Below are 55,489 nucleotides of genomic sequence, written 5' to 3' on the forward strand. Positions count from 1 at the left end.
ATGTTGTGCTCGACGCGGGGGTTTTCCCCTTGGAAGACGTGCAGTTTCACCGTCGACTGGTGCGCATGCACCGGGGTGTACTCGCGAACGCGGCTCACCGGCACCGTGCTGTTGCGCTCGATGATCGGGTCGAAATGGCCGTCGCTGCGCACGCCATTGCCGAGGTCCATGCTGATGGCCACGCCGAGCGAGTGCGGGCAGACGTCGGTGAGGACGATCTCCTCGAGCGTTTGGTCGCGCCCCTTGAGGCCAGCCGCCACGCAGGCGCCGTGGGCGATGGCTTCGTCGGGCGCGACGTGGCGCAGCGGCAGCCTGCCCAGCAGACGCGCGGCGAGGCGCGAAAGCTGCGGCATCCGCGAGGCGCCGCCCACCATCACGATCTCCGCGAGGTGGGGGCCGCGCAGGCCCGCATCGCGGATCGCGCGTTCGATCGGCGCGCGCATTCGCGCCACCAGCGGCGAGATCACCTCGTCGAAGCGGTCGATGTCGAGCGTGACGGCGTATTCCCGGCCGCCCAGCGTCAGGGCGATCTGGGCCGGTTGGCCGGCGCAGAGCTGGCGCTTCGCGACTTCCGCGCGCTGCCGCAGCAGGCTCGCGTCGCCGGCAGGCAGCGTGGTCCGGAGCGCGCCGGTTTCCACGAGGAAATGCTGCTCCAGCGCCTCGGTGAAGTCATCGCCGCCGAGGAAGTTGTCGCCGGCGCTGGCATGCACCTTCACCACGCCGTCGAACAGTTCCAGGATCGAGACGTCGAAGGTCCCGCCGCCGAGATCCAGCACGAGGACGTGGGCGTCGTCGAGTTTCTCCGCCAGGCCGTAGGCCAATGCGGCCGCCGTGGGTTCGTTGATCAGCCGCTCCACCTTCACCCCGGCCAGTTCTCCGGCGCGGCGCGTGGCGCGCCGTTGCGCGTCGCCGAAGTAGGCCGGCACGCTGATAACGGCTTCGGTCGGCCGGGCGCCGAGTGCTGCCTCGGCATCGTCGAGCAGCGAGCGGATCACCAGCGCCGACAGCTCCTCGGGCCGATATGCCCGCTTTCCGAGCGTGGTTTCGCGTTTGCTGCCCATCCAGCGCTTGAAGCTGGCCACGCTCCGTGTCGGGTGGCTGATCAGGCGATCTTTCGCCGGCTTGCCCACGAGAAGCGTGCCGCTGTCGTCGACGCTGATCGCCGAAGGCGTCAGGAGATCGCCGTGCGCATTCGGAAAGAGTTTCGGGTTGCCATCGACGAATGCGCCGATGAGGGAATGGGTGGTGCCGAGGTCGATACCGACAATCATGGAAACCGATCGTCCTTGAGCGGGGGGCGTGGGGAAGTGGGAAAGGGAGGCGCGGGAGCGATTACATGCGGAACACGCCGTAGCGCTGCTCGGTCGTCGTGGTACGTTCGATCGGCGCGTTCAGCGCGGCCGACAGCGCGAGGCCCAGAACGCGGCGGGTGTCGGCGGGGTCGATGATGCCGTCGTCCCACAGGCGCGCCGTAGCGTAATACGGGCTGCCCTGGGTCTCGTATTGCTCGCGGATCGGTGCCTTGAAGGCCTCTTCCTCGTCGGCGCTCCACGCCTTGCCGGCAGCCTCGAGTCCATCACGCTTCACCGTGGCGAGCACGCTGGCGGCCTGTTCGCCGCCCATCACCGAGATGCGCGCGTTCGGCCACATCCACAGGAAGCGCGCGCCGTAGGCGCGGCCGCACATCGCGTAGTTGCCGGCGCCGAAGCTGCCGCCGATGACCACGGTGAACTTCGGCACGTGCGAGCAGGCCACGGCCGTCACCATCTTGGCGCCGTCCTTCGCGATGCCGGCGTTTTCGTACTTCCGGCCCACCATGAAGCCGGTGATGTTCTGCAGAAACACCAGCGGGATGTTGCGCTGGTTGCACAGCTCGATGAAGTGCGCGCCCTTCAGCGCGCTCTCCGCGAACAGGATGCCGTTGTTGGCGACGATGCCGACGGGATAGCCGTGCAGGTGGGCGAAGCCGCACACCAGCGTGGTGCCGTAGCGCGCCTTGAACTCCTGGAACTCGCTGCCGTCGACGAGGCGCGCGATGACCTCGCGGATGTCGAAGGGCTTGCGGGTGTCCTTGGGCACGACGCCGTAGAGCTGCTCGGCCGGATACATCGGCTCGCGCGGGGGCTGCGTGGCGACGTTGGGCGCCTTCTTGCGATTCAGATGGGCCAGCACGTCACGGGCGATGGCGAGCGCGTGGCGGTCGTCCTCGGCGTAGTGGTCGGCCACGCCGGAAATGCGCGTGTGCACGTCGGCGCCGCCGAGCGCTTCGGCATCGACGACTTCGCCGGTCGCGGCCTTCACCAGCGGCGGGCCGCCGAGGAAGATCGTGCCCTGCTCCTTGACGATGATCGACTCGTCGCACATCGCCGGCACATAGGCGCCGCCGGCCGTACAGCTGCCCATCACCACCGCCACCTGCGGGATGCCGAGGCCGCTCATGCGCGCCTGGTTGTAGAAGATGCGGCCGAAGTGCTCCTTGTCCGGGAACACCTCGTCCTGAAGCGGTAGGAAGGCGCCGCCGGAATCGACGAGGTACACGCAGGGAAGGCGGTTCTCGAGGGCAACTTCCTGCGCGCGGAGGTGCTTCTTCACCGTCATCGGGAAGTAGGTGCCACCCTTGACCGTCGCATCATTGGCGACGACGACGACCTGCTGGCCGTGCACGTTGCCGATGCCGCAGATCATCCCGGCGGCCGGTGCGGCGCCGTCGTAAAGGCCTTCGGCGGCCAAGGGCGCGATCTCGAGGAAGGGCGAGCCCGGGTCGAGCAGGGCTTCGATGCGCTCGCGGGGCAGCAGCTTGCCGCGCTCCGTGTGTTTCGTCCGGGCCTTCTCCCCGCCGCCCTCGGCCGCGCGCGCGAGGCGCTGGTCGAGTTCGCTGACATTGGCCTTCAGTGCGTCGGCGTTGGCGAGGAAATCCGGCGATCGCGGATCGATCTGGCTGTGCAGCTGGGGCATGGAGGGGGCAGGAGTCTCGACGATAGACCGCGATGGTAGCGCCGCGGCTCGCTCCCGTGTCCCCGGCCTCAGCCGAAGCGCTGGAGGATGGCCGGCGCGGCGCTCCGAAGCCCCCGCGCGACGACGGCAAAGGCGTGTCGTTGCCCGGGGGCGAGGCCGCGGGCGTCCGCCGCGGTGTACTCCAGCACGGGCTCGCCGCCGCGGTTCCGCTTGAACTCCCCCGCGCCGGAGCTGTAGTGGAGGCGGAGGCCTCGCTCCCGAGCTTCGAACAGCAGTCGTGCCATCAATCGGCGGTACAAGCCGAGTGACGCCGGTGCTGTGGTGTCGTAGCCGATGAGCGGCGTGGTCAGCCAGCCCGCTTGGGCGTACAGGCCGAGGACGCCCACCAGCGCCCCGTTCCAGCGCAGGGCGACGAACTCCAAGGGACCATGCAGGCGCTGTCGCTCGAAGAACGCGGCGGTGAAGTCCGGGTTCCACGCCGAATGCTTGTCGATGAAGACCGCTCGGAAGCAGCGCCGCAGGGCCGGCAGGTCGCTTTCGCGCAAGGCCTCATGCGTGACCCAGGAGACCTCGGGATCCTTCATCAGCTTTTGGTCGCGTCGCACGTGGTTGCGCTTCCAGAGCGACGAATCGTCGGGATCGCAGAGATAGACCTGCCTCGCCGGCAGCATCTGCCATCCCTGCCGCACCAGGGTCTCGGAGAGTCCGCCATCGACGGCGCCGCAGACATTGCGCCACAGGCGCAGCCGGCCGGGCGCGGACGCCGCAGCCCAGGCCTCGAGGGCAGGGACGGCGCCCGCCAGCCCGGGGGCGGGCAACTGGGTCGAAAAAAGTGGGTTGTCGAACCATGCGCAACGATGGAAGCCCGCGGCCCGGAGCATGCCCCCGAGGGTGGCACGCAGCGGCAGCGCTGCGAATCGGGCCGGGCGCCGGCCGTCGATGAGTTCATCGAGCGCGTAATCCAGCCAGGCGGATCGCGCGCCGGCGACGTAGCTGTTGCTGGAGGCTGCGGGCCCGTCGACGAGGACGGGTACCCTCAGGCCGCCGGCGTGCACGACATGCGCGATGGCGTCCACGTTGGCGACCCATCCGGAGACCGGACCGGGCTCGTCGGCCAGCCATGCCGACGCCGGCAGTGGCGCGTCGCGCGATTCCAGCCTCAACGGATTTTTTCGTAGACGTGCACGCCGCCGTAGATCGCCGAACGATCCTCGGCGTACAGCGCGCGATTGCGGTCGCGGTCGGTGCGCCAATGCGCGATCAGCTCGGCGGGCAGCCGGTTTTCGAGCTGGGACTCCCGCCCACCGGTCCGGAACACGACGCGTGCACCCGGCCGCGCCGTGCGGGTGACTTCCGACCACAGGGCAATGAGCTGCGCATCGTCCATCCAATCCTGCGAGTCGAGGAAGAGGTACGCGTCCATTGACGCCGAATCACGGCCCAAGAGGAACTGCGTCAGAGTCTGGTGGTGAGCGTGCAGGCGATCAACGCGCGCCTTCACCATCGGGTAATGGCTGGCCTGCAGGTACATCGGCAGCTGCGCGTCGCGTTGGGGATCGTATCGGCGCGCGAACGCCTGGGCCGCGAAGCAGTTGCTTTCGTAGGGGAAATCGCAGGCGAGGTGGCGCATCCGTTCTTCGAACAGACCCGCGAGGGACAGGCCTTCGGCGTCGGCGTCGGCCTTCAATGCGTCGAACTGCGCCGGTGGGATGCCGAGGCTGTAGAGCGCCGCCGGCTGGCGCGACAGCCAGTGCAGAACCGGCAGCCGGAACAGGGGGGCGACATGGCGTTGGAAGCGCTCGGCCTGCTCTTCGGGCGTCTTGGCCTCGACCATCGCCGAGAGATTGCCGCCGAGCAGCCGGGCGAGGCCATGCGAGAAGCCGATGAAGCGGCCGAGCAGGCCGTGCCGGTAGGCGTGGCGGGTGAACATGCTGTGGCGGGGGCGTCCGAGCAGGTCCGGGGCCTCCCAGTATTGGCGCAGGCCCTCATCCAGTCGCGGGGCAACGTGCTCGCGGTAGCGCTGCGTGTTGGACGGTTGCGCGGCATCGGCGAGGAACGCCAGCACCTCGGCATGGTCGGGAAGCCCGGCCAATGCGGCACGCTTGAGCTGAAGCAGTCCGAGGTGGTGGGCGTTGAGGTCCACCACGTGCACGGCCGCCGGGTCGGCGGTGAGGTAGGCCAACGCGTTGCAGCCGCCGGAGGAGATGCAGAGGATCTCCGCGCCGGGCCGGAGCTCAAGCGCCTTCAGGTCGACGACCGGGTCTTCCCAGATCTGGGCATACACCAAGCGGTTGAACCAGTGGGCAAAGAGCCGGTCCGCCCATCCCTTGCCGCCCTTCGTCGTCGAATTGATGACGGCGGTGTTGATCAATGTTTTCGTATTCATGGCGCGGTAGCAAACCGCACTTGCATGACAACTCCGCGTCGCACACAAAAAAAACCGCCGGGCAAGCCCGGCGGTTTCAGAGCGAGGGACTCGCAGCCCGAATTACTGGGCCGGGGTCTCTTCGGCCGGGGCTTCTTCAGCGGCCGGCTCGACGGCAGCAGCGGCGTCGGCAGCAGCGCCTTCGACGGCGGCAGCGGCGTCGGTGGCAGCGGCGTCGACGGTGGCAGCAGCGTCGGTAGCGGCGGCGTCAACGGTGGCGGCGGCGTCGGTCGCAGCGGCGTCAACCGTAGCGGCGGCGTCGGTGGCAGCGGCGTCGACGGTGGCGGCAGCGTCGGTGGCAGCAGCGTCAACAGCGGCGGCGGCGTCAGCAGCCGGAGCGGCCTCGGCGGCCGGGGCGGCTTCTTCAGCCGGCTTCGAGCAGGCGGTCAGCGCCAGGGCAACGGCCAGGGCGAGCAGCGACTTGTTCAGCGACATGGATTGAGTCCTCGTCTACACGGGTAGTTAGTAAGAAAAACGTGCGCATTCATCCGCGCACGTTGTGTTCATCATGACAAGAACCCGACCGTAGTCAAGCCCTTGACCGTCCCTTTTTGACCGGAGGGGCGCCACCCCCGAAAGTCACGGGATCAGCCGAGCTCGATCGCTACCGCCGTGGCCTCGCCGCCGCCAATGCAGAGTGCCGCGACGCCGCGCTTGCCGCCGGTCTGGGCCAGCGCGTTCAGCAGGGTCACGATCAGGCGGGCGCCCGAGGCGCCGATCGGATGGCCGAGCGCGCAGGCGCCGCCATGGATGTTGAGCTTCCCGTGGGGGATGCCGAGCTCGCGCATCGGCGCCATCGCGACGACGGCGAACGCTTCGTTGACCTCGAACAGATCGACCGAATCGACCGTCCAGCCGGCCTTGTCCAGCACCTTCTGGATGGCGCCCACCGGGGCCGTGGTGAACCACTCCGGCGCCTGCGAGTGCGTGGCGTGCGCCACGACGCGGGCCAGCGGCTTGGCGCCGAGGGCCTGGGCCTTGGCGGCCGAGGCCAGCACCAGTGCGGCGGCGCCATCGTTGATCGACGAGGAGGCCGCAGCAGTGATCGTGCCGTCCTTCTTGAAGGCGGGCTTCAGCGTCGGGATCTTCTCGATGTTGCAGCGGCCCGGCTGCTCGTCTTGGTCGATGGCGGTGTCGCCCTTCTTGCCGGCCACGATCACCGGGACGATCTCCGCCTTGAACTTGCCCTCGGCCTGCGCGGTCTGGGCGCGGCGCACCGACTCCGCAGCGAACGCATCCTGCTCCTCGCGGGTGAAGGTGTACTTGCTCGCGCAGAGCTCGCCGAAGCCGCCCATAGGCTGCTTGTCGTAGGGGTTGGTGAGGCCGTCCCACGCCATGTGGTCGAGCATCTCGGCGCTGCCAAAGCGAATGCCGGTGCGCGAACCGTTCAGCAGGTGCGGGGCGTTGGTCATGCTCTCCATGCCGCCCGCCACGATGACGTCGGCCGAGCCCGCCTTGATCAGGTCGGCGCCCAGCATCACGGCCTTCATGCCCGAACCGCAGACCTTGTTGATGGTCGTGGCACCGGCGGCGGCGGGGATGCCCGCGGCCAGCATGGCCTGCCGCGCCGGGGCTTGGCCGAGGCCGGCCGGCAGGACGCAGCCCATGATCACTTCGGAGACGGTCTCGGCCGCGACGCCGCTCTGTTCCAGCGCGCCCTTGATGGCGGCGGCGCCGAGCGTGGGCGTGGGCACCCCGGTGAACTGACCGAGAAGAGCGCCGAGGGCGGTGCGCTTGGCGCCGAGGATGACGATGTCCGACATGGGAAGGTCCCGGGGAGGAAAGCCGGGATTATCCGCCCCCGGTGGTTTCAGCTGCAAACGTATGCACCGGGACCTTGGGGTAGGGGGACGAGGCCCGTCGTCACCAAGGCACCAGCAGGAAGTACTCACTGCCGGGCGGTGGGCTGCCGTCCTCCTGGCGATAGGTGCCGTCGCGATGCACCAGCTTGAGCGTCGTCGAGGTCGGCGCCGACTGCGCCACCGCCGGCTCGACAGCGAACTCGTCCGCATCAAGCCGCATCACGAGACGTCGCCAGCCGTCGTCTGAAACCTCGCCAACGGCAAGGGTGGCGGCGGTGTTGGTCCAGCGGGCGCCCTGGCACTGCACGTTGACGCAGCCCTCGATCGCTTCCTGCCGATAGCGCGCCAGCCCGAGCACGCGGCGGAAACCGCGACCGTCCGGCACGAACAGCGCGTACTCGTCACCCCAGCGATTGTCCGGAGCGCTCGCGCCCGGGGCCGTCTGGCTGACGGCCACGCCGATCACGCCGCCGCCGGGCGCGATGCCATCGAAGGTGGTGTCGAGCGTGAACTCACCGCCGTGGAACAACGTCATCGCGTCCTCGATGGCCGTCGCCACGACGTGGTGGCGCAAGTGGCCCGCGCCGTCCAGTGTGGCGAGGACGAAGGCATAGCCCTCGCCGTCGCCGCCCTCGGTGTAGGAGCGCGTCGCATCGTCGCGGAAGCTGCCAATGGCGTGCACCGCCCCCTTGGCATCGCCGGGCACGGCGATGCAATCCAGCTGCAACCGGGTTCCCGACGCAGCGCGCCGGGCATTCGCGTCGGCGGCCAAGGCCTTGCGGAGCGCGGTTTCGACGTCGTCTTTGCAGGTTGCTTCGGGACGCTCCTGCGCGCCCGCTGGACCGGCGATGCCGGCCAGCAGGGCGATGGCGAGCGCCGCGCGGTGCATCACGCCGGTACGCCGTGCTTCGCACGCACCTCGGCGATGCGCGCGCGCACGGTGGGACGGAGTTCGCCCTGCTCGGCGCGCCGGAACACGTTGGCCAGCACGCGCTTCTCGTCCTCGTCGACCACGCCGTCGCGCAACGCGAGGCCCAACAGGAAGTTCAACTCCTCGAGGTCGAGCTTGCCGTCGTCGGTGAACACCTCGATCGAGCCCAGTGCGATGTCCAGGTAGCTGCGGGAATTCGCCATGGTCGTCTCCTTACGCGTCGGTGCCGCGGCTCGGGCCGCTGGCGTGAGGGGCCTTCAGGCCGGCGGTCAGGCCGGCCGTGAGGCCATTGAGGTCGGCGCCGCTCAGGCCGACGTCCTTCATCAGCGAATCGACCAGCGGCGCGTGGGCGCGGTAGCGCAGCGCGCTGGCGACCACCTGCTCGGCGAGGTTGCCCTGCGCGGCGTTGCCCTCGCCCGAGGCGGCGAGCGAACCGTTCGCGCCGCCGGCGTTGAGGCCGTCGACGTTGATGATCTTGATGCCGTCGATGGCCTCCATCGGACGCACGCTCTCGCGGATGATGTCGGGCAGGTGCTTGAGCAGCGCCAGGCGGAGCTGCATCTCGATCTGCTCGGCCGACAGCGTGTTCGCCGCGGCATTGACCGCCTTGGCACCGTCGGCATCGACGCGGTAGCGCACTTCGGCGGCTTCGGCGCGCAGCTTCTCCGCGGCGGCTTCCGCCTCGGCCTCGATGCGCTTCTGGTCGGCGTTGGCCGTCGCCAGCGTGCGGATGGCCTCGGCCTTCTCGGCGGCCGCCTGCTTCTCGGACTCGGCCGCGATGGTGATCGCGATCTGCTCGCGCTCGGCTTCCTTCGCCGCTTCGACCAGCTCGATGCGCTTCTGGCGCTCGGCGCGCTCGACCTCACGCACGGTGTCGACCTGCTCCTGCGCCTTCACGGCGTCAGCGCGGGCGATGTCCGCGGCCGCCTGGGCTTCCGACTGCGCGCGCGACTTCTCGGCGATGGCGATCGCCTTCTCCTGCTCGGCGAGCTCGACGATTTTCTTCTGGTTGACCTCGGCCGTGTTGACGTTCTTGGTCTTCTCGATCTCGCGTTCCTTCAGCTGCTGGTCCATCGCGATGCGCTGTTCCTCGACCGCGCGCTGTGCGGCGATCTTGGCCGAGTCGACCTGCTGCTGGGCGGTGATCTTCGCGCCCTCGGCCTCCTGGGTCTTCTGCGCCTGCTCGCGGGCGATCTCGGCCGACTGCGCGGCACGGCGGATCTCCACCTCGCGCTCCTGCTCGAGCTTCGCGTATTCCTCGTCGCGCTGGATCTGCAGGCGCTGCTGCGAAGCTTCGAGGTTCATGCGCTGGATCTGGACTTCCGTCTGCTGCTCGATCTCGTTGCGCTTCTTGCGGCGCAGCTCGATGGCTTCCGTCAGCTTGGTCAGGCCCTCGGCGTCGAAGGCGTTGTCCGGGTTGAAGAATTCCTTGCCGGTCTGGTCGAGGCCGGTCAGCGAGACCGACTCCAGCTCGAGGCCGTTCTTCAGGATGTCCTCGGAAACGACCTGCTGCACCTTCTGGACGAACAGCGTGCGCTGCTCGTGCAGCTCTTCCATGCCCATCTCGGCGGCCACCGAGCGCAGGGCGTCGACGAACTTGCCTTCGACCAGCTCCTTCAGCGACTCCGGTTCCATCGTCTTCATGCCGAGGGTCTGCGCGGCATTGGCGATCGATTCCTCGACCGGCTGCACGCGCACGTAGAACTCGGCCTGCACGTCGACGCGCATGCGGTCGCGGGTGATCAGGGCCTGCTCGCGGGCACGCTGCACGTCGAGCTTCAGCGTGTTCATGTTGACGCGGATGATCTCGTGCAGCACCGGGAACACCAGCGCGCCGCCGTTGACGATCACCTTCTGTCCGCCGAAGCCGGTGCGGACGAACGAGACTTCCTTGGTGGCGCGGCGATAGAGCCGCGACAGCACCAGCATGACGAAGAGGATGAAGCCGAGGCTGGCACCGGCAATCAGCACGATGCCCATGAAATCAAGACCCATGGCGGTGGAACTCCTTGTGGCGGGGGACGAACGTGGGGGATGGAACGGGGGGTAGACGCTTCAGCGCGTCAGGGGGAGAGGGCGGGATTCGCGTTGGCGATGCAGCGGTAGACGGCGCCATCGCGCGAGACGAGGAGCACCTGGCTGCCCTGGGCATGGCTGGCGCCGGCCTCGTCGGGCTCGACCAGCACGTAATGCTGGCGGCCGAAGCGGTCGCGCACCTTGGCTTGCGCCGCGGAGCCGGCCGTCGCTTCGCCGAGGACGATCGTGGCGACGCGGCCGACCAGCTCTTCCTGCGAGATCGACTGGGTCTCGTCGCGGGGCAGGGCGCGGGCGAAGAAGCTGCCGAACAAACGGGTGCCACCGAACGCCGGAACCACGGCCAGCGGGGCAAGCAGCCACGCAGGCAGCGTGAAGGCCGAAACGCCGTGCACCAGCATCTGCACCGAAAGACCCACCACGCCGAAGGCCAACAGGAAGGTGGCCAGCAGGATCAGTGCGGGCACCTTGCCGAAGTGCAGCCAGCCGAGGAAGCGGTCGAGCGCAGTGGAGTAGCCCGCCACCTCGGCCGCGTCGGAGGCCGAAGGGTCGAGCCATTCGTCGAGCACGCCGGAGGCGCTGAAGCCGGTGACCATGCCCAGCCCTTCGATCAGGCCGAGCATCACCACCATCAGCAGCGCCACGACGAAGGGCAGGTTGCCGCCCGCGGTGAGGAAATCGAGCATCGCGGCTCAGTCCGCCTTCTTCGACTTGATCTGCGCCAGGCGCTCCTGGATGCGGTTGGCGCGCGACAGCGCTTCGAGCTCGGCGAGGCGCGCGGCATCGGCGCCGCTCGGCGTCGAGCCGGGCACGCCGCCGGCGCGCTGCATCACCCGCGAGAACGCCGTCTCGGCTTCGCTGACACGGCGGGCCGGCGAGGGGCCGCTGCCGGCGGCGGCGCCACCCGCGGCCTGCGCGGCCGCGGCGGCCTTCTGCGCGGCGCGGAACTGCTGCAGTTCGCCTTCCAGCTCGCGACGGCGCGCGGTGAGCGCGGCCACGTAGCCTTCCAGTTCCTTCTGCTGCGTCTGCGCCTCGGTGATGGCGCTCTCGAGCACCGGGATCTGCGCTTCGATGTCGAACTGCTTGGCGATGGCGGCCTCGGCGAGGTCCTCGCGGTTCTGCGCGACGGCCAGTTCGATCTGGTCGCCGAGCGTTTCGTGCTTCTGGTTCTCTTCCGCGAGGCGCTTGGTCGCGAGGTGGCGCGTGGCCAGGACCTTGCCGAGCTCGGCGCGCACGTCGTCGGTGGCGCCGTCGATCTCGCGCAGCGCCTGCTCCATCACCATCTCGGGCGCGGCATCCTCGACCGCATTGATCAGGGCATTGACCGAGCCGGCGATCAGCCGGCCGACGCGGGTGGAAATGGCCTCTTTCATGGAGAACTCCTTTCAGGCGAGCTGCGATGGTGAAGGATCACCGTGCCCAGCTCCAGCACGGAATCGATGCGCCGTGCGACCACGTCGGGCGCATAGCAGGGGGCGGTTCGGGTGACGGCCAGCCGGAGCAGGCCTTCGAGCAGGGCCATGGCGCGGTCGGCGACGCGCGCTTCGAGGGCGAGGAACTCGGCGGCCTGGGGTTGCGCGCCGGGGCCGGCCACCAGCAGGCCGGCGATCTCCGGAACGCGCTGCAGGACCTCGGCCAACAGGGCGCTGCGTTGGCCGGTGTCGAGCTCGAAGCGGCGGATGGCTTCCACGGTGGGCGCCAGTTCCCCGTGCAGGCGCTGCACGGCGCAGGCCGCATCGGTGCGGGACTCCGCCGCATCCCGGGCTTCGGCAAGGAGAGCGCGGAGCTTTTCGCTGGGGGTCGTGGCACCGCGACGCTCGAGGCCGGCCAGGAACGCGGCATCCTCGTCGGAGAGGCGGACACTCAGCAGGGTGGTCTTGGGGCTCATGGGGCGTGTCGGCAACGAACGTATGACAAACGTACACGATCCAATTCGCTTGTCAACACGGCCGCCCGCAGGGCGCAGCCGGGCCTCGCCTCAGAGCAGCCGCTGGCTGATGGCCTTCATCACCGCATGGGTTCGGTCGCGGCAGTCGAGCTTCACCAGCAGGTCGGAGATGTAGTTCTTCACAGTGCCCTCGGAGAGGTGCAGCACGCGGCCGATCTCCTTGTTCGAGTAGCCGCCGGCCACGAGCTTCAGGATGCTGGCTTCGCGCTCAGTGAGGTGCGGTTGGCCTGCATTGCGCTCGGCCGGAAGCAGGGCGCGCACCGGGCCCAGCGAAACGGGTTGCAGCAGGGTCTCGCCGCGGGCCACGCGATCGATGGCGTCGTGCAGGTCTTCCGGCGCGGCGTCCTTCAGCAGGAAGCCCTGCGCGCCGGCCTCGATAGCGGCGAGCATCAGCGCGCTGTCGTCGAAGGTGGTGAGCAGGATCACTGGCGTGGCGTCGCCGCTTTCGCGCAATGCGCGAATCAGGCCGATGCCACCGAGCCCCGGCATGCGGATGTCGCTGACGATCACGTCCACCGGGCGCTGCGGTAGGGCGGCAATCAGCCGTTCCGCATCGGGGCTCTCCAGGGCGACCTCGAAGCCGAGATCGACGAGCAGGGCCGAAAGCCCCTTCAGCACCAGCGCCTGGTCATCGGCGAGTGCGAGTCGAATGCGCGTGGCCTCCGGGCGGTTCATGCGGCCACCCCAGCGGCGATGGCGGGCAGTTCCGCACGGAAGCGAAGGCCCTGCGGCGTGCAGGATTCGATGTGCAGTTCGCCGCCGAAGGCCGCGAGGCGCTCACGCATACCGCGCAGGCCATTGCCCTCGGCCAGCGGCAAGCGGCCGTGGCCATCGTCCTCCACGCTGAGTCGCAGGCGTCCGTCGACGGTGTCGACCCGCAGGGCGACGTGCGAGGCCTGCCCGTGGCGCAGGGCATTGGTCAGGCCCTCTTGGGCGAAGCGCAGCAGCACCTCTGCCTGGGCCACCGAGGCCACCCGGGCCTGCTCCCGGCCCTGCAGTTCGATGCGCACGCCCGGCAGCGGCCGGGCGAGGGCGGCGAGGGCGTCGCCGAGCTGGATGCCGTCGTGCTGCCGCAGTTCACTCACCACCGCGCGGATGTCGGCCAACAGTTCATCGGCCAGCTGCAGCGAGATGCCGAGTTCCTCGCGGCCGGCGAAGGCGGGGTCGCGGTGCAGGGCGCGAAGGTGCAGCTTCAGGGCGGTGAGCTTGTGGCCGGCCACGTCGTGCAGTTCGCGCGACAGGCGAAGGCGTTCGTCGCTGCGCGTGGATTCCTCGAGCAGGCGCTGCGTGGCCTGCAGCTCGGCATTGAGGTCGGCCAGCGCATCGCCGCGACGTTCGCTTCGCTCCGCGTACATCGCCGTCAACGCCGCGAAGGCCTGGAAGCCGAGCATCGGCAGGATCGAGAGCAGCAGGTCGTCGAGCTCGAAGCCGCGCAAACGCCACAGCGCGAGCACCGCCGCGTTCAGCAGCACGAGGATCGCGGTGGCCATCGGCACCGACAGCATCGTGAACAGCTGGCCGGAGACGATGATCAGCAGCACCGAAACGCCCGCCGATCCCAGAAGGTGTTGGGCGACGACGACCATCAGGCCCTGCGCCAGCAAGGCAGCGATGGCGCCGACGCGGTGTCGGCAGGGATCGATCACGTGCGCGGCCTGCAGCACGAACAGCACCAGCATCGCGAGCAGGGCGCCGAACCCCAGCCACACGCCAATGTCGCCGCGAACCAACGCGGCGGCCGGCACCGCGCTTGCGGTGATGCCGCCCCAGGTGATGTAGGCCGCCCAACTCAACGGGGCGAGCAGGCGGGTGCGAGTACTGCGGGCGAATTCGGAATCCATGCCGACAGTATCGGTGCCCGAACGTCCGGATTTCGCCCTCCCCAAGGCGAAGGTGACTTTCCTCACCCCTTGCGGGTGCCGACCGGCACCTCGGCGCCATGGCGCGCGATGCGGAGACTGGCGGCACCCCCAAGGAGAGCTGCCATGTACCGCGCCATCGTCACCGCCCACATCGCCTGCGGCGTCATCGCCCTCGTCACCTACTGGATGGCCGGCCTGTCGAAGAAGGGCTCGCCGCTGCATCGCGGTGCGGGCAAGGCCTACCTGCTCAGCATGATCGGCGTCGTCGCCAGCTCGGTGGTGATGGCGGGCTTCGCCTTCGCGCGGGAGATGTTTGTCATCGCCACTTTCCTTGCTTACCTCGTGGTGATCACGACGACGGCGATGGCCCTCGGCTGGTTGGCCCTGCGCCGCAAGCGCGACCAGGCCGGTTACCGCGGCACCGGTTACCGCGCCGGCGCGGTGGCGAACGTCGCCAGCGGCCTCGCGGTATTCGCCTTCGGCATCCAGCAGGGCGACGCCCTGCTGATGGGCTTCAGCTGGGTCGGCATCATCATTGGTGGCCAGATGCTCTGGCGCGCATGGAAGCCGCTGGCCGAAACCAAGTGGTGGCTGCGCGAGCACATCGGCGCCATGCTGGGCTGCGGCGTGGCGACGCACATCGCCTTCCTGGGCATTGGCATTCGCCGCCTCACCGACGCGCTGGGCGTGCCGGTCGATCTCGGCCTGGTGGCCTGGTTCGCGCCGGTGGCGGTGTCCTTTCTTGCCGGGCTGTGGCTGGAGCGGAAGTACCTCGCCGCGCCGGCGCGCCGATCTGTCGCGGTTACTGCGGGCTGATCTCGGCCTTCGCCGGGCAGCTCATCGCGTTGTCGCGTTCGGCCATCGTCTTGCCGATGGTGTAGGCGCCCATCATCACCAGCAGGCCGCCGCACAGCACGAGGGCAACGAGGGCCGCAATGGCGTCCTTCTTCGAGCCCGACTTGCGGGCCGTCATGCCGAGCAGCAGTGGGAACGCCAGCATGAACAGCGGCGATACCGCCATGGACAGGAACATCGCCGCCGGCATGGCGACAGCGAGCACGCCGGCGAAGGCGGTGGAGTCTTTCGAGGGCTGCGAGGTCATTGGACCATCCTTGGTGGGGGGGGGGTGGTCGAAAGCCTACCAATCGAGATGGGCGTGGCGGAACCCCGCCCGCCTCAGGCGTTTCCGGCGAACAGTTCCCGCCCAATCAGCATGCGGCGGATCTCGTTGGTACCTGCGCCAATCGCGTAGAGCTTCGCGTCGCGCAGGATGCGCCCGGTGTCGTATTCGTTGATGTAGCCGTTGCCGCCGAGGGTCTGGATGGCTTCCAGCGCCACCTGCACGGCGGCTTCCGAGGCGTGCAGCAGGCAGCCCGCGGCGTCCACGCGGCTCTTGTGGCCGGCGTCGTAATCGCGGCCCACCTGGTAGGCGAAGGCGCGGCTGCTCTGCAGCGCGGTGTACATGTCGGCGATCTTGCCCTGCATCAGGCCGAAGGTGCCGATGGCCGCGTCGAACTGCTTGCGCTCGCGCACGTAAGGCAGGGCGATATCCATCGCGGCCTGCATCAGGCCGAGCGGGCCACCGGTGAGCACGAGGCGCTCGGTGTTCAGGCCGCTCATCAGCACCTTGACGCCCTTGTGCACTTCACCCAGCACGTTCTCGGCCGGGATCTCGCAGTCCTCGAACACCAGCTCGCAGGTGTTGCTGCCGCGCATGCCGAGCTTGTCGAGCTTCTGTGCGGTGGAAAAACCCTTCATGCCCTTCTCGACGAGGAAGGCGGTCATGCACTGGCTGCCGGCCTCCTTGCCCGCGGTGCGCATGTAGACGATCAGCACGTCGGCTTCGGGGCCGTTGGTGATCCACATCTTGTTGCCGTTGGCCACCCACACGTCGCCACGCTTTTCCGCTCGGCAGGCCATCGAGCCCACCACGTCGGAGCCGGCGCCCGGCTCGCTCATCGCCAGCGCGCCCACCCACTCGCCGCTGCAGAGCTTCGGCAGGTACTTCGCGCGCTGCGCGGCGTTGCCGTTGACGTAGAGATTGCTGACGCAGAGGTTGGAATGCGCGCCGTAGCTCAGTCCCACTGAGCCCGAGGCGCGGCTGATTTCTTCCATCGCCACGAGGTGGGCGAGGAAGCCCATCTCGCTGCCGCCGTACTCGCCCGGCACGGTGATGCCCAGCAGGCCCATCTCGCCCAGCTTCCGCCACAGGTCGGCCGGGAACAGGTTGTCGTGGTCGATCTGCGCGGCGCGCGGCGCGATTTCGCTCTCGGCGAAACGGCGGACGGCGTCGCGGAGGGCATCGATGTCGTCGGAGATGGGGAACGGGCGCATGGGGTTCCGGAGGGGGAGGTCAGGCGAACAGCAGCATCGCGGCGAGGCCGACGACGAGCAGCAGGAGGAGGGCGAGGGCGATCCAATCGCCGACGGTGCGTTTGTAGCGCACCTGCGGTGTGGCCTGGATGATCGCCGCGTAGTCCGCGGCGAGGACGCGGCGGCCCTTTTCGCACCAGAGCAGGTAAAGGATGTACGCGTGGATCAGCGTGCCCACGGGGATCGCCAGCAGGCCGAGCATCGAGACCGGCGTGCCGATGTACTTCACCCAGGGCGAGAGCGTGCGGTAGCCGTAAGCGAGCGCGCCGGCCGCGGCGGCGAGCAGCCCGATGAGCACGCCGCCGCCGACCACGCCGGCCAGCTGGCGGGCATTGCCCGGGCCGCCATCGACGCCGGGCATCAGCACCGCGACGAGGGTCAGCAGCATCATCACCGCGCCCAGCCCGAACAGCAGCCCGACGGATTTCAGCTGCCGCTCGTGGCCGATGTGGGCTTCGCGGATGGCGACGGCATCGTCGCGCGGCGGCGCGGCGAACTCGAGGTTCGCCGCGGGCGGACGGTAAGCGTCGGCGGTGCCGAGCGTGGGGTCCTTACGCTCGGCGCCCATGCTCAGCCCTTGCGACCCATGAACTGCGGCCGTGCCGAACCCAGATGCGGCAGCTTCAGCTTGCCGATGGCGTTGATGCGCTCCTCGGCCATGCGGTCGGCGGCGCGGAAGGTGGGAATGCCCTCACGCTTGCTGATCTCGAAGATGCGGCCGAGGTTGTAGTAGATGGTGCGCATCATGCGCATGGCGCGCTCGCGGTTGTAGCCGTCGATCTCGAGAGAGACGTTCATCAGGCCGCCGGCGTTCACCGCGTAGTCCGGCGCGTAGAGGATGCCGCGCTTCTCGACTTCCATGCCGATCTCGTCGTTCGCCAGCTGGTTGTTGGCGGCGCCGCAGATGATCTTGCACTTCAGGCGCGGCAGGGTGGCCGCGTTCACCGTGCCGCCGAGGGCGGTCGGCGAGTAGACGTCGGCGTCGACGTCGTAGATCTCGTCGAGGGCCACGGCCTCGCAGCCGAACTCGTCGACGGCGCGCTGCACGGCGTCCTTGTTGATGTCCGTGACGAACACCTTGGCGCCCTTCTCGCGCAGCAGCTTCACGAACTCCATGCCCACGTGGCCCACGCCCTGCACGGCGTAGCTGTACTTGCCCACGTCCTCGTTGCCGAACTTCACGTTCAGCGCGGCCATCAGGCCCTGCACGGTGCCGTAGGCGGTGAACGGCGAGGGGTCGCCCGAGCCGCCGTGCACCTGATGCACGCCGGTGACGAACTCCGTCTCGCGGAACACGTATTCCATGTCGTTGACGTCGATGCCGACGTCCTCGGCCGTGATGTAGCGGCCGTTGAGCGAATTCACGAAGCGGCCGAAGGCGCGGAACAGCGCTTCCGACTTGTCCTTGTTCGGGTCGCCGATGATCACGGCCTTGCCGCCGCCGAGGTTCAGGCCGGACACCGCCGCCTTGTAGGTCATGCCGCGCGAGAGGCGCAGCACGTCGTTCACCGCATCCTGCTCGGTGGCGTAGGGCCACATGCGCGTGCCACCGAGGGCCGGGCCCAGCACGGTGTTGTGGATAGCGATGATGGCCTTCAGGCCGGCATCCGGGTTGTGGCAGAACACCACTTCCTCATGGCCGGTCTTGGCGAGGGTTTCGAAGATCATGCGGGGGCTCCGGATAGGCAAAGCCGCCGGGGGGGCCCGGCGGCGGCGCGCATTGTAAAGCAATTGCTCTAGGCGAGCCTCGGAGCAGGCCAGTGGCGCCCGGGCGCCATCAATCGAACGCCCATTCCAGGCCCAGCTGCCACTCGCGGCCCGGCAGCGGCAGTTCGCGGGCGACGTGCCCCGTTCGCGGGTTCACGCCGAGCCCGCCGGCCACGTCGATGTCCACGCCGCGGGCGTTGAAGAGGTTGTCGGCGTGCAGCCACAGGCGCAGTGCCGCGCTCGGGCGCCAGTTCACCTGCAGCATCACCCGCGGGTCGTTGGCCTCGGTCTGGAAGCCTTCGCGCGAACGCCAGTGCGCGCCCACGGTGGTATCCCATGCCTGCACGGGCAGCCAGTTCACCAGCAGGCTCGCGGTGTCGTGCGAGACGAACTGTCCGGGCGGCGCCTCGGCGATGCTCGCGGGCAGGCGGTAACGGTCCTCGAAGATCGTCGAGCCCGCCAGGCGCAGCCGCCATTGCGGCGAGGGCGTCCACAGCACCACGGCTTCGAGGCCTTCGGTGTGCTGGCGGCCGGCATTCACCGTCGTCGCGGTGATGCCATTGAGCGGCACCACCACAAAGCCGTCCTCCGCATCGCGGTGGTAGTAGGTGCCGGAAAGCAGCCAATCGCCGGACTGGTAGCGCCCCAGCAGCTCGGTGGTGCGCACCTGCGTGGGCTTCAGCCCCGGCGACCCGGCGATCACCGGGTTGTTCTGCAGGAAGAGCTGGCCCAGCGAGGGCGCGAAGAACGCTTCCTGCACCAGCAGTTTCATCGTGTAGCGCTCGCCGGGCGTCCAGACCCATGCCGCGCGCGGCGACAGGGCCGAGCCGCTCTGCTCGTAGTCGTCGTAGCGCGCGCCAACCACCAGCCGGTGCTCGGGCGTGAGGCGCCAATCGTCCTCGACGAAGGCCGCGCTCATGCGGTCGCGCGCGCCATCGGCGACGAAGCGCAGGCCCGTGCTTTCGAAACCCTCCAGCGGGAAGAACAGCGGGCCCAGCGTGTAGTTGGCCTGCAGGTCAGCCTGCGTGGTGCGGCCGGATTGCGTCTCGCCGCCGAAGGTGAGCGTGTGGGCGCCGAAGGTGCGCTGCAGCGTGAGCCCGCCCGACTGGTTGCGATGGGTGAGCACACCGCGCTGGCGGAAATCCTGGCTGGTGAACGGCCCGGTGCGCTCGCGCGCCACCACCGCGCTCAGCACGTAGCGCTGGCGAAGCGCGCTGGCGAAGCCTTCAAGGCGCCATTCGCCGAGGTCCACCTTGCCGCTGTAGCGCCACCAGGTGGCCGCCAGTTGGCTCTCGTCGCCGGGATTGATCGAACCGTTGAGGCCGTAATAGCCCTCGATGTCCGAATCGTGGTGCAGCACCTGCAAGCCGTGGCCGCCACGGCCGATGTCGAGGATGGCGGTGCGCGTCATGGACGATTCGGTGCTCTCCGAGACCCGGCCGAAGGGGTCGAACAGCCCCTCGTAACCCGGCGCCTCGTCCTCTTCCTGCAAGGCGCGCAGGTCGAGCCGCCACTCGCCGTGGCTTGCCCCGGTGATCACCTGCGCCGCAAGGCCGCCCTCCGACGACCGCATCGCCCCCACCAGGCCATCGCCGCGGCGCGTCACCACGTTCACCACCTCGTCGCTGGGGCCGCCGCCGAAGCGCGCGCCGCCCGGGCCGCGGATGATCTCGACGCGCTCCACCATCGAAAGCGGGAAATCGCGCACCACGCCCCAGGCCCGAACGGACTGCATGGTGTTCACCCGCTGGCCATCGATGGCCAGCAGGCCGCCGCCGGCCGTGCCGGGGTTGCCACGCAGCACCGTGCGGTTCTCGAGGCCCGTGGCGGCCACCCGCGAGGTGTAGGCGCCGGGCACCCAGTTCAGCACCTCGTGCAGGTGGCGGAAGCCCAGCCGCTCCAGCTCCTGGCGTTCGAGGACCGTGATGCTGGCCGTGGCGTCGCGCAGGGAGCTGGCGTTGAAGCTGGCCGCGCTGACGTCGATCTCCAGCAGCTCGTCGAGGCTGAGGTCGAGCAGGGCCGGATCCTGCGTGCGCGCCGCCGCCATGGCAGGCCCCATCACTGCGAGGGCAAGCACGATGGCGATGGCCAGTCCGTTCTGGGGCATGGGGAGTACGTGGGCTGCGGCAATGCAGCATACCCGGCGTTCACACCGTCATGGCAAGGGCGGCGAGCGGGGAGGGATCGTCAAAACCTGCGAACCCGCCCCAGAAGTTAAACTCGCCGCCTTTCCCGCAATCGCGACGTGGCCGCCATGAGCACCCCCGCCAGCCAGATCCCCCAGAACGCCGCCGAAGCCACCCCCTTGCGCTTCGTCACCGCCGCCTCGCTGTTCGACGGCCACGACGCCGCCATCAACGTGATGCGCCGGCTGATCCAGTCGCAGGGCGCCGAGGTGATCCACCTCGGGCACAACCGCTCGGTCGAGGACGTGGTGCGCGCCGCGCTGCAGGAAGACGCCGACGGCATCGCGCTCAGCAGCTACCAGGGCGGCCACACCGAGTACTTCAAGTACATGGTGGACATGCTGAAGGAGCGCGGCGCTTCGCACATCCGCGTGTTCGGCGGCGGCGGCGGCACCATCACGCCGGAAGAGATCGCCGAGCTGCAGGCCTACGGCGTGGAGCGCATCTACCACCCGAACGACGGCATGCAGCTGGGCCTCGTCGGCATGATCGAAGACTTGGTGGCCCGCACCCACAAGGCGCGCTTGGGCACGATCAAGCCCGCCGCCGTGGCCGTCGAAGATGAAATCGCCGTGGGCCGCATGCTCTCGGCCATTGAAGAAGGGCAGATCACCGAGGCCGAACTCGCCACCTTGCGCAAAGGCTGGCAGCTGGCCGGCGGCAAGACCCCGGTGGTGGGCCTTACCGGCACCGGCGGCGCGGGCAAGAGCTCGGTCACCGACGAGATCATCAACCGCTTCCTGCAGGCCTTCCCGGGCATGCGCATCGCCGTCATTTCGGTGGACCCGACCCGCCGCCGCACCGGTGGCGCGTTGCTCGGCGACCGCATCCGCATGAACTCGCTGCGCTCGCCGCGCGTGTTCATGCGCTCGATGGCCACCCGCCGCCAGCACGTGGCGACGAACGCCGTGCTGAAGGACTGCATCGCCTTCCTGCGTGGCCTGAGCTACGACCTGGTGCTGGTGGAAACCGCCGGCATCGGCCAAAGCGATTCCGAGATTGTCGACCTGGTCGACTTCCCGGTGTACGTGATGACCAGCGACTACGGCGCGGCCAGCCAGCTCGAGAAGATCGACATGCTCGACTACGCCGAGCTGGTGATCCTGAACAAGTTCGACCGCCGGGGTGCGGAAGACGCCCTGCGCGACGTGCGCAAGCAGTGGAAGCGCAACCGCGTGGCCTTCCAGATGCCGGACGACGAGGTGCCGGTCTACCCGACGATTGCGAGCCAGTTCAACGACCCCGGCGTGAGCTGGATGTTCGCCAACCTCTGCCAGCGCCTGAAGGCCAAGCTCGGCGAGGGCATCGCCTCGAACGCCTGCAGCTTCGCGCCCACCATCGATACGAGCCTGAAGGAGCCGCGCGCCACCGTGCTGATCCCCGGCGCGCGCATCCGGTATTTGGCCGAGATTGCCGAGCAAGGCCGGCGCATCAATGGCGACATCCAGCGCCAGAGTGAAGCGGCCGAGCGCGCGCAGGCCTGCTGGTCCGCGCTGAAGGAACTGGGCGATGCCGCGCTGCCCAAGGCGCTTGATCTCTACGCCGCCGATGCCCTGCGCGAAGGCGGCGACCGCAGCCTGCTGACGCTGCGCCAGCGCTACAACGACGCGCTGAACGCGCTCTCCACCGAATCGCTCGCGCTGCTGCGCGCGTGGCCGGAGCGCCTGAAGTCGGTCACCGACGAGTTCACCGAATACCAGGTGCGCGACAAAGTGATTCGCGTCGAGAACTACCGCGAATCCCTGAGCCACCAGAAGATCCCGAAGATCGCCGCACCGCAGTGGAAGAGCTGGGGCGAGCTGCTCATCTTCCTCGGCAAGGAAAACTTGCCCGGCCATTACCCCTACACCGGCGGCGTGTACCCCTACCGCCGCAGCGGCGAAGACCCCATCCGCATGTTCGCGGGCGAGGGCACGCCGGAGCGCACCAACCGCCGCTTCCATTACCTGAGCGTGGGCCAGCCGGCCGCGCGGCTCTCCACCGCGTTCGACAGCGTGACGCTGTACGGCGAAGACCCGGCCGAGCGCCCGGACATCTACGGCAAGATCGGCAACAGCGGTGTCTCCATCGCCACGCTGGACGACATGAAGAAGCTGTACTCCGGCTTCGACCTGTGCGCGCCCAGCACCAGCGTGAGCATGACGATCAATGGCCCCGCGCCGATGATCCTCGCGATGTTCATGAACACCGCCATCGACCAGCAGGTGGAAAAGCACCTGAAGGCCGACCCCGCACTGTGGGCCGTGGCCGAGCAGCGCATCGCCAAGCTCTTCGAGGGCCGCACGCGCCCGGTGTATTCCGGCGAGCTGCCGGAAACCAATAGCGGCCTCGGCCTCGGGCTGCTGGGCGTGACGGGCGACCAAGTGGTGGATGCCGAGACCTACGCCCGCATCAAGGCCCACACGCTGGCCACCGTGCGCGGCACCGTGCAGGCCGACATCCTCAAGGAAGACCAGGCGCAGAACACCTGCATCTTCAGCACCGAGTTCGCGCTGCGAATGATGGGCGACATCCAGCAGTACTTCGTCGACCAGAAGGTGCGCAATTTCTACTCGGTGAGCATCTCGGGCTACCACATCGCCGAGGCCGGAGCGAACCCGATCTCGCAGCTGGCCTTCACGCTCAGCAACGGCTTCACCATCGTCGAGTACTACCTCGCGCGCGGCATGAAGATCGACGATTTCGCGCCGAACCTGTCGTTCTTCTTCAGCAACGGCATGGACCCGGAATACACGGTGATCGGCCGCGTGGCCCGCCGCATCTGGGCCCGTGCCATGCGCGAGCGCTACGGCGCCAACGAGCGCAGCCAGATGCTGAAGTACCACATCCAGACCAGCGGCCGCTCCCTGCACGCGCAGGAGATCCAGTTCAACGACATCCGCACCACGCTGCAGGCCCTGTACGCGCTGTTCGACAACTGCAACAGCCTGCACACCAACGCCTACGACGAGGCCATCACCACGCCGACGGAAGAGAGCGTGCGCCGCGCCGTGGCCATCCAGATGATCATCAACAAAGAGCTGGGGCTGAACTTCAACGAGAACCCCTGGCAGGGCAGCTTCGTGGTGGACCAGCTCACCGACCTGGTGGAAGAGGCCGTGTACAAGGAGTTCGAGGCCATCAGCGAGCGCGGCGGCGTGCTGGGCGCCATGGACACCATGTACCAGCGCGGCAAGATCCAGGAAGAATCGCTCTACTACGAGCACAAGAAGCACGACGGCAGCCTGCCGCTGGTGGGCGTGAACACCTTCCTCGGCAAAGACCATGGCGGCGAGATCACCACCACCATCGAGCTGATCCGCAGCACGGAAGACGAGAAGGGCCAGCAGATCACCAACGTGCGCGCCTGCCAGGGCGCGCGGAATGGTGGCGCCTCAGACGGCCTGAAGCCGCTGCAGCAGACGGCGCGGAAGCGCGAGAACCTGTTCGCTGCGCTGGTGGAAGCGGTGAAGACCCACAGCCTCGGTCAGATCAGCCATGCGCTGTATGAGGTGGGTGGCGAGTATCGAAGGAACATGTGACCCATGAAGATTGAGCGCCTGTCTGTCGACAACTACAAGTCGTGCAAGAGCGTCGAGATTTCTCCTCGCAACCTTTCAATAATCATCGGAAGGAATGCTGCAGGTAAGTCGAACTTTGTTGATGCGCTCGATTTTCTTGGCAGCGTCTACAGGGTTGGACTGGAAAACGCGGTGGCGATAAAGGGGGGGTACGAAAACATTGCTTTCCGCAGGGCCAGAAGAGCAAGGTCCGAGATCGGCTTTCACGTCTGCGCGAAGTACTTCGCAAAGAATCTTCGTATCGCTTCTGCTGTGGGGCTTCGCTATGCCAGTGCGACGAGAAGGCAGGGCGATCTGATGCTGAAGTTCGAGCATTCATTCGCGTTTCGAGCCAAAGGTCGTGAGATTGGTGCGGACTTCGGTGTGACGCGTGAGGCTCTATCGGTTGAGCTTTTCGATGAGAAGGATCGGTTCGTCGAGAAGGTGTCGATCTTTCGAGATGGTGACGGCCTTGTCACTTTCGAAGGCAATCAAGAGTCGGAGCTTGCTCGAAACTTGTCGTACTACATCGAGTTCAATCGCGTAGAGAAGAGGGCTGATCGCTCGAGGGTTTCGCCTACTGAGCTGATGGTCTCCATGCCGTTCTACTCTGGGCGATTGATTAGTCAGTTCGTAAGGTTCTTCAGGGGAATCTCAGTCTTTCAGCTCTCTCCGGAGCTATCTCGTCAGCCCGGTGTGCCTTCGCCAAATCCGACTTTAGGGAGGGGTGGCTCTAACCTTCCCGCAGTTGTGAATTGGCTAAAGCGCAGACATCCGCGCGTATGGAATCAGGTTCAGGCTGCGATGGCGGACATCACGCCTGAGATTGAGCGAATTGATGTTGACTACTTGCACACTCGCACGCTTGGATTGAACTTTTACGAGGCGGGTGTTGGCAGACCATGGACTGCAGAGCAGGTCTCAGACGGGACAGTTCGTGCACTCGCAATGCTTGTCAGTTGCTTTGATCCACGAGTCTCGCTTCTCATCATGGAAGAGCCCGAAAACTCCGTTCACCCTTGGGTCGTGCAGAATGTTGTGCGGAATCTGAAAGAGATCTCCGCTGAGCGCGATGTCTTTGTGACCACTCACTCGCCCTCGGTGATTAACTCTGTGTCGCCTGAGGACGTTTGGGTTGCTTATAAGCACAACGGCGCTACGTCTCTGGTTCATCTGCCGGTTCTCGACACCTCGGTGGTTGAAGGGTGGAAAGAGGGCGCTTATCGGTTGTTCGAGTACATAGAATCAGGTGCGCTGCCTCAGGCTGTCCCTGGGGGGCGTGCATGACAGTTGCAATAGTTTGCGATGGCTCAGCCGAGCGAAACGCGCTCGAACAGCTTCTCCGGCGCGTCAGTGGTGTGGGGCAAGTGCTCAGGCCGCTTTTCAGCAACATGCAGCCCAAGAGCACGCCCAAGCAGATTGCTCGTCAGGCGCTTGGTGCTATTCGAATTGCTCAGAGTCGCGGTGCCGAGAAAGTTGTTGTGATCATCGATCGAGAGGATCGGCAGGACTGTCACATTGACTGGGCGAGGGAAATCGAAGCTGCTCTAGTAGATCTCGGAGTTCTTGGCGCCACTGTTGTTGTGAAGAACCGGAAGTTCGAGAACTGGCTGATAGCCGATCCTGATGGATTGAGCTCCCTTAAGGACTTTAGTGTTTCAAACGCGAAGAAGAGTCTGGTAGTTGGGAACAAGGCGGATCATGTAACGGATGCTGCTCGTTGGCTCGGTGACTGCAGTGCTTCTGGATATGCAAAAGGCAAGCATCAGGAGGCAATCTGCAAGGTGATTTGCTTTAGGCGGATGGCTGAGAACAGTAGATCGTTTCGATGCTTTCTGAGGCGCCTTGGGCATCCGGCGTTTCCCCTGAGTTCAAAGGCGATTGTGAGCATCCCCTGATGTTGTCTGAGCTCTCGCTCGTTATTGTTTATTTGGCTTCTGGGCAGATTGTCTGCGGTTGTCTTCCTTGGTGATTCTCGAGCAGTCGCCTTGGCATCGTGCACGGATGTTGGGGGAATCTGTGATGGCTTATCTGTTGCTCAACCAGTCGCACCAATGTTGACTCCATACCGGCGATGCGGTTTCTCGCAAGGGCTTGCCCGATTCTCTGAACTCGATTTGCGACTGGTCATCGGGGAACTTGCCGCAAGTTCAGCCTTCGATGTTGATCAGGCGCAGTTGGCTGCGTGGAGCAAAAGTGTCGAGTGCCTGTTTGACGCTCTCGCGCACTTTGCCAATGAAGGGCATCTTTTTCTCGAGTTTGATGTGCCTCGCCTCGGACGCCGCATCGACGCGGTGCTGGTGCTTCGCCACGTGGTGTTCGTCATTGAGTTCAAGGTTGGTGCCGAAGCGTTCTTTGCGGCCGATGTCGACCAAGTGGTCGACTACGCGCTGGACTTGAAGCACTTCCACGAGACCAGCCACGACGTGCCAGTGGTACCGATCTTGGTCGCCACCGAGGCACGGGCCGTTACCGTGCAGGCGGCGATGGACGGCGCGGTGCCGAATCTGCTGCTGCCGATGCGCTGCACGCCCGAGACCTTGGGGCAGGGCATCGCTTTGGCGCTGGAGCTCACTGAAGGCCCGACCATCGATGCCGAGGCGTGGGTGCGCGGCCGCTACAAACCCACGCCCACCATCGTCGAAGCGGCGATGGCGCTCTATGCCCGGCACAGCGTCGCCGACATTTCGCGCAGCGACGCCGCCAACCTCGGGCAGACCTCGGGCTTCGTGAATCAGGTGATTGCCCGAGCGCGGCAGGAGGGGCGCAAGGCCATCTGCTTCGTCACCGGCGTGCCCGGGGCCGGCAAGACGCTGGTGGGACTGGATGTCGCCACCCAAAGCACCAATGCCGAGGCCGAGCTGCATGCCGTGTACCTCTCCGGCAACGGCCCCTTGGTGCAGGTGCTGCAAGAGGCTTTGGCGCGGGACCGCGTGCGTCGTGAGAAGGAGCAGGGCCGCAAGCTGGGTGTCGGTGAGGCGCGCCGGCAAGTGAAGAGCTTCATTCAGAGCGTCCATCACTTCCGCGATGACGGCTTGGCGGAGACCGCCCCGCCCATCGACCACGTGGCCATTTTCGATGAGGCCCAGCGTGCGTGGAACCGCGAGCAGACGGCCAGCTTCATGCAGCGCAAGCGCGGGCAGGCGGGCTTCGACCTCTCGGAGCCGGAGTTTCTGATCTCCTGCCTCGACCGTCACCCCACCTGGGCGGTGGTGGTGTGCCTCGTTGGCAACGGGCAGGAGATCAACACCGGCGAGGCCGGCATTGCCGAGTGGCTGGGTTCGGTTGAGCGTCGCTTCCCCGAGTGGGAGGTGTATGTCTCGCCGGAGCTGGGGCAGGGCGACGCCACCGTGGCCGCGATCAAGGCGCAGGTGCAGGCCCGCGACAAGCTGCACGAGGCGCCGTCGCTGCATCTGGCCACGTCGGTGCGCTCCTTCCGCTCGGAGCGCTACTCCGAGTTCGTGAACCGCCTGCTGGACCTCGATGTGGACGGCGCCAAGGCGCTGTTGCCCGAGGCCACGGCGCGCTTCCCCTTGCGCGTCACCCGCAACCTCGCCGCCGCCAAAGCATGGCTGCGAGCCCGGGCCCGCGGCAGCGAGCGCTACGGCATCGTGGTGTCCTCCGAGGCCCAGCGGCTGCGCCCCCACGCCATCGACGTGCGCGTGAAGGTGGACCCGGTGCACTGGTTCTTGGCGGGTAAGGAGGACACGCGCTCGTCCTACTACCTCGAAGACGTGGCTACCGAGTTTCAGGTGCAGGGCTTGGAGCTCGACTGGACCTGCGTGGTTTGGGACGGCGATCTACGGCACTCCGGCGACTCGTGGTCGCACCACAGCTTTGTCGGCGACCGCTGGACCAAGATCCACAAAGACGACCGCCGCGCTTACTTGGTCAACGCCTACCGCGTGCTCCTCACCCGCGCTCGGCAGGGCACGGTGATCGTGGTGCCCGAGGGCGATGCGGCCGACCCCACGCGGGCGCCGGCGTTCTACGATCCGATTTATCGATACCTACGAGACGTCGGTGTCGCCGAGCTCGCCGAGGGCCGGCCTTGATGGCCGCTCAACGGATGACGCGTTAGACGTTGGCGCGAAGCAACTACTGGAAAGGAGTCCTCGATGCGTGGGTTGACCATCCCCCTGATTCTGTTCGCTGCTTTTCTCTCGGGTTGTGCCCGCGAGGCGCCGGAAGAGCCCAAGCCCGAGCGTGCGGGCCAGCCCGTAAGCGGCGCGGAGTTTCTCGCGCGCACCGCGGCAACGGCAGCGGCGTCGGCGACGGGGCAGGACGAGGTCGCACGTGACCAACTACGTGCGATGGGCGACGACTATCGTCGTGCGATCAAGTTGGCCGACCCGGCCCGTGCCGTGAACCGCGAGCAGGCTCGCGAGGTCGCACGGGGCATCGAGGGCGTTCGTTCGGTGGCGTGGGTGGATGCCGCGAACCTCTACGTCATCGTTGAGCGCAACGAGCTAAAGACCGAGCAAACGATCGACCGGCTCTGCATGGCATTGGAGCCGCTCGGCGACACGCTGGGCGTGGTCATCAATCTCCAGTCCGGTGAGGCGAGGACCGGCGCCGAGCTTCAGTTGTTGGTGCGCAATTGCCAGTTGGCGGTCGGTGAGCACGCGTTCCTCCATGACCGCCGCGATCGCAATGTCGTTCCGGATGCGGTCTGGGCACAGCATGAGGCGAATCAGCAGCGTGGCGCGACAGCGGAGAATCGCGAGGATGACGCGGCGAAGGTGCTCGAAGCCTCGACCCCGAGCATTCACGACTAAAGCGGGCGCGTACCCCGGCACTTCGGGTAGTCGCTACATCCCCAGAATCTGGATTGCGTGGCTCGATTCTGTCGCTCCACCATCGACCCCTGACACCGAGGGCACGAAGGGGGCATCGTCGGTTCGATCATCACCGTGCCAGGGTCGCTAGGGGGCGCTTTGACCTGCTTGATCAGATCCAATAGCGCAGCGCCGTTGATCAGCTCGATAGGTTTGCCCTTGGCGAAGGCCGCAGCGTCGTTGGTGTATTCGCCAAGGCTAACGATCTTGATGCCGTCGACGCGATGATGGCTGGCGAGCCCCCACATCTCGCGCACGATGGCGACGCCGACTTGTTGGCTTCGCCACTGTTTGCATTGCACCAGTTCGCGACGACCGTCCTTGGTCAGGATGAGGTCAACGCCGCCGTCAGCGCCGCCAAGCCCATTCTCCTCGACGTTATAACCGCGACGTCGGAAAGCCTCGCCGACGAGCACCTCGAACTGTTGCCACGTCATTGCCCCGAGGCTTTCGATTCCGGTTTGTGCGTCGAGTAGTTGCTTGCGCCTAGCGCTCGCGATGAACGACGCAAGAGCGCCAATCCAGCACATCAACAGGACAGCCCACGCGAACGGTGCGAAAGCCTTCGCGAGTGGGCCGTCGCCCAATCCATAGCGGATCACCAGAAATCCCACCAGGCCAATCATCAGGCCCGCCGGCCACGGAACCGTGGCAATCCATGGCAATCCCTTGCTTCCACGACGTCTCATTCCATTTCCTCCAAAACCCGAGTCACTCAAGAGCACCGAGCATTGGCTCGTGTCGAGTGCGGCGCGATTGAAGCACTTTTCCTACCCCCTCGTCCGCGCCTTTCCGACACCGCATCGCGGGCTTCTCCTCCAGTCTCCTCGGCACCCGCCATCCCCGGCGGGCATCCCCCCAACAGGAGACCACCGATGTCCCAGAACCTCGTCACCCTCGCCATCACCGACGAGCAGCTCGCCGCTGCGCTGGCCGGCCTGCAGCAGGTGGAGGCGGCGCTGCCCGGCCTCATCGCGTTCGAAGTGGGCGAACGCCGCGGCCTGCCGCTGATGGGCCCGCGCTCGGAGCCCTTCGCCCGCCAGACCCTGCGCGTGCTGGAGCAGAACCCCGGCATCGTGCCGCCCAGCCTCGACCTCGACGCCGCCCGCGCCGACCTCGAGGCCCACGACCGCCTGCGCCCGCTGCTGGAGCGCCTGCAGCGCCTCACCGCGCGGGTGGACGACACCGTCGCCGCCCTGGGCAGCGACGTGATGGACGTGGCGCTGGAGGGCTACGCGCTGGTGAAGGTGTCGGGCCGCGCGCAGGGCCTCGACGAGCTGCGCCGCGAGTTGGGCGGCCGCTTCGCCAAGACCCGCCGCAAGGAAGCTGCCCCGGCGTAATCGAAAGCGTGTGCGAGGCCATCGACGCCGCCTGAGAGGGCGGCGTTGGTGTTTGTGGGGGCCTTGCGCATCAGGAGGACATTCGCAGGGGGCTGGTGGATACACTTGCAGCCGCCCCCCTACACAACCTTGGATGCATCCCCCATGCGCCAGCTTGTCCTCATCGTTGCCGTGTTCGGCCTTGCGGCCTGTTCCTCCCCGGCGACGAGCGAATCATCCGCCCTGCAATCCACGCCCACCGATTCAACGACCGGACAGCCCACAGCGCCGGCGTCGCCGAGTGCGGAGGTTCGGCACTTCGCGGCCGCAGGGCGCGAGCTTTCGATGGAGGGCGCGACGTGTGCGGTCCAGCCGGGGGGCTACGGTCTCTGCCAAGGCGATATCGCGATCAGCGTCGGCGAGGTGCCGTCGCTGCCGCCCATCGAGCTTCGCGAAGTGTTGCTGGCAAGAGAGTTCCCGCTCCACGTGGGGGAGGGTGAGCTTGCAAAGCCCGGCGCGACGCCGAGCTTCGTGCTTGTCGATTACGACCGCGACGGCACGGAGGACCTCGCGGTCGCCGTCGACCGCCTCGGTGGCTACGGGCATTGGTCCTACTCGGTCTACCTGCAGCGCGACGAAGGGTGGGTGCTTTCTCCTGACTTTTCTGCGCTCACTGAAGGCCGGATGGGAACGCCGCGCCGGGATGGCGACGCATGGGTCGCGTTCGGCAAGAGCGGTTGCTGCCAGCACTGGGAGGAACGCTACGACGTTATGGAGGGCAAGCCGGTGCTGCGCGACGTGGCAATCACGACGGTGAGCGCCGATGGAAGCGCGACGACGGAGGTGCTACGAGGCGACGAAGCGGCGGCCCACGTGCGAGGAGAGCACTAATGTCGACGCCCAATCCTCTGGAAACCCCTGCCGGCGCCTACGGCCTGACGCGTGACCAGTCGGTGCAGCTCATCGTGGAAACCGCGCTGCGCCACGGCGTCACCGACCGCTCCCAGATCGCCTACATGCTGGCGACAGCGGAGCACGAATCTGACAATTTTCTCGCCGCGCGTGAGTACGGCGGGCGGGAGCAGGCACGCTTGCGAGACTACAGTGGCGGCGAAGAGTTCTACGGTCGCGGCTACGTCCACACCACCCACGATTACAACTATCTCGCGATGGGTGAAGCCTTGGGCCTGGGCACCGCGCTGCGCGACGACCCGGATCGCGCCGCGACCGATCCGCGATTGGCCGCCGACCTGTTAGTGGTCGGCATGCAGCGCGGCCTCTACACCGGTCGCGCGCTTGGCGATTACGTCAACGAGGACGGCGTGGACTACGCCAATGCGCGCCGAGTGGTGAACGGCATCGACCGCGCGGAACACATCGCTGGGCTCGCGCGAGGGTGGGAGGCGCAGGTGCCGGCGTTGGTCGATCACATTCGGAACAACCCCGTCGACCTCTCGCCGATGACCGAGGAGCCCGGTCGCGACGGTTTCTTCTCGCCAGGTGAGCGGGGCGAAGATGTGCGCGGATTCCAGCGATCCCTCAATACGGCCAGCGGTGAGCGCGTGGTTGAGCCCGACGGCGTCTACGGCGAGGGGATGCGACGGGAAGTGGGAGCGTTTCAGCGCGAGCAGGGCATTCCCGTTACGGGCATTGCGGATCCTGCAACGCGTGAGGCTGTCAAAGGACAGGTGAGACAGCGCCAGTGGGAGGCCGCGCCGACGCCGCCACTCGACTCGAGCTTGCCCGGACGGGAGTCTCAGCCGCCGGGCTCTCGACATCCGACGCACGAGCGCATCCGCGAGCAGGTGCAGGAGATGGATCGCAGCCTGGGGCGGGTGCCGGACGAATCGAGCGAGCGCGTCGCTGCCGCGCTATGGGCTGAGGCCAATGCGCAGCGTCTGCATCGAATCGACGGTGTGGTTCTTGGTCAGAAAGGCACGAAGGCCGAGGCGGGCGAGTACGTGTTCGCCTACTCCGGCTCGCGAGAGCGTCCTGACGACTGGGTGAGTGTTCGAACCGAAGATGCGATTAGGACGCCGGTTGAGCAGAGCGTCGCGCGAGCGGAGACGCTGCAGCGGCAGCATGCGGTGGAAGTCCAGCAGTATGCGCAGGCTCAGCAGCAATCGAGTGATGCGCCGGTGCGTTCCATGGGCTGACCCCAGAACCTCGTTACCCTCGCCATCACCGACGAGCAACTCGCCGCCGCCCTGGCCGGCCTGCAGCAGGTGGAGGCGGCGCTGCCCGGCCTCATCGCTTTCGAAGTGGGCGAACGCCGCGGCCTGCCGCTGATGGGCCCGCGCTCGGAGCCCTTCGCCCGCCAGACCCTGCGCGTGCTGGAGCAGAACCCCGGCATCGTGCCGCCCAGCCATGACGAACTGCGCCGCGAGCTGGGCGGCCGCTCCGCCAAGACCCGCCGCAAGGAAGCCGCCCCGGCGTAATCGAACGCGTGTGCGAGGCCATCGACGCCGCCCGGGAGGGCGGCGTTGGTGTTTGTGGTTCTTGTCATTTGCTGACGTCGCTCGACCGTCGGCCCCGTACCATCCCCGTATCCCCCATCGCACGGTGCGTTGATGTCCCCCCGAGTACTCCTGTTGTGCGGCTTCGCATGCCTTCCGCTCTCCGCCTGCGGCACGACTTCCGGCGAAAGAGCCTCTGTCGCTTCCGCAGAGCGACCCGCCCCGATGTTTGATGCAACGGCGTTTGTGCCGGCCGGATTCGAGCTTTTGCGCGTTGAGCGAGGCGACCTCAATGCGGATGGGATCGCAGACGCCTTGGTTGTGGCGACGCGCAGTGCCGAGAGCCCGGAGGCCGACTCCGCGCCGCGCGCTCTGTCGATCGTGACGTCCCGGCCTGATGGGGCGTACGCGCTGTCCGCGGTCAACACCGGCCTGGCGGCGTGCGCCACCTGCGGTGGGCGCTTCGGCGACGGTCTGGTTCTGACGACGATCAGGGACGGAGCGATTGTCGTGGTGAACGAAGGGGGCAGCGCGCGATACGGCTGGTCGAATGAGTACACCTTCAAACTCGATGCGGATGGCGAGCGTTGGCTGTTGCGGCAGTACCGCGCGGTTGTCGCGTCCCAGCCCGATCAGAAGTTCAAGCGGATCGACCAATCGCCGGCCGATTTTGGCGATCGATCTTTTGAAGGACTGACGCCAGAAGACCTGCCCATCCCGAAGTTCGACTGAAGGAGAGCGTCAGTGCCCAGCCAAGCACAACTTGATCTTCTGAAGGCGGCGATCGATGCCGGCATCGATCGCCCGGAGGAGCTCTCGGCCTTCATGGCGAACACCTGTCATGAGTCTTCGGACATGACACGCACTGAGGAAGGCTTCCGCTACACGCAAGGCATCGAGCAAATTCCCGTGGCGTCGGCCCATGCGCGTTACACCTCGGAAGAACTGGAAGCCGCTCGCGTTGCTGCCGTAGACGGGAGCCCGCAGGAGCTCGCGCGGATGATGTACGGCGATCGCATGGGTAACGACAATGCCGACGACGGTTACAGCTTCCGAGGGCGGGGCTACATCCAGCTAACGGGCCGCGATACCTATCGGGAGATCGGCGAGCACATCGGACTTGATCTCGAGAACAACCCAGACTTGGCTGCTGCCCCGGAGAATCTCAACGCGGTAGCGATCGGCTATTGGCAGGTTCGAGTCGCTGAAGAAGCTCGTACGGATATCGAGGCGTCCATGCGGGAGATCAACGGTGGAACCGTCGGCGCGGAGGACCGCCGCCTCCGACACGATGCGTGGTCGGATTACCTGACGCCGGAGACGATCGAGGCTATCCGCGAAGGCGCCGTGGTGGCTACGGAAGCCATCAGCCATCGCGCGCCACCCGAATCCGGCGGCATCCTTGAGCACGGCGAGCGCGGCCACGCGGTCAGCGGCCTTCAGGCGGATTTGAATCGTTGGTCCGAATTGATCGGTAGCGAGGCGGAACCGCTGCCGGAGACCGGTAACTTCCGCGACCGCACGCGTGAAACCGTCGAGGCGTATCAGGCGACTCGCGACGACTTGGAGGAGACCGGCATTGCCGACCAGGCCACGCGCGATGCCCTTCGGCAGGACATCGAACGACTTCAGCGGGAGGCCGCAGAGCCGGTTCCGGCGGCGCCTGCCGCGGCACCTGCCGTACCGCCCGTCGCCGCTCCACCAACCGAAACGGCGGCGCGAGACCCGCTCTTCGATTCCCTGCGCGGCCACGTCCAGACGATGGACCGTGCGATGGGCCGCACGCCCGACGAAGCCAGCGATCGCCTCGCCGCGGCGCTCACCGCCGAATGCCGCGCGAACGGCCTCACCCGCGTCGACGGTGTCGTGCTCGGCCAGAAAGGCGGCAGCGCGCAACCCGGCGAGTACGTGTTCGCGTACTCGGGTTCATCGGAGCGCCCCTGCGATTGGGTGGGGGTGAGGACGGCCGAGGCCGTGCAGACGCCGGTGGAGCAGAGCCTCGGCAGGGCGGAGGCTCTGCAGCGTCAGCAGGCGGTCGAAGCGCAGCAGTACGCGCAGGCACAACAGCAGGCCAATGACTCGCCAGTCCGCTCGATCGGCTGAATGTGGAGCCTGCGCCTCCGTGGCCTCACCGCGCGGGTGACCCTCGGGCCGCGCGCAGGGCCTCGACGAACTGCGCCGCGAGCTGGGCGGCCGCTTCGCCAAGACCCGTCGCAAGGAACCCGCCCCGGCGTAATCGAAAGCGTGTGCGAGGCCATCGACGCCGCCCGGGAGGGCGGCGTTGGTGTTTGTGGGGCGTCGAAACGCGTGGGCGAGGGCAGGGGAGGCGTGCGCGAGGGGTGCGGAAGCGTTGGGGACGCTTCGCGAAGGGTGCGGAACGCTGCGCGAGGCGTTGGGGAGGCCAACGAAGCCGCGGGGAACGCCAAACGAGGCGAGGGGAGCGGCGGCCGAGGCGAGAGCGAGGCTTCGCGAGGCGTGCAGGCCTATTGAGTTTCCCTGACGGACACCGCCGCGGCGGGCGGCTAGCATTCCCCCACCCCCGACGCATGGAGCGTGTATGGCCCCCCGAGTGCTTTTCCTATCCGTCCTGGCCGTGGCATTGGCCGGGTGCAGTGCGCCGCAGGCTGAGACGCCGACAAATGCCAGCGACGCCTCTTTGGCGCCGTCATCTCCGGGATCCTCCGACATGCCTCCGGCATTGCCCCGCTGTGGCGGCACGGAGCTCACGCTGTTCGCCTGCTCGCTGAAGAACGGTAAGTCGGTTGCGCTCTGCGCGAGTCCCGATGCCAGTCCCACCACTGGATATGTTCGCTACGCATTCGGTGCCGGTGAATCGGCCGAGTTGCGCTTTCCGGATCCGCTCGATGCACCGGGCGATCGATTCCGCAGCACGCGAGTGCTGTTCCCGTCCGGGAACGGGCGTCAGGCCTACAGTTTTGAGAACGGCGGTTACCGCTACATCGCTTATCAGCTTTGGGCCGCGCGCGATGGGAATGCGGCGCGCGGTGGGCTGATGGTTCTCAACGCCCGGGGACTCCCGTTGGCGGACCAGAGTTGCATCTCGTTGAATGACGCAGAGCAGGAAGCCCTGGCATTGCCGCCCTATCCGATGCCGGAGGACGAGCTCCTCGGTGCGGCGTCCACGTTGCCCTTCGGCGATTCGAGGGAGTGACGGACATGGACGCGAAGGCGAATCGGGACTATCTGCTTGACCGTGCATTGGCTGCCGGGATCACCGAGCCGAGGGAATTGGCCCACTTCATGGGTCAGATGCAGATTGAGTGCGGAGGCTTCGGGCGCATGTCGGAGAATCTCAATTACTCCGGCGAGCGGCTGAGGGCCGTTTTTCCCAACGGTCGCAATGGCATGGATACGCTCGAAGAAGCCAACGCCGTTGCTGCTGGCGGCCCACGAGCCGTAGCCGAGAAGATCTACGGAGGCGAATGGGGTGCCAGAAAGCTCGGCAACACCGAGCCGGGCGACGGTTGGCAGTTCCATGGGCGCGGCTACGTGCAGCTGACTGGGCGGAGCAACTACGCCAGTGCTGGAAACGAGCTGGGTCTGGATCTCATCAACCATCCTGAGCTTGCAGCAGACCCGAAGATTGCGGCCGATATCGCCGTTCACTACTGGATTGAACGGGTGCGCACGCGGGACGCGGAATCCGATGTGACGGCCGCAACGCGAGCCATCAATGGTGGGCAGAACCACTTGGCAGAGCGCCGTGCAGCGACCGCCGAGTGGGAGGATCGCCTCGCCAACGGCTATCTGCAGGCGAACGGCATCACCGGTGATGGCAGCATCCCTCCGCCGGAGGTCTCGGCCCCCTCTCAATCGTCGCGCCGCACTGCCACTGGGAATACTTCGGCTGCACCAGCGGCCGCCTTCGCCGACGGGATGTTCAACCTCGGCGACCGCGGCGTCGGTGTCGAAGTCATGCAGCGCCAGCTGATCCAAGCCGGCTACACCGGCAAGGACGGCCAGCCGCTCAAGCCCGACGGCGATTTCGGCCCCAACACCAAGCACGCCGTGGAGGAACTGCAGCGCGCCCACGGCCTGCAGGTGGACGGCAAGGCCGGCATGGACTCGCTGCGCGCCTTGGCCGATGAGCTGCAGAACGGCCGCCCCGCGCCGAAGCTGCCGGAGCCCGAGCGCGCACCGGGCCGTTTCGAAGACGCCTCGCTCGGCACGGATCCTCTCTTCCAGTCGCTGCGCGGCCACGTCCACACCATGGACCGCGCCATAGGCCGCACGCCCGACGACGCCAGTGACCGCGTGGCCGCCGCGCTCTGCGCCGAGTGCCGCGCGAACGGCCTCACCCGCGTCGATGGCGTGGTGCTGGGCCAGAAGGGCGGCAGCGCGCAGCCGGGCGAATACGTGTTCGCCTATTCGGGTTCGTCGGAGCGCCCCAGCGATTGGGTGGGCGTGAGGACTGCCGAGGCCGTGCAGACGCCGGTGGAACAGAGCCTCGCCAAGGCCGAGACGCTGCAGCGCCAGCAGGCGATGGAGGCGCAGCAGATGGCGCAGGCGCAGCAGCCGGCGAACGACGCGCCGGTCATCTCGATGGGGTGAGGCCCTGCTTGTTGAGCCCGGTGGCGCGGCCCCCGCGTCATCGGGATTCGAGGGAAGAAAGCCCACGCCGAATTCAGAGGACTCCTGAAGGTGCTTCTGCCCTCGGGCTGCCAGCCTGAAGCGGTCGCCGCCGGAGTCGCGGCTGGAGCAGGTGCGCGCCATGAATGGCACGGATTCAGCGTCGGATGGGTTTGGCTATAACGCCTTGCGTTATAGCTGGTCCGGCGTTAGCGTTCTCCCGTGATCCGCACGTTCGCCGATAAGGAGACGGCTCGGGTCTGGGCGGGCACGCCGAGCCGCCGTCTGCCAATGGACGTGCAGCGCGTGGCCCGGCGCAAGCTGCGAATGCTCCACAACGCCGCCACGTTGGATGACCTCCGGATGCCGCCAGCGAATCGGTTGGAGGCGCTGAGGGGTGATCGCAAGGGCCAACACAGCGTCCGCATCAACGACCAGTGGCGGCTCTGCTTCCGATGGTCCGAGGGCGATGCCCATGACGTGCAGATCGTCGATTACCACTGATTCCGAGCACCGACCATGAAGACGCTGCCGAACATCCATCCCGGTGAGGTGCTGCTCGAGGAGTTCCTGGGCCCGATGGGCATCAGCCAGAACGCGTTGGCCCGCGCGGCGGGCGTGCCGCCTCGCCGCATCAACGAGATCGTCCTCGGCAAGCGCAGCATCAGCGCCGATACCGCGGTTCGGCTCGCTGCCGTGCTGGGAACCAGCGAACGCTTCTGGCTGGGCCTGCAGGCCGACTACGACCTTGAGGAAGCGCGTCGCGCGATTGGCAAAGACCTCCGAAAAATCGAGCGTTTGGCGGCCTGAGGCCTTACAACCCCGCGAACACCCGCATCAACACCGGCTGCCAGTACTCCCGCGCGATGCGCTCGTAGCCGGCGTCGGTGGGGTGGATCTCGTCGGACCATTCGCTGTCCTGCACCGCGCGCCGCGAGTCGACGAGGAACACCTCGGGGTTGCGCTGCGCGAGCCGTTCCAGCCGCGCGTGGAATTCGTCCACCAGCCAGCGCATCAGGGCCTTCTTGTCGGCGAGGGCCGTGAGCCCGGCCGCGACGAGGTGCGGCTTCAACCAGGGGCCGGCCTTGAAGATGCCGCCGAGGCGCGTGGCGCGGCGGCCGTTCGGCATCGGGTAGGCATAACTGTGCAGCACCACTTTGCAAGGGCGGCGGAATTTGTCGCGGATGTCGATGACGCGCTGGAAGTCCTCCTCCAACGTGTTCATCGCGCTGTGGAAGGTGGCGAGGCGCACGTGCCTCTCGACGATGGCCGGCAGCGGCGCGGTGTAGTGGCCGCGGTTCTGCGGCTCGTCCGGGCGCTTCAGGTATTCGGCCAGTTCATGCCCGGCGATGTCGTTGCCGCCCATCGAGACGAGCAGCACGTCGATCTCCAGCGCGCCGAGGTGTTGGGTGAGCGCAGAGAACTGCTGCTTGATCTCGGCCGTAGTGCGGCCGGGGACGGCGTTGTTGGCGAAGATCGCGTCGCCGGCGAAAAGGCCGCGGAGCTGCTTGTGCAGGTCGACGGGCTTGAGCGGCAGCTGGAACCACGAATCGCCAAGGCAATACACCCGCGGCAGGGCGGGGTCTTTGTACGTGGCGCGAATGAAGCGCTGCAGGGCTTGGGCGTTCATCGGGGGGCTCCGTTGGGGCCCCCGATGATGCGCCGCGGGGCGCTACGTCCGCATGGCGCGCTCGGCCTCAGTGGGGATGGTTGAGCCTGTCCCACGCATCACGGGCTGCGTCCTTGGCCTGGTTCCATCCGAGCGTCGAGGTGCCGGTGCGCGTGGTCCACTGCCGTGAGAGTTCCAGCTCGGCGTCGTCGAAGCTGCGGCCCGGGTGGCGGCTGGCGGATTCGACGCCGAAGCCGTACGCAGGGCCGTAGTCGTCGTAGGTGGCGCCTTGGTTGACGTAGTGGCGGCTGCGAAAGTTCTCGCGCCAATAGGCGTCTTCCTTGGTGGGATCGGGAGGGGTGGCGCTGTTGGCGGCGATGCGCGGGTCTTGGGGGGTGTTCATGGCGGGAATCCTTGCGGTCGGGGGGCGGGGGAGGGCGTGGTGCGGGGGGCTCAGTGATCGGCGACGGTGCGGAACATGGTCAGGATGGCGATCAGGATCGCCGCCCCGATCAGCGATACCGGCAGAGCGGTCGAGCTGAAGTCACCCCAGTGCAGGGTGCCGAGGCCGACCATGGGGGTGAGGAACCACCCGCCGAGGATCGCGCCGGCGATGCCAGCGATGACATTGAGGGCGGTGTCTTGGGGATTGCCGGCATTCATCACCACGCCGGCCAACCAACCGATGACGCTGCCGACGACGAGCCAGATCATGAGGTTCATCAGTGACCTCCATCGTTCCAGGGGGGACGACGCCCGAGGCGGGATGCCTGGAGCGTCGAGGACGATGCTGGGCGCGTGGCGCCGCGACGTCGGTGCGTCGGCGCACGTTGACCGGAACGCGGCTCAGCCCCGCCACGCCTCCGCGTAATCGCGGGCATAGCTCGCGAAATCCCGCGCCGGGCGGCCGAGCAGGGCGGCCACGTGCGGCGTGGTCCGCTCGGCGTAGCCGGCCTTCAAGAAGCCGAGGATGACGAGCAGGAACTCGGCGTAATCGGCGGGCAGGCCGGCCTGCAGCAGCGCGCCGCGCATCGCTTCGGGCGTGATGTCGCGGAAGCCGATCGTCTTGCTGGTGGCGGCGCTGATCAGCTGCGCGGCGGTGGCGTGGTCGAGCGCTTCGGGGCCGGTGAGGTCGAAGGCCTCGGGTTCGTCCTGCGGGCGGTCGAGCAGCGCGGCGGCGACGGCGGCGATGTCGCGGGCATCGATGAAGCTGGCTTTCGCCTCGCCCACCGGCAGCTGCACTTCGCCGGTGGCGGCGATGCTGCCCATCCAGAAGGTGTGGAAGTTCTGCATGAACCAGTTCGGCCGGACGATGGCGGCCGGCACGCCGCTGCGGCGCAGATGCGCTTCGCTGAGGCTCAGCGGCGAGGTGGGGTCGGCGTCGACGCCCATGGCGGTCATCAGCACGAGCTTGCCGACGCCGTGGCGCGCGGCAGCATCGATCACCGGCACGAGGAAGCGGTCCTGCCCGGTGTGGCCGGGAGGCGCCATCAGGAACACGCGGTCGACGCCGGCGAGGGCGGCGTCGAGGCCTTCGCCGCTCAGCAGGTCGAGGGCGACATCGCCGGGCTCGCGCACCTGCCGGGTGGCGCGGCGCACGGTGTGGCCGCGGGCGAGGAGGTCGGGGACGAGGGCGGAACCGACGGTGCCGGTGGCGCCGATGACGAGGGTGGTGGGCATGGCAAGAACTCCTTTGGGGTGGGAATGGCGTGCATGCTCCGCTTCGACGTGCAAGACTGGAATGGCATAAAATCTCCGATTCCTGTCGTTTCGTCCCGATCCTGGCCCAGCCACCCCATGGACCTGCTCACCGATCTCCTCCGCCAATCCGGCCTGCAGCAGCGCGTGCTCGACCTCGGCGATTTCGCCGATGGCGAGGTGCGGCGCTTTCCCTGCGGGCGCAGCTTCGGCTTCCACCTGTTGCTGGAAGGCGCGATCACGGTGCGGCCGGAAGCGGGTGGCGAGCCGATCCGATTGGGCCCGGGCGATGTGGCCTTCATGACCCGCGGCTGCCACCACGCGCTGCAGGCGGCGGGGCCGGCCTCGGTGATGAGTGCGGCCTACCTGCTGCCGCACGCGCCAGTGCACCCGTTGTTCCGCGAACTGCCGAACTGGTGCGTGGTGCCGGCGCCGAGTGCATCGAGCGGTGATCGCCTGCGGCGGCTCGCCGACCTGCTGCGCGAGGAGCGTCGCGAGGCAGCGCTGGGCAGCGAGGCCGCCATCCACGCGCTGATCGAAGCCGCGTTCGCGCAGGTGTTGCGGCGCATCGTCGAAGGCGAGGGCGCGCGGCCGCTGTCGCTGGCGGCGGCGCTGCGTGCGCCCGGCATCCGCCAGGCACTGGAGCGCTTGCACGCACGGCCCGAGCAGGATTGGTCGCTGGAAGGGCTCGCCGACGTGGCCGGCCTGTCGCGCTCGGCCTTCGCGGCGAAGTTCAAGACGCTGGTGGGCGAGAGCCCGCTGGGCTACCTGCGCCAGCTGCGCGTGCAGCGGGCGATGGGCCTGCTGGTGCGGCCGGGCGCGTCGATCGTGGCGGTGGCGAATGCCGTGGGTTACGGCGACCCCTTCGTGTTCTCGAAGGCCTTCAAGAAGGTGGTGGGCGTGTCGCCGCGCGAGTTCCGCGCGAGCGCCGCGCTCGAGGGGCTGCCGGCGGCCTCCTGAGGGCGTGTCGGGGAGGGGGAGGGGGGGCATTCAGGGGCGTCCCCCCGGAAGGGCGTAGGATGGGGTCGGTTTCACGTCTCCTTATTGCGTCGCGCTCGGCCCCTCAGGCCGCCCGTTCCGCTCCCTTCCTCCGCGCCACGGCCCGCCGTGGTGGCCTCTCCGGGAGCACCGGCATCTCCGGTTACACCGCTCGAATCATCGACGTCGACGTGTTGGGCGATGCCTACCGCCTTCGCGTCCTCACCGACCACCAGCAGTTCGCCGACCCGGACGGCGACGCCGAACGGGCGGGCATCTCCAGCGCCCAGTGGCCCCTGTTCGGGCAGCTCTGGCCGGCCGGCCAGCGGCTGGCGGAGGCGATGCACGAGTTCGACGTGGCCGGCAAGCGCGTGCTCGAGCTGGGCTGTGGCATCGGCCTGGCCAGCCTCGTGCTGCAGCGCCGTGGCGCCGACGTGCTGGCCACCGACCTGCACCCGCTGGCCGAGACCTTCCTCGCTTACAACGCCGCCCTCAACGGCCTGCCTGCGCTGCATTACCGCCGGCTGGGCTGGGCCAGCGCGCGCCCGACCTTGGGCCGCTTCGACCTGATCATCGCCGGAGACGTGCTGTACGAGCGCGGCCAAGCCGAAGTGGTGGCCCAGGTGATCGCCGATTACGCCGCCGACGATGCGGATGTGATCGTCACGGATGCCGGGCGCGGCTATGCCGCCAAGCTGGGCAAAGCCCTGTCGGGGCACGGTTTCCTGCCGATGGCAGCGACCGCGGGCGATGCCTCGCGGCTCGGGCCCGTGGCTACGCTGCGCTACCAGCGCCAGCGGTGCGCTGCATGAACGCGAAACGCGCGGGCGAAGCGGCCGACTGCCGCCATTGCGACGCCGTGTGCTGCCGGCTCACCGTCATCGTCGATGCGGAGGACGGCATCGCCGAGCACCTCACCGAGCTCACCGACGAAGGCCTCACCGTCATGGCCCGCGACGAGGATGGCTGGTGCGTGGCCATCGACGGCGCGCGCATGAACTGCTCGATCTACGACGCGCGGCCCGAAGTGTGCCGGCGCTTCCACATGGGTGGCCCGTACTGCGAGGCCATCCGCGAGGACTACTACGGCCGTTCCGATGGCCGCGACATTCCACTGCAACTGATCGGAGACGCTCCATGACGACCCGCTCCTTCATGCCGAACGCCAGTTCGTCGGCACCGCCCTACCAGCGCAAGGCCGAATCCGCACGCACGCTCACCAGCGCGCACATCGACGCCCACCTCGCGGCCTTCGAAGCCGCTGGCGGCAAAGTGGAAGTGCTGGCCACCACCACGGTGCTGAAGCGCATCCAGGCCGAGCCGGTGACGGCGAAGCCGGAAGACGCCGCGAAGTAAGCAGCGAACCGATCCGAAGCGCGCCCGAGGGGCGCGCTTCAAGTTTTCAGCGCGCCGCGGGCGCGACGTCCTGCCCCGGCTGGTCCGGCGGCGGGATGCGCTGGGCCGGCCGTTGCACGACAGGTGACGCCGCGAGTTTCTCCTTCAGCATGGCGAGCGCGGTGTCGAGCTGGCGGTCGCGGCCGCCGTAGGATTCGCGCGGCAGGTTGTCGACTTCGACATCCGGGCTCACGCCGCGGCCCTCGATCAACCAGCGCCCATCGGCGCCGAACTGCCCGAACTCGGCGATGCGCGCGATGCCGCCGTCGCTGAGCCGGTTGCGGTCGGCGAGCCAGATGCCCGCACCGCTGGTGCGCGTTCCCACCACGGGCCCGAGGCCCAGCGCTTTGACGCCGGCCGCAAAGGTTTCGCCGTCGGAGTAGGTGAGCGCGTCGGTCAGCACGACGAGGTGGCCACGGAAGCTCTGCTGCATGTTCCAGTACGGCGCCTGGCCCGGCGGCTGCCAGAAGGCCCAGGTGCGACGCAGCAGTGCGGCGATGATCCACGAATCGATGTTGCCGCCGCGGTTGCGGCGCACGTCGATGACGAGGCCTTCGCGATCCACGTTGGCGTAGAAGTCGCGCACGAAGCTGGCGATGTCGTTCGGGCCCATCGCCCGCAGGTGCAGGTAGCCGATGCGGCCCTCGCCCTCGCGCTCGACGGCCGCGATACGGCCCTGCACCCAGTCCGAGTAGCGCAGGGTGGCGTTGCGCACGGCATCCACCGGCACGACGACGGTGCGGATCTCACGGCCGTCGCGTCGCAGGTCCAGCAGCACCTGTTGCCCGGCTTGATGGTGCAAGGCGGCGGCGAGCTCGCCGGCATGGCGCACGGCGCGGCCGTTGACGCTCGTGACGAGATCACCGTCGCGCGCATCCACGCCGGGCTGCGCCAGCGGCGAACGCTCCGACGGCAGTTCGGCATCGGTGCGGTAGATGCGGGCGATGCGCAGGCCCTCGGCCGTCTGTTCGAACGCGGCGCCCAGCATGGCCGGTGCGGCGGCCTCGGTATCGACCGGCAGTTCGCTGCCGCGCACCTGCGAATGCAGGATGCCGAGCGGCGCGATCATCTGGGCCAGCAGGTCATCGAGTTCGGCACGGTCGGTGACCCGCGCCAGCAGCGGTTCGTACTGCGCACGCACGGCGGCCCAATCGAGCCCGCGCATGCGGTCGTCGAAGCTGAAATCGCGGTGCATGCGCCAGGCGTCGTTGAACATCTGCGCCCATTCGCGCGGCGGGTCGATGGGCAGGCGCCAGTCGGCCACGCGCACGATGTTCGGCGTGAGGTCGGGGGGCAGTTTCGGGCCAGCGTCGACGACCACGAGGATCGGGTCGGTTTCGCCGCGGCGCTGCACGAAGCCGATCCGCTTGCGGTCGGCGCTGATCTGGGCGCTTCGCACTTCGCCGGCCAGAACCTCGAGCGTGCTGCCCTGCGCGGCGATGCCGAAGGATTTCAGCACGCCACGATCGCCCTCGCGGTCGAGCAGGTAGAGCCGGTCGGTGCCCACCAGCAATTCGCTGTAGTTGCCCGCCGGCACGGGGGCCTCGAACAGGCGCTGCGCGAGGCCCTCGATGACGATGGACGCCGCGCTAGCGGCATCGCTGCTGCCGCTTCCGTTGCCCTTCGCCGGCGCGGGTTCGGTGGCTGGGGCGAGTTCATCCGGCACGGCGAAGGGGAAGCGCAGGCCGGGCTGCAGGGCCAGCGCGTAGACCTTGCTGCGGCGGTCGAAGCCGGGACCAGTGTTGCGGTCGCCCCAGGGGCCGCTGGGCGAGGCGACGAAGGCGCGGTCGGACAGGAAGTAGAGCCAGCGGCCGTCCGCGGAGAAGCTCGGCGCGTACGAGACGTAGCGGTCGCTGGTAAGCACGGTGGGCGCGGCATCGCCGAGGCGGTAAAGCACGATCTGGTCGCGGCCGGCGCGGGTGTCGGCGCGCGAGAACACGAGGGCGCGGCTGTCCGGCGACCACGCGATGCGGCCGTACGGGTCGTCGCCGCCCCAGCGGCCGCGGTCGATGGTGGTGTTGCGGCCGCTGTCGAGGTCGAGCAGGTGCAGGGCGCCGGACTTGTCCGTGTGCGCGAGCTGCTGGCCGTCCGGCGACACCGAGAGGGTCCAGCGGTGGTGCGTGCCGTCCCGCGTGAGCGCTTTCGCGTCGCTCGAACCATCGGCGGCGAAGCGCCAGATCTCGGGGCGGCCGTCGGTGTCGGCGATGGCGTACACGTGGCGGCCGTTGGGCGAAAGCACGGCCTCGCGGGCGCGGTGCTGCGGCGGGATGGCGACTTCGACGCGGCGTCGCGGGCCGGGGCCGGCCAGCGCGACGCGGCCCCGCACGGTCACGGCGAAACGGTCGCCCTGCGGGGCCAGCGAGGCCGATTCGAGGAAGCGCAGGGGCCGTTCCAACCAGCGTTCGCGGCGGCGTTCGAAGTCGGAGACGAGGGCGATGTCGAGCGCGCGGTCCTCGTTGCTGGCCGGGGTGTAGGCGTGCAGGTCGGCGCCGCGCTGGTAGACGACGCGCGTGCCGTCGGTGCGCGCGGCGCGCACGTCGAAGGGCGCGTGGCGGGTGTGCTGGCGGCGGTCGCTGCCGTCGGCCGCCATCGACCAGAGGTTGTCGTGGCCGTCCGCGTTGCCGATGAAGTACCAGCGGCCATCCAGCCACATCGGGCTGTGCATGGCGCCGTCGGCATCGCTGCCGAGGCGGCGCGCTTCGGCGTCGGTGGACGGGTCGTAAAGCCACAGCTGGCCCATGGCGCCGCCACGGTAGCCGCGCGCGTTGTCGGCATTGATGTGTGCCCCGAAGCGCGTGAACAGCACGCGGCCGCGGTCGTCGAAGGCGGCCTGCTGCGCGTCGTGCAGGGGCAGTTCGCGGGTGGCGAGCGTGGCCGGATCGACGAGGCGCAGCACGCGGCGCAGGGCCGGGCCGACGAGGTCTTCGCTGCTGTACACCACCTCGCCCTGCGGCGACCAGCCGTGCACTTCGATGCGGCCGCCATCGAAGCTCAGGCGCTTCGGCAGGCCGCCGTCGATGGGCATGGTGTAGACGTCGCCCGGCCCCTCGTACTGCCCGACAAAGGCGATGCGGCGGCCGTCCGGCGAAAGCGCGGAATGCGTTTCCTGCCCCACGTGCGTGGTGAGGCGTTGCGCTTCACCGCCGGCCAGCGGGGCCGACCACAGGTCGCCTTCGGCGGTGAACACCACCGTCTCGCCGTGCACGGCCGGGAAGCGGTAGTAGCCGGGCGTGGCGAGCGCGGGCAGGGCGGCAGCGAACAGGATGGCAGCCGCGAGGGCGCGGGCGGCGAACGGTCGGCGCATCGGCGAAGTCCGAAGGAGTCAGCCCGCATCTTCGCCCGAACCCCCGTGAAGCCGGCAAGTGCGGGTCGGCCGCCCATGGCTGGGTATGCTTTCGGGCATGAGCATCGTCCTGACCGATTTCGCCAAACCCCGCCTGTTCCCGCGCGAGCCGCGCCGCAACACCATCCAGGACATCACGCCCGAAGCCTTCGTCGCGCATCTCAACACCGTGCCGCCGCTGAAGGTGTTGGACGGCTACGCGCCGTTCTGCAAGCTGCACGTGCACCGCAATTGGACGAGCACGCGCTGCCTCGTCGTGCCGATCACCGACGACAACCGCCACTTGCTGCGCTCGGCCTACGAGGCGCGCACCAAGGCCGAGCTGCCGGTGCTGAACCGCTGGTTCGAAGACGTGGAGCCGCCGGTGGCCGACTACCTCGTGGTGATCCTCTACGACCGCGAGCAGATGGCGAAGGAGGGCACGCCGATCGACGCCGACTGGGGCATCGTCGGCTGCATGTACACCAGCGAGCCCGCCGAGATCCCGATGGCGCCGATCACGATGATGCGCAACGCGCTGGGCGTGGACGAAGGCGGCAGCGGCGTGCCCATCGACCGCGAGGCGTATGCGAAAAGCGTGGCGTTCTGGGAACGCCACGCGAATTGGCGGGGGTAGGGCAGCCCGCCGCGTTCACTCGGCGGCCGGTGAGAGCCGCAGGATCGTGATGCTGCCGGGCGCGAAACTCGGCTTCGCGTTGAGGTCGATGGCCCTGCCTTCCAACACGTCGTTTGCCCTCTGCGCGCCTTCGAGGCCTTGTTCGAAGCGCTCGCGCTCGAACACGAAGGGCGCACTGCCGCGGTTCACCACCACCATCACGGCCTCGTCGTCCGTGCGACGGAAGTACACGTACGCACCCTGCCGGGGCTGGTAGTGCAGGAAGCTGCCCTCGGCGATCGCCTTCGACTCCGCGCGCCAACGCAGCAGGCGGCGCATCCAGTCCTGCGTGGCGCGCTGTTCGGGGGTGAGGCCTTTGCCGGTGAATGCGGATGCGGCATCGCCGGGCCAACCGCCGGGGAAGTTGCGGCGTGCGGCGATGTCGTCGCGCTCGACGGTGCTGGTCATCAGCACTTCGGTGCCGTAGTAGAACTGCGCGATGCGCGGCAGGGTGGCGACGAGGCCGAGGGCGACGCGCAGCGCGGCGGGGTCTTCGCGCAGCACGCTGAAGATGCGCGGCTTGTCGTGGTTGCCTTCGAACACGACGAGGCGCGACGGATCAGCGTAGAGCCGGTCGTTGCCGAGCATCTCGTGCACGCGGCCCATGCCGGTGGTGAAGCCCTCGGGCTCGGTGAGCGCCTTGCGGATGCCCTCGCTCAAGGGGAAGTCCATCAGGCTGGGCGTGCCCGGCACTTCGCCCGCCCAATCCATGCCGGGCAACTGCCAGTGCGCAACCACGGCCGGGTTGTTGCTCCATTCCTCGCCGACGATGGTGAAGCGCGGGTACTCGCGCAGGATGGCGCCGATCCAACCCTGCAGGAACGCCGTGTCGGAGTAACCGTAGGTGTCGACGCGCAGTCCGGAGAGATCGGCGTACTCGATCCACCAGATGGCGTTCTGGTCGAGATAGCGCGCCAGCACCGGGTCGCGCTGATCGAGGTCGGGCATGGTCGTGTGGAACCAGCCGTGTTGGAAGTTCTCGATGTCGACCTTCGGCGCGTAGGGGTCGGTGACGGCGGTGCGGCCGTGCTGCGTTTCGATGAATTGATTGCCGTTGCTGATCCAGGTCGGCGTGGGCGGGTCCTTGACCCAGGGGTGGTGGTGGCCGATGTGGTTCGGGACGATGTCCTGAATCACGCCAACGCCCTTGGCGCGTGCCATCGCGACAAAGTCGCGGTAGTCGGCGTTGCTGCCGAAACGCGGGTCGACGCGGTAGAGGTCGGTGATGGCGTAGCCGTGGTACGAGTACGCGGGCTGGTTGTTCTCCACCACCGGCGTCGGCCAGACCATGGTGAAGCCCATGCCGGCGATGTAGTCGAGTGAATTCGCCAAGCCGGCGATGTCGCCGCCTTGTCGCGCGGCACCGTTGCCGAGTTCGGCGGCTTCCAGCATGCCGGGCACGCGGTCGTTCGATGGGTCGCCGTTCGCGAAGCGGTCCGGCATCAGGTTGAGGATGGCGTCCTTCGGGCCGAAGCCCTCGCGTTCGGCGCTGCCCACGCGACGCTCGGCCAGCGGCACCAGCACGCGGCGTTCGCCGTTGCGGCCAATGAAGCGCAGCACGATGTCGCCGGTCTTGGCGGCGGCATCGATGCGCAGATCGACGACGCGATAGTTCGGGCTCGCTAGCGCGCGATCCCCGATGCGAACCACGCCTTCCGGAAGTTCAACCGTCAGCGCATCGGCACCGATGCCCGGGCCGCTTACCAGCAGCTGCAGGTCGGGGTTCTTCATGCCCACCCACCACGAAGGCGGGAAGGCGCGCACCGCATCGTTCTGGGCCGCCATGGCCAAGCCCGGCAGCAGGAGCGTGACCAGCAGCAACACTCGAAGCGCGACGTTCATCAGGGAGATTCCGTTGGGTGGTGGGGCGGGCGTTCGGAGACGAACATCCAGAACACGAAGGACAGCAGCAGGCTGGTGGCGAACAGCAGGAACACGCCGCGGTCGAGGTCGAGGGCTTCGGTGACCTTCACCAGCCCAGGGACGGCAAGCGCCGGCAGCACGAGGCTGGAGTTGAAGACCCCCATGCTCATGCCCATCTGACGGCTGTCCACCGACTCGGAAAAGATCGCGAAGACGATGGAAATCAGCGACGACCAGCCGATGCCACAGAGCAGCATGCCGAGGTAGTAGAAGGCCTCGGTGGGCGGCGCCAGCGCGATCGCTGCGAAGGCGAGGGCCATGCTTCCCATCGCAGCACGATGCACGGCGACCTTGCCCCAGCGTTCGCACAGCGGCTTCAGCACCAGCACGGGAAGCAGGGCGCCGACCACGTTCATCAGCAGGAAGCCCACCGAGAGCACGCGGCCTGCGCTGTCGGCGGCGACCGGCGCGGTATCGCTCCACATCGCATAGAAGGCATCGGCCATCAGCGGGCCGTCTGCACCGGCAACCACGACGTCGCGCACGTAGAAGAACGTCATCACGAACAGGGCTTGCACGCCGAGCCATGCGAAGCCATGCGCGAGCAGCACGGTGCCCAATCGATGCTCCGCGGAGGGACGAGCGCGGCCGCGCCACACCCGTGTCGCACCCCACACGATGCCGAGCACGAGCACCCCGACGAACAGCGGCAGAGCCCAGGCCGACAAGGCGTGATCGAGCAGGCTGCGGTCCACCGCCACGTAGGCGCCATAGATTGCAAAGCCGGCCATCGGCCAAAGCGCCTTGAAGGTCGAGACACCGCCGCGATCGTCCACGTCCGGCGCGAGCGCGGTCGGCGCGGTGGAGCGGGCTTCCTCGATGAAGAAGGCCGGAACCACCGTTAGGAGGAAGGTCACCGCCACCGTGGTGAGCAGCAGCACTTCGTTTCCGAACACGATGGAGACCAGGTAGGCGCTGATGCCGAACACGCCGGACACCACCTGCATCCACGCGTAACCGCGCGTTCGGTGCGCGCCCTCGGGCGTTAGGTCGGCCACGAGCGATCGCGCGGGGTTGAACGTGACATTGGTGGCGAGGTCATTCACCAATACGACGAACACGGCGACGGCGATCAGGCCGAGCCCGGTGGCGGCGGCGAGGGCATCGAGATGGAGCAGGGCAAAGGTGCCCAGTGCTCCGGCCGTGCCGCCAGCGATGAGGTACGGACGCCGACGCCCCTCCAACCACCAGGTGCGGTCGCTCATCCAGCCGACGATGGGCTGCACGAACAGGCCCATCAGCGGCCCCATCAGCCAGATCAGGGCGATGTTCTCGAGGTGCAGGTCGTAGCGCGTGCTCAGCAGCCAGGTCGTCGAGGCGACGGCGGACGAAAGGCAGAAGCCGATGGCCGCCGTGGGCAGGCTCAGCAGAATCAGGAAGCCATTGGACAAACGGCGCTGGGCCTCACGCATGGCGAGCACTCATGGGGCGAGGTTCCGGTTGGGCAATTCGAGTTGGCGTGCGTGGCGCAGACGCGCATCGGGGACGCCTGTGCGTGGCACGGCCTGGCCGTCGATGCGTGGGCCGTCGATGGTTGCCGTGGCGATGTCGAACGTCGCGCCGCCGCGGCCGCCATCAATGCGGGCTTGCGGCACCAGCGGCGCACCGAGCGTCCATTCGGCGTGGCCGGGGCGGCTCGGGTAGAGGCCGAGCGTCGCCAGCACGTACCACGCACTCATCTGGCCGGCGTCGTCGTTGCCAACGATGCCGTCCGGGGTGGCTCGATAGAAGCGACGCGCGATGTCGGCCACGTGCCGCTCGCCCTTGGTCGGCGCATCCGTCCACGTGTAGAGCCAGGCGATGTGGTGGCTGGGTTCGTTGCCGTGGGCGTACTGGCCGATCATCGCCTCCTGCCCGAGGTGCTTGTTCGGGTTCGGCATCGGCAGGGTGAAAAAGGTGTCCAGCCAAGCCTCGAGCGCGGCGCGTCCGCCGAGTTGTTCGCGGAAGCCGTCGGGGTCGTGCAGGGCTGGCGTCGCCGTGTACTGCCACGCATTGGCTTCGGTGAAGTCGCCCGGATTGTTCATCGGGCTGGTGGCTTCGGTCGGATCGAAGGGCGTGCGCCACGCGCCGGTGCTGTCGCGACCGCGCAGCGTTTTGCTCTCCGGATCGAACAGGGCCGTCCACGACGCGGCGCGGCGCTGGAAGCGCTCGGCCTCCTCGAGCCGCCCGAGGTGCCGCGCCACTTCGGCAACGGCGGCGTCGCCATAGCCGTACTCGGCGGTCTTGCTCACCGATTCGCCGGGCGCGCGGTCGAAGGGCAGGTAGCCGTACTGGTCGAGCAAGGCCCAACTGCGCTGTGCCCACGCCGGGGCGCCGGGGCGTTCGGCGGTGCTGGTTCGCAGCATGGCGGCGAAGGCCGCTTCCGCATCGATGCCCGGAAAACCCTTCGCGATCGCATCGCTGATGACCGGCAGCGCGGGGTTGCCGATCATCGTGTGCGTCTCGCGGCCCCACGCCGTCCACAGCGGCAGGTAGCCCATCTGCCGCTCGTGCGCGAGAAGGGTGTTGACGAAGCCCGGCACGCGCTCGGGCACCACCAAAGTGAACAGCGGGTGCGAGGCGCGGAAGGTGTCCCACAGGCTCATCGTCGAGTAGTACACGCCGCCCGGGGCATCGATCACTTCGCCCTTCGGTCCACGCACGCGGCCATCCACGTCGGCGATCTGCGAGGGGTGCATCAGGCTGCGGTAAAGCGCGGAGTAGAAGATGCGCCGCTGCTCGGCCGGAGCATCGATAGCAACGCGAGAGAGCAGCGCGTTCCATGCGGCCTGCGCGTTGCGTTGCACAGCCTCGAAGTCGAGGCCGTCGGCGGTGGCGAGGTTCGCGGCTGCACCGTCTTCGTCGACGGTAGAGAGCGCGACGCGTACTTCGAGCGTGCGGCGCTCACCGAGCTCGAAAGCCAACAGCAGGCGCGGCGCCTTCTCGCCGTCGCGCGCGGGCAAGACCTGCGAATCGGCAATGGGGTGATCGAAGCGCAGGGCAACACTGGCCTGGCGCTCGACCCAATTCGACGAATTCACGGTGGCGTGCAAGCCATCCGGGCGCATCGTGTAGTCCGCCGCCGTCACGCGCGGGCCGGGCTGGAAGCGCAAGCGATGCTGCAGATCGACCAGCACCTGCACACGACCGCCGCGATCAAAGGTGTAGCGCTGCAGCGCGACGCGCTCAGTAGCCGTGAGTTCGACCAGGGCGGCGCGCTCATCCACGCGCACGGCGTAGAAGCCGGGGCGGGCCACTTCCGTGGCTTTGCGGTAGCCGCTGTCGAAGGCGGTCGTCGATGTCGTCCACGCCGTGGCGCCGTTGGGCATCAACAGCACATCACCCAATTCCGGGATGCCCGCGCCGCTGATGTGCGTGTTGGAGAAACCAAGGATGCGCGGCGCGTCGTACTGGTAGCCGCTGCTGAAGCTCCAGCCTTCGTCGGCGTTATCAGGGCCGGGCTGCACCATGCCGAAGGGCATCAGCGCGCCGGGGAAGACGTGGCCTGTGCCTTTGGTCCCGATGCGCGGATCGACGTCGTCGATGCTGCCGGGGCGAAGATCGCTGGCGGACGCGACGACGGCGAACAGACCGAAGCAGAACGCGGCGAGGCACTTCATCGGCGAAGCTCCAAGGAGAAATCGACGGCGGACACCGCACACGTGTCGGCAAGATCGAAAAGGCGCAGCGCTTCGGTGAAGCGGTCGGTGGTTTCTTCAAGGCCCGAGGGCGCGTCAGTGCAGCGCCGCACCGGTGCGTAGCCGAACCACGCCTCGCCGGCGACATGCGGCAAGAGTTCGGGGCAGAACGCGATCGACTGATTCGGGGCGTCTTGGCGACGCAGGGCGAACGCCCGCGTCCACAAGGCGATGGCATGGGCTCGCCACGGGCCGGGATCGTTCACGGCCACCTGGATCGCGCCACCGCTGGCGATGCGGCCTTGCACCATCGGGCTGCGCCGCAACACCGGGTCGAAAAGAGTCAGGCGATCCGCGAAGCCGCCGCCGTAATCGAGCTCGCCGCCGACCACCCAGTGCGAGGCGTCGAGCGAAAAACGCAAATCAGGGAAACGTTCGACCCAGCGAAGGGTTCGCCACGCGTCCTGCGTCACGGTGGCGCGATGCGTTTCCACCAGCACGGTGTGGCCGTGGCGCGCGGCGGCTTCGAGCAGGGCGCCGGCGAATCGGTTGAGCGTGTCGTCATCGTCGAACGCCGAGCCCACATGCAGGGTGGTGCTGGCCACGCCGGCATCGACGTGCGACGCGATCAAGGCCTCGGCGTCATCGGGTGAATCGATGCGGCCCATCGCGTGCGGAACGAGGCCCGCGGCGCGGATGGCCGCCCAGTCGGACCAGGCCACCACGCCGCTGATGCCGCATGCGGGCAACAGGGCGAGTTGTTCCGCAAGGCTCTCGCGGGCGCCGACGGAACCTGCCGGCAATCCCTGCAAGGTGGCCATCGCGATGAGCCGGTTCGGCCTCACGCGGCCGACCAGATCACAGGGTTTTTCGGCGAATCGGCGAGCGCGCCGGTGGCCACGCCCGGGCACCACTGGTCGCGGTCGTTCTGCTGGATCGGGTTGAGGGCATCAAGCAGGTGGATGTCGTCGGCCATGAAGATCACCGTCATCACCGAGCGCGGGCGGTCGGAGGTGTTGGGTTCCGCCCGATGGAAGGTCCAACCCAGGTGGAAGCTCACGTCGCCGAGCGCGAAGGGTGCGCAACTGTAGGGGTGGCCCAGTGCCGCCATGTGCGCGGGGATGTCCTCTTCGCTGGCGTCGGAAATGCCGATGTCGCGACCTTCCGGAACCACGTGGCTGCCGCTGTAGAAACCCAGTGGGCCCATCGCCATCGGCACGTCCTGCAGCGGAATCCACGCAGTGACGGTGCGGTCGCTTGCCAGCGGCCAGTAGTACTGGTCGGCATGCGCCGGCGTGTGGCCGCCGTTCGGTTCCTTGTACAGCGACTGGTCGTGATACAGCCGCACGCCTTTCACGCCCAGCAATTGCGCAGCGACGCGGGCGAGGCGTTGTCCCATCACGAAGCGCCCGACCAGCGGGCTCTTCTCCCACAGGTTCATCACCTGCAGGAAGGCGCGGCCGTAAGTGTCGCGCTCGTCGAGCGAACGCTGTTCGGTGTTGAGGTCCAAGGTCAGCCGGGTGATTTCGCGGCCGATCGCGGCCAGCTCTTGCGGCGGCATCAGCCCGCGCAGGGTTACATGGCCATCGCGTTCGAAGGCCGCGCGGTCGGTGTCGGAAATCGTTGCGGGTTGATCGAGCCAGTGCATCAGGCGTCTCCAAGTCCAAACCATGCCGCACCCGGCGGCAGGTCGAGGGTGGTGGGGGTGGGGCGAGCGCCGCCGCACCATTGCGTGCGGGCGTCGGCGCGCGGCATCGCCATCGTTCGGGCGGTGCCGCCGAGGTTGAACACGGCATGCATCTCGGTCTGGCCCGAACGGCGCACGAGGTGCAGCAGATCGTCATCGACATGCGCGACCTCGAGCTCGCCGACGCGCAGCGCGGGATGTTGTTGGCGCAGGCGGATGAGCTGGCGCGTCGTGGACAGCATCGAGTTCGCATCGGCCGATTGGCGATCCACGGCCTTGCCTTGGTGCGCCGGCCACACCGGCAGCCACGGTGCGTGCGCGCTGAATCCGGCGTTCGGCGCGTCGCCGGCCCAGGGCATGGGCGTTCGACAACCATCGCGGCCCGTCACCAGCGGCCAATGGGCAATGCCGAAGGGGTCCTTCATCTGCTCGAAGGGCACCACCGCTTCGTCCAGCCCCAGCTCTTCCCCTTGGTAGACGAAGACCGTGCCGCGCAGCGCCAGCAGTAGGGCCATCCACGTTTCGGGCGGTGTGTCGCTGGTGGAGGAGCCCTCACCACCGCCCAACCCGAAGTCGAAGGCCTTGCCATGCGCGCCCGACCAGCGCGTGGCCACGCGCGGCACGTCGTGGTTCGAGAAGGCCCAGCTCGGCCAACCGCTTCGCGTCGTCCAGGCCTGCAGCCGCTCGGCGATCTCGCGCGGCGAGGGGCGGGGCCCGAGGAAGGCGAAGGAATAGGCCGTATGCAGGCGTTGATCGCCCTCGGTGTACTCCGCCATCCGCGCATCCCACGCCGCACCGCCGATCTCGCCCACGGCCATGCGCTCACCGTGGGCATCCATGCGTGCGCGCAGGGCTTCGAGGAAGGGCAGGGTCTCGGGCTGGTCGGCGTTGTAACGATGCTCCTGCATCAGCACCGGGCTGGCACCGCGGCGCTCGGGCGGCAGCGGCGGGTTGTCTCGCAGTTGCTGGTCATGGAAGTAGAGGTTCGCGGTATCCAGCCGAAAGCCATCCACGCCGCGCGCCAGCCAGAAATCGGCGACGTCGAGGATGGCGGCCTGCACCTCCGGGTGCTGAAGGTTGAGGTCCGGCATCGTCGGAAGGAAGTTGTGCAGGTGGTACTGGCCGCGGCGCGGCTCCCAACGCCACGCCGGACCGCCCATCCAGCTCTGCCAGTTGTTCGGCGGGCTGCCGTCAGGGCGGGCGTCGGCCCACACGTACCAGTCGGCTTTCGGGTTGTCGCGCGAGGCGCGGCTTTCCTGGAACCACGCGTGTTCGGCGGCGGTGTGGCTCCACACCTGGTCGACGATGACCTTGAGCCCGCGTGCATGGGCTTCGCGAAGCAGCGTGTCGAGGTCGTCGAGCGTGCCGAAGCGCGGATCGACAGCGCGGTAGTCGCTGACGTCGTAGCCGAAGTCGCGGTCGGGCGTCGGGTAGAACGGCCCGAGCCAAAGACCGTCCACGCCCAGCGAGGCAATGTGGTCGAGCCGCGCGATCAGGCCCTTCAGGTCGCCGATGCCGTCGTCGTTCCCGTCTGCGTAGCTGCGCAGGTAAACCTGGTACAGCACGGCACCGCGCCACCACGGGGTCGCGCTGGGATCGGCGGGTGGGGGAGTAGAGAG

At 67.9% G+C, this 55,489-nt stretch carries 52 protein-coding genes (2 of these 52 running past the window's edge); 21 read left to right on the forward strand and 31 right to left on the reverse strand.

Annotation, left to right across the window (positions count from 1 at the left end; translation table 11 throughout):
* The 14 genes from ACIQ6S_RS00805 to ACIQ6S_RS00870 form a co-directional block, all read right to left on the reverse strand.
* On the reverse strand, window positions 1-1,271 hold the 5' portion of the coding sequence (locus ACIQ6S_RS00805) for an Hsp70 family protein (RefSeq protein WP_397606676.1). 427 nt of this gene lie to the left of the window's left edge; the window shows 1,271 of its 1,698 coding nt (coding positions 1-1,271); the start codon lies at window positions 1,269-1,271; the stop codon falls past the left edge of the window.
* Between the two features lie 61 nt (window positions 1,272-1,332).
* On the reverse strand, window positions 1,333-2,955 hold the full coding sequence (locus ACIQ6S_RS00810) for a carboxyl transferase domain-containing protein (protein WP_397606677.1): 1,623 nt from the start codon (window positions 2,953-2,955) through the stop codon (window positions 1,333-1,335).
* 68 nt (window positions 2,956-3,023) lie between these two features.
* Complete coding sequence (locus ACIQ6S_RS00815) at window positions 3,024-4,118, reverse strand: GNAT family N-acetyltransferase (RefSeq protein WP_397606678.1); 1,095 nt, start codon at window positions 4,116-4,118, stop codon at window positions 3,024-3,026.
* Window positions 4,115-5,341, reverse strand: a complete 1,227-nt coding sequence (locus ACIQ6S_RS00820) for a DUF3419 family protein (RefSeq protein WP_397606679.1) — start codon at window positions 5,339-5,341, stop codon at window positions 4,115-4,117. Before ACIQ6S_RS00820 ends, ACIQ6S_RS00815 begins: the two co-directional genes overlap by 4 nt.
* A gap of 102 nt (window positions 5,342-5,443) precedes the next feature.
* Window positions 5,444-5,815, reverse strand: coding sequence for a hypothetical protein (locus tag ACIQ6S_RS00825; protein ID WP_397606680.1), 372 nt, complete (start codon window positions 5,813-5,815; stop codon window positions 5,444-5,446).
* Window positions 5,816-5,967: 152 nt separating this feature from the next.
* Window positions 5,968-7,143 carry a thiolase family protein gene (locus ACIQ6S_RS00830; RefSeq protein WP_397606681.1) on the reverse strand — a complete coding sequence of 392 codons (1,176 nt, stop codon included), beginning with the start codon at window positions 7,141-7,143 and terminating at the stop codon, window positions 5,968-5,970.
* Window positions 7,144-7,243: 100 nt separating this feature from the next.
* The gene (locus ACIQ6S_RS00835) at window positions 7,244-8,074 is read right to left on the reverse strand and encodes a hypothetical protein (RefSeq protein WP_397606682.1); all 831 of its coding nucleotides are present in this window, start codon (window positions 8,072-8,074) and stop codon (window positions 7,244-7,246) included.
* Window positions 8,071-8,316 carry a hypothetical protein gene (locus ACIQ6S_RS00840; RefSeq protein WP_397606683.1) on the reverse strand — a complete coding sequence of 82 codons (246 nt, stop codon included), beginning with the start codon at window positions 8,314-8,316 and terminating at the stop codon, window positions 8,071-8,073. Before ACIQ6S_RS00840 ends, ACIQ6S_RS00835 begins: the two co-directional genes overlap by 4 nt.
* Before the next feature lie 10 nt (window positions 8,317-8,326).
* Window positions 8,327-10,108 carry a flotillin family protein gene (locus ACIQ6S_RS00845; protein WP_297865958.1) on the reverse strand — a complete coding sequence of 594 codons (1,782 nt, stop codon included), beginning with the start codon at window positions 10,106-10,108 and terminating at the stop codon, window positions 8,327-8,329.
* Between the two features lie 68 nt (window positions 10,109-10,176).
* On the reverse strand, window positions 10,177-10,833 hold the full coding sequence (locus ACIQ6S_RS00850; protein ID WP_397606684.1) for a YqiJ family protein: 657 nt from the start codon (window positions 10,831-10,833) through the stop codon (window positions 10,177-10,179).
* A gap of 6 nt (window positions 10,834-10,839) precedes the next feature.
* Window positions 10,840-11,520 (reverse strand): PspA/IM30 family protein, encoded by a 681-nt coding sequence (locus ACIQ6S_RS00855; protein ID WP_297865960.1) that lies wholly within the window; start codon window positions 11,518-11,520, stop codon window positions 10,840-10,842.
* Window positions 11,517-12,035, reverse strand: coding sequence for a hypothetical protein (locus tag ACIQ6S_RS00860; RefSeq protein WP_397606685.1), 519 nt, complete (start codon window positions 12,033-12,035; stop codon window positions 11,517-11,519). Before ACIQ6S_RS00860 ends, ACIQ6S_RS00855 begins: the two co-directional genes overlap by 4 nt.
* 90 nt (window positions 12,036-12,125) lie before the next feature.
* Complete coding sequence (locus ACIQ6S_RS00865) at window positions 12,126-12,770, reverse strand: response regulator (RefSeq protein WP_397596063.1); 645 nt, start codon at window positions 12,768-12,770, stop codon at window positions 12,126-12,128.
* Window positions 12,767-13,936: a sensor histidine kinase gene (locus ACIQ6S_RS00870; protein ID WP_397606686.1), complete on the reverse strand. Its 1,170-nt coding sequence runs from the start codon at window positions 13,934-13,936 to the stop codon at window positions 12,767-12,769. Before ACIQ6S_RS00870 ends, ACIQ6S_RS00865 begins: the two co-directional genes overlap by 4 nt.
* Before the next feature lie 144 nt (window positions 13,937-14,080).
* On the opposite strand from ACIQ6S_RS00870, the gene ACIQ6S_RS00875 reads away from it, so the two are divergent.
* On the forward strand, window positions 14,081-14,773 hold the full coding sequence (locus ACIQ6S_RS00875; RefSeq protein WP_397606687.1) for a hypothetical protein: 693 nt from the start codon (window positions 14,081-14,083) through the stop codon (window positions 14,771-14,773).
* Here the strand turns inward: ACIQ6S_RS00875 and ACIQ6S_RS00880 are convergent.
* The 5 genes from ACIQ6S_RS00880 to ACIQ6S_RS00900 all read right to left on the reverse strand — a co-directional run bounded on the left by ACIQ6S_RS00880 (window position 14,760) and on the right by ACIQ6S_RS00900 (window position 20,144).
* Entirely contained in the window at window positions 14,760-15,059 is a 300-nt protein-coding gene (locus tag ACIQ6S_RS00880) for a hypothetical protein (protein WP_397606688.1), read from the reverse strand. The two genes, ACIQ6S_RS00875 and ACIQ6S_RS00880, sit on opposite strands and share 14 nt — an antisense overlap.
* 74 nt (window positions 15,060-15,133) lie before the next feature.
* Window positions 15,134-16,291: an isovaleryl-CoA dehydrogenase gene (locus ACIQ6S_RS00885; RefSeq protein WP_397606689.1), complete on the reverse strand. Its 1,158-nt coding sequence runs from the start codon at window positions 16,289-16,291 to the stop codon at window positions 15,134-15,136.
* A gap of 19 nt (window positions 16,292-16,310) precedes the next feature.
* On the reverse strand, window positions 16,311-16,898 hold the full coding sequence (locus tag ACIQ6S_RS00890) for a hypothetical protein (RefSeq protein ID WP_397606690.1): 588 nt from the start codon (window positions 16,896-16,898) through the stop codon (window positions 16,311-16,313).
* Between the two features lie 2 nt (window positions 16,899-16,900).
* On the reverse strand, window positions 16,901-17,998 hold the full coding sequence (locus ACIQ6S_RS00895; RefSeq protein ID WP_397606691.1) for a Glu/Leu/Phe/Val dehydrogenase dimerization domain-containing protein: 1,098 nt from the start codon (window positions 17,996-17,998) through the stop codon (window positions 16,901-16,903).
* Between the two features lie 109 nt (window positions 17,999-18,107).
* Window positions 18,108-20,144, reverse strand: a complete 2,037-nt coding sequence (locus ACIQ6S_RS00900; RefSeq protein ID WP_397606692.1) for a TonB-dependent receptor plug domain-containing protein — start codon at window positions 20,142-20,144, stop codon at window positions 18,108-18,110.
* Window positions 20,145-20,291: 147 nt separating this feature from the next.
* On the opposite strand from ACIQ6S_RS00900, the gene ACIQ6S_RS00905 reads away from it, so the two are divergent.
* From ACIQ6S_RS00905 to ACIQ6S_RS00925, 5 genes are all read left to right on the forward strand, one after another.
* A complete protein-coding gene (locus tag ACIQ6S_RS00905) occupies window positions 20,292-23,744 on the forward strand; it encodes a methylmalonyl-CoA mutase family protein (RefSeq protein ID WP_397606693.1) in 3,453 nt (1,150 codons plus the stop codon).
* 3 nt (window positions 23,745-23,747) lie between these two features.
* Window positions 23,748-25,049 carry an AAA family ATPase gene (locus ACIQ6S_RS00910; protein ID WP_397606694.1) on the forward strand — a complete coding sequence of 434 codons (1,302 nt, stop codon included), beginning with the start codon at window positions 23,748-23,750 and terminating at the stop codon, window positions 25,047-25,049.
* Window positions 25,046-25,660 carry a DUF4276 family protein gene (locus ACIQ6S_RS00915; RefSeq protein ID WP_397606695.1) on the forward strand — a complete coding sequence of 205 codons (615 nt, stop codon included), beginning with the start codon at window positions 25,046-25,048 and terminating at the stop codon, window positions 25,658-25,660. The genes ACIQ6S_RS00910 and ACIQ6S_RS00915 overlap by 4 nt, the downstream gene beginning before the upstream one ends.
* Window positions 25,661-26,026: 366 nt before the next feature.
* Window positions 26,027-27,817, forward strand: coding sequence for a DUF2075 domain-containing protein (locus ACIQ6S_RS00920; protein ID WP_397606696.1), 1,791 nt, complete (start codon window positions 26,027-26,029; stop codon window positions 27,815-27,817).
* A 63-nt stretch (window positions 27,818-27,880) separates the two neighbouring features.
* The gene (locus tag ACIQ6S_RS00925) at window positions 27,881-28,540 is read left to right on the forward strand and encodes a hypothetical protein (protein WP_397606697.1); all 660 of its coding nucleotides are present in this window, start codon (window positions 27,881-27,883) and stop codon (window positions 28,538-28,540) included.
* Here ACIQ6S_RS00925 and ACIQ6S_RS00930 read toward each other — a convergent pair.
* Complete coding sequence (locus ACIQ6S_RS00930) at window positions 28,537-29,289, reverse strand: restriction endonuclease (RefSeq protein WP_397606698.1); 753 nt, start codon at window positions 29,287-29,289, stop codon at window positions 28,537-28,539. The two genes, ACIQ6S_RS00925 and ACIQ6S_RS00930, sit on opposite strands and share 4 nt — an antisense overlap.
* A 186-nt stretch (window positions 29,290-29,475) precedes the next feature.
* Between ACIQ6S_RS00930 and ACIQ6S_RS00935 the strand changes: the two genes are divergently transcribed.
* The 10 genes from ACIQ6S_RS00935 to ACIQ6S_RS00980 all read left to right on the forward strand — a co-directional run bounded on the left by ACIQ6S_RS00935 (window position 29,476) and on the right by ACIQ6S_RS00980 (window position 37,775).
* A complete protein-coding gene (locus ACIQ6S_RS00935) occupies window positions 29,476-29,940 on the forward strand; it encodes a hypothetical protein (protein ID WP_397606699.1) in 465 nt (154 codons plus the stop codon).
* A 144-nt stretch (window positions 29,941-30,084) separates the two neighbouring features.
* On the forward strand, window positions 30,085-30,810 hold the full coding sequence (locus ACIQ6S_RS00940) for an XAC2610-related protein (protein ID WP_397606700.1): 726 nt from the start codon (window positions 30,085-30,087) through the stop codon (window positions 30,808-30,810).
* Window positions 30,810-32,075, forward strand: coding sequence for an XVIPCD domain-containing protein (locus tag ACIQ6S_RS00945; RefSeq protein WP_397606701.1), 1,266 nt, complete (start codon window positions 30,810-30,812; stop codon window positions 32,073-32,075). Before ACIQ6S_RS00940 ends, ACIQ6S_RS00945 begins: the two co-directional genes overlap by 1 nt.
* 69 nt (window positions 32,076-32,144) lie before the next feature.
* Window positions 32,145-32,357 (forward strand): hypothetical protein, encoded by a 213-nt coding sequence (locus tag ACIQ6S_RS00950; protein WP_397606702.1) that lies wholly within the window; start codon window positions 32,145-32,147, stop codon window positions 32,355-32,357.
* 243 nt (window positions 32,358-32,600) lie between these two features.
* The gene (locus ACIQ6S_RS00955) at window positions 32,601-33,107 is read left to right on the forward strand and encodes a hypothetical protein (protein WP_397574334.1); all 507 of its coding nucleotides are present in this window, start codon (window positions 32,601-32,603) and stop codon (window positions 33,105-33,107) included.
* 12 nt (window positions 33,108-33,119) lie between these two features.
* Window positions 33,120-34,478 carry an XVIPCD domain-containing protein gene (locus ACIQ6S_RS00960; protein WP_397606703.1) on the forward strand — a complete coding sequence of 453 codons (1,359 nt, stop codon included), beginning with the start codon at window positions 33,120-33,122 and terminating at the stop codon, window positions 34,476-34,478.
* Window positions 34,479-35,061: 583 nt separating this feature from the next.
* On the forward strand, window positions 35,062-35,547 hold the full coding sequence (locus ACIQ6S_RS00965) for a hypothetical protein (RefSeq protein ID WP_397606704.1): 486 nt from the start codon (window positions 35,062-35,064) through the stop codon (window positions 35,545-35,547).
* Window positions 35,548-35,552: 5 nt separating this feature from the next.
* Window positions 35,553-36,947 (forward strand): XVIPCD domain-containing protein, encoded by a 1,395-nt coding sequence (locus ACIQ6S_RS00970; RefSeq protein WP_397606705.1) that lies wholly within the window; start codon window positions 35,553-35,555, stop codon window positions 36,945-36,947.
* Window positions 36,948-37,187: 240 nt separating this feature from the next.
* A complete protein-coding gene (locus ACIQ6S_RS00975; RefSeq protein WP_397606706.1) occupies window positions 37,188-37,469 on the forward strand; it encodes a type II toxin-antitoxin system RelE/ParE family toxin in 282 nt (93 codons plus the stop codon).
* Between the two features lie 15 nt (window positions 37,470-37,484).
* Window positions 37,485-37,775, forward strand: coding sequence for a HigA family addiction module antitoxin (locus ACIQ6S_RS00980; protein ID WP_397606707.1), 291 nt, complete (start codon window positions 37,485-37,487; stop codon window positions 37,773-37,775).
* A gap of 4 nt (window positions 37,776-37,779) precedes the next feature.
* Here the strand turns inward: ACIQ6S_RS00980 and ACIQ6S_RS00985 are convergent, their stop codons facing one another.
* From ACIQ6S_RS00985 to ACIQ6S_RS01000, 4 genes are all read right to left on the reverse strand, one after another.
* Window positions 37,780-38,595 (reverse strand): SGNH/GDSL hydrolase family protein, encoded by an 816-nt coding sequence (locus tag ACIQ6S_RS00985; RefSeq protein ID WP_397606708.1) that lies wholly within the window; start codon window positions 38,593-38,595, stop codon window positions 37,780-37,782.
* A gap of 67 nt (window positions 38,596-38,662) precedes the next feature.
* Window positions 38,663-38,977 (reverse strand): hypothetical protein, encoded by a 315-nt coding sequence (locus ACIQ6S_RS00990; protein ID WP_397606709.1) that lies wholly within the window; start codon window positions 38,975-38,977, stop codon window positions 38,663-38,665.
* 50 nt (window positions 38,978-39,027) lie between these two features.
* Window positions 39,028-39,297 carry a GlsB/YeaQ/YmgE family stress response membrane protein gene (locus ACIQ6S_RS00995; RefSeq protein ID WP_397574289.1) on the reverse strand — a complete coding sequence of 90 codons (270 nt, stop codon included), beginning with the start codon at window positions 39,295-39,297 and terminating at the stop codon, window positions 39,028-39,030.
* A 123-nt stretch (window positions 39,298-39,420) separates the two neighbouring features.
* On the reverse strand, window positions 39,421-40,254 hold the full coding sequence (locus ACIQ6S_RS01000) for an NAD(P)H-binding protein (RefSeq protein WP_397606710.1): 834 nt from the start codon (window positions 40,252-40,254) through the stop codon (window positions 39,421-39,423).
* A gap of 117 nt (window positions 40,255-40,371) precedes the next feature.
* Between ACIQ6S_RS01000 and ACIQ6S_RS01005 the strand changes: the two genes are divergently transcribed.
* The 4 genes from ACIQ6S_RS01005 to ACIQ6S_RS01020 are packed head-to-tail and all read left to right on the forward strand — an operon-like array spanning window position 40,372 to window position 42,606.
* Window positions 40,372-41,232, forward strand: a complete 861-nt coding sequence (locus tag ACIQ6S_RS01005; RefSeq protein WP_397606711.1) for an AraC family transcriptional regulator — start codon at window positions 40,372-40,374, stop codon at window positions 41,230-41,232.
* A gap of 59 nt (window positions 41,233-41,291) precedes the next feature.
* A complete protein-coding gene (locus ACIQ6S_RS01010; protein WP_397606712.1) occupies window positions 41,292-42,062 on the forward strand; it encodes a class I SAM-dependent methyltransferase in 771 nt (256 codons plus the stop codon).
* A complete protein-coding gene (locus ACIQ6S_RS01015) occupies window positions 42,059-42,391 on the forward strand; it encodes a YkgJ family cysteine cluster protein (RefSeq protein ID WP_298345184.1) in 333 nt (110 codons plus the stop codon). The genes ACIQ6S_RS01010 and ACIQ6S_RS01015 overlap by 4 nt, the downstream gene beginning before the upstream one ends.
* The gene (locus ACIQ6S_RS01020; protein WP_298345187.1) at window positions 42,388-42,606 is read left to right on the forward strand and encodes a hypothetical protein; all 219 of its coding nucleotides are present in this window, start codon (window positions 42,388-42,390) and stop codon (window positions 42,604-42,606) included. The genes ACIQ6S_RS01015 and ACIQ6S_RS01020 overlap by 4 nt, the downstream gene beginning before the upstream one ends.
* Before the next feature lie 46 nt (window positions 42,607-42,652).
* Here the strand turns inward: ACIQ6S_RS01020 and ACIQ6S_RS01025 are convergent, their stop codons facing one another.
* The gene (locus ACIQ6S_RS01025) at window positions 42,653-45,949 is read right to left on the reverse strand and encodes a S41 family peptidase (protein WP_397606713.1); all 3,297 of its coding nucleotides are present in this window, start codon (window positions 45,947-45,949) and stop codon (window positions 42,653-42,655) included.
* Window positions 45,950-46,046: 97 nt separating this feature from the next.
* Between ACIQ6S_RS01025 and ACIQ6S_RS01030 the strand changes: the two genes are divergently transcribed.
* A complete protein-coding gene (locus ACIQ6S_RS01030; RefSeq protein WP_397606714.1) occupies window positions 46,047-46,604 on the forward strand; it encodes a DUF3228 family protein in 558 nt (185 codons plus the stop codon).
* Window positions 46,605-46,619: 15 nt separating this feature from the next.
* Here ACIQ6S_RS01030 and ACIQ6S_RS01035 read toward each other — a convergent pair whose 3' ends face one another.
* The 6 genes in view from ACIQ6S_RS01035 to ACIQ6S_RS01060 are tightly spaced (at most 20 nt apart) and all read right to left on the reverse strand, a layout consistent with a single transcriptional unit that may run on beyond the window.
* The gene (locus tag ACIQ6S_RS01035; RefSeq protein WP_397606715.1) at window positions 46,620-48,485 is read right to left on the reverse strand and encodes an alpha-amylase family glycosyl hydrolase; all 1,866 of its coding nucleotides are present in this window, start codon (window positions 48,483-48,485) and stop codon (window positions 46,620-46,622) included.
* Window positions 48,485-49,978, reverse strand: a complete 1,494-nt coding sequence (locus ACIQ6S_RS01040; RefSeq protein ID WP_397606716.1) for an MFS transporter — start codon at window positions 49,976-49,978, stop codon at window positions 48,485-48,487. Before ACIQ6S_RS01040 ends, ACIQ6S_RS01035 begins: the two co-directional genes overlap by 1 nt.
* Before the next feature lie 9 nt (window positions 49,979-49,987).
* The gene (locus ACIQ6S_RS01045; RefSeq protein WP_397606717.1) at window positions 49,988-52,165 is read right to left on the reverse strand and encodes a GH92 family glycosyl hydrolase; all 2,178 of its coding nucleotides are present in this window, start codon (window positions 52,163-52,165) and stop codon (window positions 49,988-49,990) included.
* On the reverse strand, window positions 52,162-53,004 hold the full coding sequence (locus ACIQ6S_RS01050) for a hypothetical protein (RefSeq protein WP_397606718.1): 843 nt from the start codon (window positions 53,002-53,004) through the stop codon (window positions 52,162-52,164). Before ACIQ6S_RS01050 ends, ACIQ6S_RS01045 begins: the two co-directional genes overlap by 4 nt.
* A gap of 20 nt (window positions 53,005-53,024) precedes the next feature.
* Window positions 53,025-53,831 (reverse strand): phytanoyl-CoA dioxygenase family protein, encoded by an 807-nt coding sequence (locus tag ACIQ6S_RS01055; RefSeq protein WP_397606719.1) that lies wholly within the window; start codon window positions 53,829-53,831, stop codon window positions 53,025-53,027.
* Window positions 53,831-55,489, reverse strand: the 3' portion of a protein-coding gene (locus ACIQ6S_RS01060; RefSeq protein WP_397606720.1) for an alpha-glucosidase. 6 nt of this gene lie beyond the right edge of the window; the window shows 1,659 of its 1,665 coding nt (coding positions 7-1,665); its start codon lies off the right edge, out of view; the stop codon is at window positions 53,831-53,833. The genes ACIQ6S_RS01055 and ACIQ6S_RS01060 overlap by 1 nt, the downstream gene beginning before the upstream one ends.

Source organism: Silanimonas sp. (genome assembly GCF_044377035.1).
Taxonomy (GTDB): Bacteria; Pseudomonadota; Gammaproteobacteria; order Xanthomonadales; family Xanthomonadaceae; genus Silanimonas.

Bases quoted from the DNA above. Each gene is read 5' to 3' on its own strand.
- ACIQ6S_RS00895 (WP_397606691.1), bottom strand. From the start codon at position 17,998: ATGATCTTCGAAACCCTCGCCAAGACCGGCCATGAGGAAGTGGTGTTC.
- ACIQ6S_RS00870 (WP_397606686.1), bottom strand. From the start codon at position 13,936: ATGGATTCCGAATTCGCCCGCAGTACTCGCACCCGCCTGCTCGCCCCG.
- ACIQ6S_RS00890 (WP_397606690.1), bottom strand. From the start codon at position 16,898: ATGGGCGCCGAGCGTAAGGACCCCACGCTCGGCACCGCCGACGCTTAC.
- ACIQ6S_RS00880 (WP_397606688.1), bottom strand. From the start codon at position 15,059: ATGACCTCGCAGCCCTCGAAAGACTCCACCGCCTTCGCCGGCGTGCTC.
- ACIQ6S_RS00940 (WP_397606700.1), top strand. From the start codon at position 30,085: ATGCGCCAGCTTGTCCTCATCGTTGCCGTGTTCGGCCTTGCGGCCTGT.
- ACIQ6S_RS01005 (WP_397606711.1), top strand. From the start codon at position 40,372: ATGGACCTGCTCACCGATCTCCTCCGCCAATCCGGCCTGCAGCAGCGC.
- ACIQ6S_RS00875 (WP_397606687.1), top strand. From the start codon at position 14,081: ATGTACCGCGCCATCGTCACCGCCCACATCGCCTGCGGCGTCATCGCC.
- ACIQ6S_RS00990 (WP_397606709.1), bottom strand. From the start codon at position 38,977: ATGAACACCCCCCAAGACCCGCGCATCGCCGCCAACAGCGCCACCCCT.
- ACIQ6S_RS00995 (WP_397574289.1), bottom strand. From the start codon at position 39,297: ATGAACCTCATGATCTGGCTCGTCGTCGGCAGCGTCATCGGTTGGTTG.
- ACIQ6S_RS00905 (WP_397606693.1), top strand. From the start codon at position 20,292: ATGAGCACCCCCGCCAGCCAGATCCCCCAGAACGCCGCCGAAGCCACC.
- ACIQ6S_RS01030 (WP_397606714.1), top strand. From the start codon at position 46,047: ATGAGCATCGTCCTGACCGATTTCGCCAAACCCCGCCTGTTCCCGCGC.
- ACIQ6S_RS00900 (WP_397606692.1), bottom strand. From the start codon at position 20,144: ATGCCCCAGAACGGACTGGCCATCGCCATCGTGCTTGCCCTCGCAGTG.
- ACIQ6S_RS00910 (WP_397606694.1), top strand. From the start codon at position 23,748: ATGAAGATTGAGCGCCTGTCTGTCGACAACTACAAGTCGTGCAAGAGC.
- ACIQ6S_RS00930 (WP_397606698.1), bottom strand. From the start codon at position 29,289: ATGAGACGTCGTGGAAGCAAGGGATTGCCATGGATTGCCACGGTTCCG.
- ACIQ6S_RS01045 (WP_397606717.1), bottom strand. From the start codon at position 52,165: ATGAAGTGCCTCGCCGCGTTCTGCTTCGGTCTGTTCGCCGTCGTCGCG.
- ACIQ6S_RS00825 (WP_397606680.1), bottom strand. From the start codon at position 5,815: ATGTCGCTGAACAAGTCGCTGCTCGCCCTGGCCGTTGCCCTGGCGCTG.
- ACIQ6S_RS00915 (WP_397606695.1), top strand. From the start codon at position 25,046: ATGACAGTTGCAATAGTTTGCGATGGCTCAGCCGAGCGAAACGCGCTC.
- ACIQ6S_RS00860 (WP_397606685.1), bottom strand. From the start codon at position 12,035: ATGAGCCCCAAGACCACCCTGCTGAGTGTCCGCCTCTCCGACGAGGAT.
- ACIQ6S_RS01020 (WP_298345187.1), top strand. From the start codon at position 42,388: ATGACGACCCGCTCCTTCATGCCGAACGCCAGTTCGTCGGCACCGCCC.
- ACIQ6S_RS00985 (WP_397606708.1), bottom strand. From the start codon at position 38,595: ATGAACGCCCAAGCCCTGCAGCGCTTCATTCGCGCCACGTACAAAGAC.
- ACIQ6S_RS00820 (WP_397606679.1), bottom strand. From the start codon at position 5,341: ATGAATACGAAAACATTGATCAACACCGCCGTCATCAATTCGACGACG.
- ACIQ6S_RS01035 (WP_397606715.1), bottom strand. From the start codon at position 48,485: ATGAACGTCGCGCTTCGAGTGTTGCTGCTGGTCACGCTCCTGCTGCCG.
- ACIQ6S_RS00955 (WP_397574334.1), top strand. From the start codon at position 32,601: ATGTTTGATGCAACGGCGTTTGTGCCGGCCGGATTCGAGCTTTTGCGC.
- ACIQ6S_RS00935 (WP_397606699.1), top strand. From the start codon at position 29,476: ATGTCCCAGAACCTCGTCACCCTCGCCATCACCGACGAGCAGCTCGCC.
- ACIQ6S_RS00850 (WP_397606684.1), bottom strand. From the start codon at position 10,833: ATGCTCGATTTCCTCACCGCGGGCGGCAACCTGCCCTTCGTCGTGGCG.
- ACIQ6S_RS01010 (WP_397606712.1), top strand. From the start codon at position 41,292: ATGGGGTCGGTTTCACGTCTCCTTATTGCGTCGCGCTCGGCCCCTCAG.
- ACIQ6S_RS00970 (WP_397606705.1), top strand. From the start codon at position 35,553: ATGGACGCGAAGGCGAATCGGGACTATCTGCTTGACCGTGCATTGGCT.
- ACIQ6S_RS00965 (WP_397606704.1), top strand. From the start codon at position 35,062: ATGCCTCCGGCATTGCCCCGCTGTGGCGGCACGGAGCTCACGCTGTTC.
- ACIQ6S_RS00855 (WP_297865960.1), bottom strand. From the start codon at position 11,520: ATGAAAGAGGCCATTTCCACCCGCGTCGGCCGGCTGATCGCCGGCTCG.
- ACIQ6S_RS00980 (WP_397606707.1), top strand. From the start codon at position 37,485: ATGAAGACGCTGCCGAACATCCATCCCGGTGAGGTGCTGCTCGAGGAG.
- ACIQ6S_RS00885 (WP_397606689.1), bottom strand. From the start codon at position 16,291: ATGCGCCCGTTCCCCATCTCCGACGACATCGATGCCCTCCGCGACGCC.
- ACIQ6S_RS00840 (WP_397606683.1), bottom strand. From the start codon at position 8,316: ATGGCGAATTCCCGCAGCTACCTGGACATCGCACTGGGCTCGATCGAG.
- ACIQ6S_RS00810 (WP_397606677.1), bottom strand. From the start codon at position 2,955: ATGCCCCAGCTGCACAGCCAGATCGATCCGCGATCGCCGGATTTCCTC.
- ACIQ6S_RS01040 (WP_397606716.1), bottom strand. From the start codon at position 49,978: ATGCGTGAGGCCCAGCGCCGTTTGTCCAATGGCTTCCTGATTCTGCTG.
- ACIQ6S_RS01015 (WP_298345184.1), top strand. From the start codon at position 42,059: ATGAACGCGAAACGCGCGGGCGAAGCGGCCGACTGCCGCCATTGCGAC.
- ACIQ6S_RS00830 (WP_397606681.1), bottom strand. From the start codon at position 7,143: ATGTCGGACATCGTCATCCTCGGCGCCAAGCGCACCGCCCTCGGCGCT.
- ACIQ6S_RS01050 (WP_397606718.1), bottom strand. From the start codon at position 53,004: ATGGCCACCTTGCAGGGATTGCCGGCAGGTTCCGTCGGCGCCCGCGAG.
- ACIQ6S_RS00945 (WP_397606701.1), top strand. From the start codon at position 30,810: ATGTCGACGCCCAATCCTCTGGAAACCCCTGCCGGCGCCTACGGCCTG.
- ACIQ6S_RS01000 (WP_397606710.1), bottom strand. From the start codon at position 40,254: ATGCCCACCACCCTCGTCATCGGCGCCACCGGCACCGTCGGTTCCGCC.
- ACIQ6S_RS00865 (WP_397596063.1), bottom strand. From the start codon at position 12,770: ATGAACCGCCCGGAGGCCACGCGCATTCGACTCGCACTCGCCGATGAC.
- ACIQ6S_RS01025 (WP_397606713.1), bottom strand. From the start codon at position 45,949: ATGCGCCGACCGTTCGCCGCCCGCGCCCTCGCGGCTGCCATCCTGTTC.
- ACIQ6S_RS00845 (WP_297865958.1), bottom strand. From the start codon at position 10,108: ATGGGTCTTGATTTCATGGGCATCGTGCTGATTGCCGGTGCCAGCCTC.
- ACIQ6S_RS00925 (WP_397606697.1), top strand. From the start codon at position 27,881: ATGCGTGGGTTGACCATCCCCCTGATTCTGTTCGCTGCTTTTCTCTCG.
- ACIQ6S_RS01055 (WP_397606719.1), bottom strand. From the start codon at position 53,831: ATGCACTGGCTCGATCAACCCGCAACGATTTCCGACACCGACCGCGCG.